General features: G+C 66.8%; 52 protein-coding genes (2 of these 52 only partly in view). 21 read left to right on the top strand and 31 right to left on the bottom strand.

What is annotated here, in order from left to right; genetic code table 11:
* The 7 genes from CXK94_RS11235 to CXK94_RS11205 all read right to left on the bottom strand — a co-directional run.
* Nucleotides 1-599, bottom strand: the 5' portion of a protein-coding gene (locus tag CXK94_RS11235) for an AraC family transcriptional regulator (RefSeq protein ID WP_102894411.1). The gene continues 379 nt to the left of window position 1, outside the view; 599 of the gene's 978 nt are visible here — the first part of the coding sequence; it begins with the start codon at nucleotides 597-599; the stop codon falls past the left edge of the window.
* Nucleotides 600-770: 171 nt separating this feature from the next.
* Nucleotides 771-1,625, bottom strand: coding sequence for an ABC transporter permease (locus CXK94_RS11230; RefSeq protein WP_102894410.1), 855 nt, complete (start codon nucleotides 1,623-1,625; stop codon nucleotides 771-773).
* A 111-nt stretch (nucleotides 1,626-1,736) separates the two neighbouring features.
* Nucleotides 1,737-2,966 (bottom strand): ABC transporter permease, encoded by a 1,230-nt coding sequence (locus CXK94_RS11225; RefSeq protein WP_102894409.1) that lies wholly within the window; start codon nucleotides 2,964-2,966, stop codon nucleotides 1,737-1,739.
* A 52-nt stretch (nucleotides 2,967-3,018) separates the two neighbouring features.
* Entirely contained in the window at nucleotides 3,019-4,092 is a 1,074-nt protein-coding gene (locus CXK94_RS11220) for an ABC transporter substrate-binding protein (protein ID WP_102894408.1), read from the bottom strand.
* Nucleotides 4,093-4,153: 61 nt separating this feature from the next.
* The gene (locus CXK94_RS11215; protein ID WP_102894407.1) at nucleotides 4,154-5,272 is read right to left on the bottom strand and encodes an ABC transporter ATP-binding protein; all 1,119 of its coding nucleotides are present in this window, start codon (nucleotides 5,270-5,272) and stop codon (nucleotides 4,154-4,156) included.
* Nucleotides 5,273-5,521: 249 nt separating this feature from the next.
* Entirely contained in the window at nucleotides 5,522-6,718 is a 1,197-nt protein-coding gene (locus CXK94_RS11210) for a class I SAM-dependent rRNA methyltransferase (RefSeq protein ID WP_102894406.1), read from the bottom strand.
* 103 nt (nucleotides 6,719-6,821) lie between these two features.
* Nucleotides 6,822-7,361 carry a type 1 glutamine amidotransferase domain-containing protein gene (locus tag CXK94_RS11205; protein WP_102894405.1) on the bottom strand — a complete coding sequence of 180 codons (540 nt, stop codon included), beginning with the start codon at nucleotides 7,359-7,361 and terminating at the stop codon, nucleotides 6,822-6,824.
* Nucleotides 7,362-7,494: 133 nt separating this feature from the next.
* On the opposite strand from CXK94_RS11205, the gene CXK94_RS11200 reads away from it, so the two are divergent.
* From CXK94_RS11200 to CXK94_RS11185, 4 genes are all read left to right on the top strand, one after another.
* On the top strand, nucleotides 7,495-8,355 hold the full coding sequence (locus CXK94_RS11200) for an HDOD domain-containing protein (protein ID WP_102894404.1): 861 nt from the start codon (nucleotides 7,495-7,497) through the stop codon (nucleotides 8,353-8,355).
* A 202-nt stretch (nucleotides 8,356-8,557) separates the two neighbouring features.
* Entirely contained in the window at nucleotides 8,558-9,370 is an 813-nt protein-coding gene (mutM, locus tag CXK94_RS11195; protein ID WP_102894403.1) for a bifunctional DNA-formamidopyrimidine glycosylase/DNA-(apurinic or apyrimidinic site) lyase, read from the top strand.
* Nucleotides 9,371-9,483: 113 nt separating this feature from the next.
* A complete protein-coding gene (locus CXK94_RS11190; protein WP_102894402.1) occupies nucleotides 9,484-9,825 on the top strand; it encodes a multidrug transporter in 342 nt (113 codons plus the stop codon).
* A 100-nt stretch (nucleotides 9,826-9,925) separates the two neighbouring features.
* On the top strand, nucleotides 9,926-11,764 hold the full coding sequence (locus CXK94_RS11185) for a Na/Pi cotransporter family protein (RefSeq protein ID WP_102894401.1): 1,839 nt from the start codon (nucleotides 9,926-9,928) through the stop codon (nucleotides 11,762-11,764).
* On the opposite strand, the gene ggt is transcribed toward CXK94_RS11185, so the two are convergent.
* The 3 genes from ggt to coaD form a co-directional block, all read right to left on the bottom strand.
* On the bottom strand, nucleotides 11,748-13,472 hold the full coding sequence (ggt, locus tag CXK94_RS11180) for a gamma-glutamyltransferase (RefSeq protein ID WP_102894400.1): 1,725 nt from the start codon (nucleotides 13,470-13,472) through the stop codon (nucleotides 11,748-11,750). The genes CXK94_RS11185 and ggt overlap by 17 nt on opposite strands.
* The gene (locus CXK94_RS11175; protein WP_037045134.1) at nucleotides 13,472-13,723 is read right to left on the bottom strand and encodes a YfhL family 4Fe-4S dicluster ferredoxin; all 252 of its coding nucleotides are present in this window, start codon (nucleotides 13,721-13,723) and stop codon (nucleotides 13,472-13,474) included. Before CXK94_RS11175 ends, ggt begins: the two co-directional genes overlap by 1 nt.
* A 108-nt stretch (nucleotides 13,724-13,831) precedes the next feature.
* Nucleotides 13,832-14,314, bottom strand: a complete 483-nt coding sequence (coaD, locus tag CXK94_RS11170; RefSeq protein WP_102894399.1) for a pantetheine-phosphate adenylyltransferase — start codon at nucleotides 14,312-14,314, stop codon at nucleotides 13,832-13,834.
* Nucleotides 14,315-14,670: 356 nt separating this feature from the next.
* On the opposite strand from coaD, the gene CXK94_RS11165 reads away from it, so the two are divergent.
* From CXK94_RS11165 to CXK94_RS11150, 4 genes are read left to right on the top strand one after another with little or no spacing between them, the layout of a single operon-like run.
* On the top strand, nucleotides 14,671-16,065 hold the full coding sequence (locus tag CXK94_RS11165) for a diguanylate cyclase domain-containing protein (protein ID WP_102894398.1): 1,395 nt from the start codon (nucleotides 14,671-14,673) through the stop codon (nucleotides 16,063-16,065).
* 2 nt (nucleotides 16,066-16,067) lie between these two features.
* Entirely contained in the window at nucleotides 16,068-17,396 is a 1,329-nt protein-coding gene (locus tag CXK94_RS11160) for a glycosyltransferase family 2 protein (protein WP_102894397.1), read from the top strand.
* Nucleotides 17,396-19,480, top strand: coding sequence for a TolC family protein (locus CXK94_RS11155; RefSeq protein WP_102894396.1), 2,085 nt, complete (start codon nucleotides 17,396-17,398; stop codon nucleotides 19,478-19,480). Before CXK94_RS11160 ends, CXK94_RS11155 begins: the two co-directional genes overlap by 1 nt.
* A gap of 10 nt (nucleotides 19,481-19,490) precedes the next feature.
* Nucleotides 19,491-20,504, top strand: coding sequence for an HlyD family secretion protein (locus tag CXK94_RS11150; RefSeq protein WP_102894395.1), 1,014 nt, complete (start codon nucleotides 19,491-19,493; stop codon nucleotides 20,502-20,504).
* A gap of 43 nt (nucleotides 20,505-20,547) precedes the next feature.
* On the opposite strand, the gene CXK94_RS11145 is transcribed toward CXK94_RS11150, so the two are convergent.
* On the bottom strand, nucleotides 20,548-21,528 hold the full coding sequence (locus CXK94_RS11145) for a hydrolase (RefSeq protein WP_102894394.1): 981 nt from the start codon (nucleotides 21,526-21,528) through the stop codon (nucleotides 20,548-20,550).
* A gap of 445 nt (nucleotides 21,529-21,973) precedes the next feature.
* Here CXK94_RS11145 and CXK94_RS11140 point away from each other — a divergent pair, with 445 nt between their 5' ends.
* Nucleotides 21,974-22,378 (top strand): ribonucleotide reductase subunit alpha, encoded by a 405-nt coding sequence (locus tag CXK94_RS11140; protein ID WP_102894393.1) that lies wholly within the window; start codon nucleotides 21,974-21,976, stop codon nucleotides 22,376-22,378.
* 101 nt (nucleotides 22,379-22,479) lie between these two features.
* On the opposite strand, the gene rsmD is transcribed toward CXK94_RS11140, so the two are convergent.
* The 3 genes from rsmD to CXK94_RS11125 are packed head-to-tail and all read right to left on the bottom strand — an operon-like array spanning nucleotide 22,480 to nucleotide 25,953.
* A complete protein-coding gene (gene rsmD / locus CXK94_RS11135; protein ID WP_102894392.1) occupies nucleotides 22,480-23,076 on the bottom strand; it encodes a 16S rRNA (guanine(966)-N(2))-methyltransferase RsmD in 597 nt (198 codons plus the stop codon).
* Nucleotides 23,076-24,608 (bottom strand): M16 family metallopeptidase, encoded by a 1,533-nt coding sequence (locus tag CXK94_RS11130; RefSeq protein ID WP_102894391.1) that lies wholly within the window; start codon nucleotides 24,606-24,608, stop codon nucleotides 23,076-23,078. The genes rsmD and CXK94_RS11130 overlap by 1 nt, the downstream gene beginning before the upstream one ends.
* Nucleotides 24,601-25,953 carry a M16 family metallopeptidase gene (locus CXK94_RS11125; protein WP_102894390.1) on the bottom strand — a complete coding sequence of 451 codons (1,353 nt, stop codon included), beginning with the start codon at nucleotides 25,951-25,953 and terminating at the stop codon, nucleotides 24,601-24,603. Before CXK94_RS11125 ends, CXK94_RS11130 begins: the two co-directional genes overlap by 8 nt.
* A gap of 229 nt (nucleotides 25,954-26,182) precedes the next feature.
* Here CXK94_RS11125 and ftsY point away from each other — a divergent pair, with 229 nt between their 5' ends.
* From ftsY to rpoH, 4 genes are all read left to right on the top strand, one after another.
* Nucleotides 26,183-27,481 (top strand): signal recognition particle-docking protein FtsY, encoded by a 1,299-nt coding sequence (gene ftsY / locus CXK94_RS11120; RefSeq protein ID WP_102894389.1) that lies wholly within the window; start codon nucleotides 26,183-26,185, stop codon nucleotides 27,479-27,481.
* Complete coding sequence (gene ftsE, locus CXK94_RS11115; protein WP_102894388.1) at nucleotides 27,478-28,146, top strand: cell division ATP-binding protein FtsE; 669 nt, start codon at nucleotides 27,478-27,480, stop codon at nucleotides 28,144-28,146. The genes ftsY and ftsE overlap by 4 nt, the downstream gene beginning before the upstream one ends.
* A complete protein-coding gene (ftsX, locus tag CXK94_RS11110; RefSeq protein WP_102894387.1) occupies nucleotides 28,146-29,165 on the top strand; it encodes a permease-like cell division protein FtsX in 1,020 nt (339 codons plus the stop codon). Before ftsE ends, ftsX begins: the two co-directional genes overlap by 1 nt.
* A 110-nt stretch (nucleotides 29,166-29,275) precedes the next feature.
* Nucleotides 29,276-30,130 carry an RNA polymerase sigma factor RpoH gene (gene rpoH / locus CXK94_RS11105; protein WP_102894386.1) on the top strand — a complete coding sequence of 285 codons (855 nt, stop codon included), beginning with the start codon at nucleotides 29,276-29,278 and terminating at the stop codon, nucleotides 30,128-30,130.
* A 306-nt stretch (nucleotides 30,131-30,436) separates the two neighbouring features.
* Here rpoH and CXK94_RS11100 read toward each other — a convergent pair whose 3' ends face one another.
* From CXK94_RS11100 to mtgA, 3 genes are all read right to left on the bottom strand, one after another.
* Complete coding sequence (locus tag CXK94_RS11100; protein ID WP_102894472.1) at nucleotides 30,437-32,995, bottom strand: hybrid sensor histidine kinase/response regulator; 2,559 nt, start codon at nucleotides 32,993-32,995, stop codon at nucleotides 30,437-30,439.
* 204 nt (nucleotides 32,996-33,199) lie between these two features.
* On the bottom strand, nucleotides 33,200-35,128 hold the full coding sequence (gene dibA / locus CXK94_RS11095; RefSeq protein WP_102894385.1) for a phosphodiesterase DibA: 1,929 nt from the start codon (nucleotides 35,126-35,128) through the stop codon (nucleotides 33,200-33,202).
* Nucleotides 35,129-35,260: 132 nt separating this feature from the next.
* Nucleotides 35,261-35,989: a monofunctional biosynthetic peptidoglycan transglycosylase gene (gene mtgA / locus CXK94_RS11090; RefSeq protein ID WP_102894384.1), complete on the bottom strand. Its 729-nt coding sequence runs from the start codon at nucleotides 35,987-35,989 to the stop codon at nucleotides 35,261-35,263.
* Between the two features lie 68 nt (nucleotides 35,990-36,057).
* Between mtgA and CXK94_RS11085 the strand changes: the two genes are divergently transcribed.
* The 5 genes from CXK94_RS11085 to CXK94_RS11065 all read left to right on the top strand — a co-directional run bounded on the left by CXK94_RS11085 (nucleotide 36,058) and on the right by CXK94_RS11065 (nucleotide 39,980).
* On the top strand, nucleotides 36,058-36,432 hold the full coding sequence (locus tag CXK94_RS11085; protein WP_037038005.1) for a DUF423 domain-containing protein: 375 nt from the start codon (nucleotides 36,058-36,060) through the stop codon (nucleotides 36,430-36,432).
* Between the two features lie 87 nt (nucleotides 36,433-36,519).
* A complete protein-coding gene (gene thiS, locus CXK94_RS11080; protein ID WP_037038004.1) occupies nucleotides 36,520-36,720 on the top strand; it encodes a sulfur carrier protein ThiS in 201 nt (66 codons plus the stop codon).
* A gap of 86 nt (nucleotides 36,721-36,806) precedes the next feature.
* Nucleotides 36,807-37,601, top strand: a complete 795-nt coding sequence (locus CXK94_RS11075) for a thiazole synthase (RefSeq protein ID WP_102894383.1) — start codon at nucleotides 36,807-36,809, stop codon at nucleotides 37,599-37,601.
* Nucleotides 37,602-37,668: 67 nt separating this feature from the next.
* Nucleotides 37,669-38,385, top strand: a complete 717-nt coding sequence (gene trmB, locus CXK94_RS11070) for a tRNA (guanosine(46)-N7)-methyltransferase TrmB (protein ID WP_037038002.1) — start codon at nucleotides 37,669-37,671, stop codon at nucleotides 38,383-38,385.
* A gap of 254 nt (nucleotides 38,386-38,639) precedes the next feature.
* Nucleotides 38,640-39,980, top strand: coding sequence for a DUF1329 domain-containing protein (locus tag CXK94_RS11065; RefSeq protein ID WP_102894382.1), 1,341 nt, complete (start codon nucleotides 38,640-38,642; stop codon nucleotides 39,978-39,980).
* A gap of 195 nt (nucleotides 39,981-40,175) precedes the next feature.
* Here CXK94_RS11065 and CXK94_RS11060 read toward each other — a convergent pair whose 3' ends face one another.
* The 10 genes from CXK94_RS11060 to CXK94_RS11015 all read right to left on the bottom strand — a co-directional run bounded on the left by CXK94_RS11060 (nucleotide 40,176) and on the right by CXK94_RS11015 (nucleotide 49,005).
* Nucleotides 40,176-40,499, bottom strand: coding sequence for a DUF3392 domain-containing protein (locus CXK94_RS11060; protein WP_037037997.1), 324 nt, complete (start codon nucleotides 40,497-40,499; stop codon nucleotides 40,176-40,178).
* An 8-nt stretch (nucleotides 40,500-40,507) separates the two neighbouring features.
* A complete protein-coding gene (hemW, locus tag CXK94_RS11055; protein WP_102894381.1) occupies nucleotides 40,508-41,722 on the bottom strand; it encodes a radical SAM family heme chaperone HemW in 1,215 nt (404 codons plus the stop codon).
* Entirely contained in the window at nucleotides 41,719-42,315 is a 597-nt protein-coding gene (gene rdgB / locus CXK94_RS11050; protein WP_037037995.1) for an RdgB/HAM1 family non-canonical purine NTP pyrophosphatase, read from the bottom strand. Before rdgB ends, hemW begins: the two co-directional genes overlap by 4 nt.
* Entirely contained in the window at nucleotides 42,312-42,734 is a 423-nt protein-coding gene (locus CXK94_RS11045; RefSeq protein ID WP_037037992.1) for a DUF4426 domain-containing protein, read from the bottom strand. Before CXK94_RS11045 ends, rdgB begins: the two co-directional genes overlap by 4 nt.
* A gap of 27 nt (nucleotides 42,735-42,761) precedes the next feature.
* Nucleotides 42,762-43,361, bottom strand: coding sequence for a methionine biosynthesis protein MetW (gene metW / locus CXK94_RS11040; RefSeq protein WP_037037991.1), 600 nt, complete (start codon nucleotides 43,359-43,361; stop codon nucleotides 42,762-42,764).
* A 9-nt stretch (nucleotides 43,362-43,370) separates the two neighbouring features.
* Entirely contained in the window at nucleotides 43,371-44,510 is a 1,140-nt protein-coding gene (gene metX / locus CXK94_RS11035) for a homoserine O-succinyltransferase MetX (protein WP_037037989.1), read from the bottom strand.
* Nucleotides 44,511-44,640: 130 nt separating this feature from the next.
* A complete protein-coding gene (locus CXK94_RS11030) occupies nucleotides 44,641-46,608 on the bottom strand; it encodes a dynamin-like GTPase family protein (protein ID WP_102894380.1) in 1,968 nt (655 codons plus the stop codon).
* Nucleotides 46,609-46,879: 271 nt separating this feature from the next.
* Nucleotides 46,880-47,470, bottom strand: coding sequence for a YggT family protein (locus tag CXK94_RS11025; protein WP_037037984.1), 591 nt, complete (start codon nucleotides 47,468-47,470; stop codon nucleotides 46,880-46,882).
* A 9-nt stretch (nucleotides 47,471-47,479) separates the two neighbouring features.
* Nucleotides 47,480-48,304, bottom strand: coding sequence for a pyrroline-5-carboxylate reductase (proC, locus tag CXK94_RS11020; RefSeq protein WP_102894379.1), 825 nt, complete (start codon nucleotides 48,302-48,304; stop codon nucleotides 47,480-47,482).
* An 11-nt stretch (nucleotides 48,305-48,315) separates the two neighbouring features.
* Nucleotides 48,316-49,005, bottom strand: a complete 690-nt coding sequence (locus tag CXK94_RS11015) for a YggS family pyridoxal phosphate-dependent enzyme (RefSeq protein ID WP_102894378.1) — start codon at nucleotides 49,003-49,005, stop codon at nucleotides 48,316-48,318.
* A gap of 66 nt (nucleotides 49,006-49,071) precedes the next feature.
* Here CXK94_RS11015 and pilT point away from each other — a divergent pair, with 66 nt between their 5' ends.
* From pilT to CXK94_RS11000, 3 genes are all read left to right on the top strand, one after another.
* Nucleotides 49,072-50,106 (top strand): type IV pilus twitching motility protein PilT, encoded by a 1,035-nt coding sequence (pilT, locus tag CXK94_RS11010; RefSeq protein WP_037037982.1) that lies wholly within the window; start codon nucleotides 49,072-49,074, stop codon nucleotides 50,104-50,106.
* A 60-nt stretch (nucleotides 50,107-50,166) separates the two neighbouring features.
* A complete protein-coding gene (locus CXK94_RS11005) occupies nucleotides 50,167-51,312 on the top strand; it encodes a PilT/PilU family type 4a pilus ATPase (protein WP_037037980.1) in 1,146 nt (381 codons plus the stop codon).
* 257 nt (nucleotides 51,313-51,569) lie between these two features.
* Entirely contained in the window at nucleotides 51,570-51,965 is a 396-nt protein-coding gene (locus tag CXK94_RS11000; protein ID WP_102894377.1) for an NINE protein, read from the top strand.
* Nucleotides 51,966-52,203: 238 nt separating this feature from the next.
* On the opposite strand, the gene CXK94_RS10995 is transcribed toward CXK94_RS11000, so the two are convergent.
* The 4 genes in view from CXK94_RS10995 to ruvX are tightly spaced (at most 51 nt apart) and all read right to left on the bottom strand, a layout consistent with a single transcriptional unit that may run on beyond the window.
* A complete protein-coding gene (locus tag CXK94_RS10995; protein ID WP_102894376.1) occupies nucleotides 52,204-53,478 on the bottom strand; it encodes a dihydroorotase in 1,275 nt (424 codons plus the stop codon).
* Complete coding sequence (locus tag CXK94_RS10990; RefSeq protein WP_037037975.1) at nucleotides 53,478-54,494, bottom strand: aspartate carbamoyltransferase catalytic subunit; 1,017 nt, start codon at nucleotides 54,492-54,494, stop codon at nucleotides 53,478-53,480. The genes CXK94_RS10995 and CXK94_RS10990 overlap by 1 nt, the downstream gene beginning before the upstream one ends.
* 51 nt (nucleotides 54,495-54,545) lie before the next feature.
* Nucleotides 54,546-55,055: a bifunctional pyr operon transcriptional regulator/uracil phosphoribosyltransferase PyrR gene (pyrR, locus tag CXK94_RS10985; RefSeq protein WP_037037974.1), complete on the bottom strand. Its 510-nt coding sequence runs from the start codon at nucleotides 55,053-55,055 to the stop codon at nucleotides 54,546-54,548.
* Between the two features lie 21 nt (nucleotides 55,056-55,076).
* Nucleotides 55,077-55,230: the end of a Holliday junction resolvase RuvX gene (gene ruvX / locus CXK94_RS10980; protein WP_037037973.1), read on the bottom strand. 275 nt of this gene lie beyond the right edge of the window; 154 of the gene's 429 nt are visible here — the last part of the coding sequence; the start codon falls outside the window, past its right edge; its stop codon occupies nucleotides 55,077-55,079.

The raw sequence follows: 55,230 nt of genomic DNA, 5'->3' as shown, positions 1-55,230 counted from the left end.
CGCTGCCAGTTTTCCTCGACCCGCGCATAGCTGCCATAGAAACGCATGGCCAGCACCGGCTGCGACGGAAACGACGCCACCCGCACCTGGCCGACCCGCGGCTCGTCTTCCGGCGCCAGTGGTGTGGAAGCCTGGCGGGCGAACTGGCGGTACTGGGTCGGCACCAGGCCGAACTGGCGGTGGAAGGCGCGGATGAAGGCCTCGTGGCTGGCATAGGCCACCGACAAGGCGATCGACAGTACCGACTGCTGGCTGATGATGAGGAAGATCGCCGCCTGGTCCAGGCGGGTGCGCCGCAGGTATTCGCCGGGGCTTTCGCCCATCACCTCGAGAAAGCGGCGCTGGAAGCGCGACGGGCTCAGGTTGGCGTGGGCGGCGATGCGATCGAGGCTGAGCGGCTGGTCCGCCCGGGCCTCGATCAGGCGCACCGCCTTGATGACCCGCGGGTCTTCCAGCGATCGTGGTGGCAGCCTGTCGCGCTGCTGGGGCTTGCGCGAGCCGGCCGGCGGCTCGTCGAACAGCAGTGCCAGCTCCTGTTCGATCAGGCGGGATTCCAGGTCGACGGAAGACAGGCCGGGTGGTGGTTCCAGGTTTGTCATGGCCTCTCCTTTTCGAGAAGGCGCGATGGCGGCCGCCCCCGGCTGCCTGCGCCAGGGCCGACTATGCATAAGCGCGGCGGGGATGGCTATCTGGCGGCCAGGGCCTCGCTCGTCAAGCGTGACGGCCGTCGCACTCTGACTGATCTGGCGCCAGCCCGAGCTGGCGTGGGCCTACTCGATCAGCTCTATGCCGCGCAGGCGTTCGGCGCGGCGGCGCAGCAGCTCGATGGTCACCAGCAGGGCGATGGAGACCAGGATCAGGAGGGTGGCGATGGCCAGGATGCTCGGGTTGATCTGCTCGCGCAGGCCCGAGAACATCTGCCGCGGGATGGTGCGCTGCTGCGGACCGGCCATGAACAGCACCACCACCACTTCGTCGAACGAGGTGATGAAGGCGAACAGCGCGCCGGAAATCACCCCGGGGCGGATCAGCGGCAGGATCACGTCGAGGAACACCCGCAGTGGCGAGGCGCCGAGGTTCAGCGCGGCGCGTGCCAGCGAGTAGTCGAAGCCGGTCAGCGTCGCGGTGACGGTGATGATCACGAACGGCGTGCCCAGCGCCGCATGGGCGATGATCACCCCCAGGTGGCTGCCGGCGAGGTTCAGGCTGGAGTAGAAGAAGAACATCCCGGCCGCGGTGATGATCAGCGGGACGATCATCGGCGACAGCAGCAGCGCGGTGATGAAGCGTCGCAGCGGCATGTCCTCGCGGGCCAGGCCCACCGCCGCGCAGGTGCCGAGCACGGTCGCCAGCAGGGTGGCGAAGAAGCCGATGACGAAGCTGTTCCTGATCGCCAGCAGCCAGCGCGGGTCATTGAACACCTGCTCGTACCAGCGCAGCGACCAGGCCTCTGGCTGCAGGCGGAGCATGCCTTCGGTGAAGCTGAAGAACGGCTCGGCGTTGAACGACAGCGGCACGATCACCAGGATCGGCAGGATCAGGAACAGCAGCACCAGCCAGGAGAATAGCTTGAGCAGCCGGTTGCCCAGGTGATGCCAGAAGCCGTAATAGGATGGGGTTTTCATTGCATGTCATCCTGAGAAATAGCTGTAAGCCGCAAGCTTCAAGCTTTAAGTAAGAGCAAAGGCGGAGCGGCCCTGGCTTTAAGCTTGTGGCTTGAAGCTTGCCGCTCGATATCATCCGAGTTTGATGCTGCCGGCACCGACGAAACGGTCGTACACCCAGTACAGCAGCAGGATCAGCGCCAGCAGCAGCGAGCCCAGCGCGGCGGCCAGCTCCCAGTTGTTCGACGACTGCATGTGGAAGGCGATGATGTTGCTGATCATCTGCCCGTCGGTGCCGCCGACCAGCGCCGGGGTGATGTAGTAGCCCACCGAGATGATGAACACCAGCAGCGCGCCGGCGCTCAGCCCCGGCAGGGTCATCGGGAAATAGATGCGGGCGAACGCCGGCAGCGGCCGGGCACCGAGCGAGAGGGCGGCGCGCAGGTAGCTGGGATCGATGCCGCGCATCACGCTGTACAGCGGCAGGATCATGAACGGCAGCAGGATGTGGGTCATCGCCAGCACGGTGGCGAACGAGGTGTAGAGCATCTCGAACGGCGCGGCGATGAGGCCGATGCCCTGCAGGAAGCTGTTGATCACGCCGTTGGTCTGCAGCAGTGCGATCCAGGCGGTGGTACGCACCAGCAGCGAGGTCCAGAACGGCAGCAGCACCAGCACCAGCAGCAGGTTGGCGCGGTTGCTCGGCAGGCTGGCCAGGTAGTAGGCCAGCGGATAGCCGAGCAGGGCGCAGAGGGCGGTGATCGCCAGCGCCATCTTCAGCGTCTTGGCGTAGAGCTGACGATAGATTTCGGTGTCGCGGGCCTGGATGCCATGCTCGGGATGCAGCTCCAGGTCCAGCGCGGTCAGGTAGTAGTTGTAGGTATAGACCTGACCGGCGCGTTGGACCGCCAGCCAGGTTTCCGTTCTCGACCAGTTGCGATGGGCGTCGAGCAGGGTTTGCACCCCCTGCTGCTGGAGTTCCTCGGGGCTCAGCCGGCCGACCCGGCGCGCGGTCGACTTGACCATGCTGGACATGCCCGCCTGCGTCCGGTTGAGTTCCTCGGCCAGCTTGCCGGACCGGCGTTCCTTGGCCAACCCGTGCAGTTCTTCGACGAATACCGCCAGGATGGCGGGTTCCGGCGTTCCCGTACCGTCCCACTGGCCGAGCCGTTCCAGGGTGGCGGGAATCAGCTCGGCGACGGTAGGGTGGTAGACGCTGCGCCAGAGCATGCTGGCGATGGGCGCGACGAAGCTCAGCAGGAGAAACAGCAGCAGCGGCACGACGAAAGCGAAGGCCAGCAGGCGCTTCTTGCGCCGGCTGACGCTGGCCTGGCCGGCTTCGGCACGGGTCAGAATGGTCAAGGCGATACTCCGGTGCAGCGCCCCTGCGCCGGAGCGAAGGGGCGCAGGATGATCACTTCAGCAGCCACTCGTTGAAGCGCTCGCCGAGGGATTCACCATGATCGGCCCAGAACTCCGAACCGGCCTGGATGCCCTCGTCCAGGTGCGCGGTCGGCAGGTGCGGCGCGGCGCTCTGGTCCGCCAGCGGCATGGACGACTTGCGCGTCGGACCATAGGCGACGTCGGGCATGCCGGCCAGCGGCTTGGACTGGGTGGCATAGGCGATGAACTTGAAGGCCAGGTCCTTCTTCGGCGTGCCCTTGAGCACGGCCCAGGCATCGAGGTCGTAGACGTGGCCGTCCCAGACGATGACGAAGGGTTTGCCTTCCTGGCGGATCGAGTCGTAGAAGCGTCCGTTGGCCGATTGCACCAGTACCGCGCCGCCGTCGTTGAGCAGTTGCGGCGCCTGCGACCAGGATTCGAACCAGACGATGTCCTTCTTCAGGGTGTCCAGCTTGGCGAAGGCGCGCTGCTGGCCTTCCGGCGTGCCGAGCACCTCGTAGACATCCTCCGGCGCCACGCCGTCGGCCAGCAGCGCCCACTCCATGTTCACCTGCGGGCGTTTGCGCAGGGCGCGCTTGCCGGGAATCTTGGCGGTGTCGAAGAAGTCCGCCAGGGTTTCGGCCTTGGTGCCGCCGATGGTGCGCTCGTTGTAGGCGAACACCACCGACCAGACGATGTTGCCGACCGCGCATTCGCTGGCCAGCGCCTCGGGAATGAAGTCCTCGGCGGCCGGCGTGCCGTCGTCGCCCGGCGGCAGGATGTCGCGCGGCACTTCTTCCAGCAGGCCTTCGGAGCAGGCGCGTTCGAGGTCGATCACTTCGAAGTCGACCACGTCCCACTGGATGTTGCCGGACTCGACCTGCGCCTTCATCTCGGCGATGCCGCCGGAGTAGTCCTCGAACAGCACCCTGACGCCGGTGTCCTTCTGGAACGGGTCGATGACGTGTTTCTGCTGCGCCGCGCCGTAGGCGCCGCCCCAGGACACCACCGTCAGCGATTCCTGGGCGCTGGCGGTGAGGGATGCCGCGGCCAGCGCGGCGCTCAGGGCGAATGCGGAAACGCTGGTAGTCAGTGATCTAGCCATGTGTGTGCTCCGTTGCCTGTTGCAGTGAGGTGATGCGTCGTGGTGCTGCAAGTCATAGCTGCTACACCGGTTTGGGGGCTTCCTGCCCATCCAGGGCCTGGCTGTCCTGCGGCAGCCAGGCCAGGGCAATTTCGTCGCCCGGCGCGAGTGGTGGCGCCGAACTGTCGTTCATGTTCTTCACCACCAGTTCGCTGCCGTTGGCGGTCTCGAAGTGGTAGCGGATGTATTCGCCGACGTAGTGGCTGGTGACGAAACGGGCGCGGACCCGGTTGCCGGCATCGCCCAGGCGTTCGGTGAAGGTGAGCTTCTCCGGGCGGATCGACACCGTGGTCGGCTGGCCCAGGTCGCAGCAGTTGGCTTTCAGGGCGCTGACCAGGCCGCCGTCCTCCAGGCGCACGCGGACGCTGTCGGCCTCGACCGCCTCGATCGCGCCGCGCAGCTTGTTGCTCTCGCCGATGAAATCGGCGACGAACAGGTTGGCCGGGCGTTCGTAGAGCACGTGCGGCGGCGCGCACTGCTGTACCACGCCCTGGTCGAACACGGCGATGCGGTCGGACATGGTCAGCGCCTCGGTCTGGTCATGGGTGACGTAGATCACCGTGAAGCCGAGCTGGTCGTGCAGGCGCTTGATCTCGAACTGCATTTGCTCGCGCAGCTTCTTGTCCAGCGCGCCGAGCGGCTCGTCCATCAGCACGATGTCGGGGTTGAAGATCAATGCGCGTGCCAGGGCCACGCGCTGGCGCTGGCCGCCGGAGAGCTGCGCGGGGTAGCGGCCGCCGAAGTGCTGCAGTTCGATCAGCGCCAGGTATTGCTCGACGCGCCGCTCGATCTCCTCGCGTGTTTGCTTGCGGATTTTCAGCGGGTAGGCGAGGTTCTCGCGGATGGTCATGTGCGGAAACAGCGCGTACTGCTGGAAGACCATGCCGATGTTGCGCCGGTAGGGCGCGATGCTGGTGACCGGGCGGCCGTCGATCAGGATCTCGCCGCTGGTCACGTCCTCGAAGCCGGCGAGCATCATCAGGCAGGTGGTCTTGCCCGAGCCGGAGGGGCCGAGCAGGGTGATGAACTCGCCCTTGGCCACGTCCAGGTTGAAGTCCTTGACCACCAGCGTCTTGTGGTCGTAGGTCTTCTTCACATTGCGAAACTGCAGGAACGGTCGGTCCCCGGCTTGATCGTCCATAACCTTTCCCTATGCCTTGGCAACGGCAGGGCCCATATCCGTTGCGTACAGCAGGCCGTTCACGGTTGTTGTGGTCGTTGTTCGAGTAACGGCGGGAAGCAATAAGCACGCCAGCGCAAAGGCCGGGCGCATCGAAAAGCAGCGTCCCCTGCAGTTCAGCCTAGACCAGACCAGGCGTTGCGCGAGTCGCGCTGGCGCGCGGGGCGCGAATGCACCTGCCGGGCGGATGCACCCGGCAGGTGCGGCTGCTCAGGCGTTGGGCAGGATGCGGCAGGTCAGGCTCTTGATGTAGCGCGTCTCGGCGATTGCCGGGTGCACCGGATGGTCCGGGCCCTGGGCACCGCGTTCGAGCAGCTGGATGTTGCGGTCCAGATGGCGGGCGCTGCCGAGCAGGATGTTCTGCAGGTCGTCCTCGGGCAGGTGCATGGAGCAACTGGCGCTGACCAGAATACCGTCCTTGGTGAGCAGGCGCATGGCGGTTTCATTGAGGCGGCGGTAGGCGGCCTCGCCGTTCTTCAGGTCCTTCTTGCGCTTGATGAAGGCCGGCGGATCGGTGATGACCACATCGAAGCGCTCCTCGGCATTCTTCAGCTCCTTCATCGCCTCGAAGGCATCACCCTCGACGCAGGTCATTTTTTCCGCCACGCCGTTGAGCGCGGCGTTGCGCTCGACGCCATCGAGGGCGAAGGCCGAGGCGTCGACGCAGAACACCTCGCTGGCGCCGAAGGCCGCAGCCTGCACGCCCCAGCCGCCGATGTAGCTGAACAGATCGAGCACGCGCTTGCCCTTGACGTAGGGCGCCAGCCGCGCGCGGTTCATGCGGTGGTCATAGAACCAGCCGGTCTTCTGGCCCTGCAGTACCGGGGCTTCGAACTTCACGCCGTTCTCTTCCAGCGCCACCCATTCGGGCACCACGCCGAAGGCGGTGTCGACGTAGCGTTCCAGGCCTTCGGCATCGCGGGCGCTGGAATCGTTCTTCCACAGCACGCCGCTGGGCTTGAGCACCTGCACCAGCGCTTCGAGCACGGCGTCCCGGTTGCGTTCCATGGTCGCCGAGGCGAGCTGGACCACGAGGATGTCGAAGAAGCGATCGACCACCAGCCCCGGCAGCAGGTCGGAATCGCCGTAGACCAGGCGGTAGCAGGGCTGCTCGAACAGCCGCTCGCGCAGGCTCAGGGCCACCTTGATGCGGTGCACCAGCAGCGACTTGTCCAGGCTGTGCTTGAGGTCGCGTGACAGCAGGCGGGCACAGATCAGGTTGTTCGGCGACACGCCGACGATGCCCAGCGGCTTGCCGCCGGCGGCCTCGAGGATCGCCTGGTCGCCGGCGGCGAAGCCCGACAGCGGCGTCGCCGCGGTGTCCACCTCGTTGCTGTAGACCCACAGATGGCCGGCGCGCAGGCGGCGATCGGCATTGGCTTTGAGGCGCAGGCTGGGCAGGGTCATCGGCGAGGCTCCCGGAAAAAGGCGGGCATTTTAAACGAGAGCGGCAAGCTGCAAGCCACAAGCTGCAAGAAAAAGCTTCGCGAGCTCGGCGCTTGGCGCTTTGTCAGCCCCCCAGCGCTGCGACCAGCGCCTTGCCGAAGGCCGGGATGTCGTCCGGCTTGCGGCTGCTGATCAGCTGGCCGTCGACCACCAGCTGTTCGTCGACCCAGTCGGCGCCGGCGTTCTTCAGATCGTCGGCCAGCGACGGCCAGCTGGTCATGCGCTTGCCGCGTACCAGGTCGGCGGAGATCAGCAGCCAGCCGCCGTGGCAGATCACCGCGATGGTCTTGTCGGTGCGCGCCGCATCGCGCACCAGTTCCTGGGCCATTTCGTCGGTGCGGATGGTATCGGCGTTGACCACGCCGCCGGGCAGCAGCAGCGCGTCGTAGTCCTCCATGCGGATGGCGTCGAAGGTGTGCTCGACGCCGAAGGTGTCGGCCGGGGTGGTGTGGTTCCAGCCGGTGACCTTGCCAGGCCTGGCTGACACGATGTCGACCCGCGCGCCGGCGTGTTCGAGGGCCTGCCTGGGGCCGGTCAGTTCGACCTGCTCGAAGCCGTCGGTCACCAGTGCCGCCACGCGCTTGCCTGTCAGGGGATGAGCCATGAGTGTGCCTCCGTCTATGTTCCCGGGCCCGCGGAATGCGGGTCACTTGAAATCGGACCTGCATCTCGGCCAAAGTTCGCACTTGCGTGCCGCTGGCACTTTGCCTTCTCCGTCCGTTCCGAGCGCCCTTCCCATGGCCGTTGAACTTACCGCCGAACAGATACGCCGGGTGCTGCAGGGCATCAGCGTGCCGCCGCAACCGCAGATCATGGTCGACCTGCAGATGGAGCAGGTCATGCCAGTGCCGGATCTCAAGGCCATTGCCCGGCTGATCAGCCAGGACCCGGGGCTCTCCGGCGCGCTGCTGAAGATCGTCAACTCGCCTTATTTCGGCCTGGCCAACCGCATCGCCTCGATCCAGCAGGCGGTCAACCTGCTGGGCTGCGATTCGGTGATCAACCTGATCAACGCGCAGTCGATCAAGGGCGAGATGAGCGATGAGACCATCGTCACGCTCAGCCGCTTCTGGGACACCGCGCAGGATGTCGCCATGGCCTGCCTGACGCTGGCCAAGCGCATCGGCTACCAGGCGCCGGACGAGGCCTACACCCTGGGGCTGTTCCACAATTGCGGCATCCCGCTGATGCTCAAGCGCTTTCCCGGCTACATGGCGGTGCTGGAGGAGGCCTATGCCAGCACCGGCGCCGGCCAGCGCATCGTCGACGTCGAGAATCGCGTGCTCAGCACCAACCATGCGGTGGTCGGCTACTTCACCGCCAAGTCGTGGAACCTGCCGCTGCACCTGTGCGATGCCATCGCCAGCCATCACAATGCGCTGTCGCTGTTTTCCGACGATTCCGGGCGTGATGCGCAGATCAAGACGCTGCTGGCGATCCTCAAGATGGCCGAGCACATCTGCGCCTGCCACCGGGTGCTGGGCGACCAGGCCGAGGACCACGAATGGGAGAGCATCGCGCAGCTGGTCCTGGAATACGTCGGGCTGTCGGAATACGACTTTCTCTGCCTCAAGGAAAGCATCCGCGAGCTGGGGTAATAAAGCAGCAGAAGCTCAAAAGCATCGCCGCGAGGGCGCGCCCACAAAGCAGCGAGCATCCACCGAACCCTTGTGGGAGGCCCGACCTCGGGGCGATGCAGTCCGCAGGACTGCCAAGTCTGAAGCTCGAAGCCGGGGCAATGTTTGGCTTCCAGCTCATGCTAGGATTTCCCCCCTTTTCGCTCCAGCCTGCCGATTCGCCATGCCCGAACTCCCCGAAGTCGAAACCACCCGCCGCGGTATCGCACCGCATCTCCTCGGCCAGCGCGTCGACCGGGTGATCGTGCGCGACCGACGCCTGCGCTGGCCGATTCCCGAGGATCTGGACGTGCGCCTGTCCGGCCAGCGTATCGAGGCGGTTGAGCGGCGCGCCAAGTACCTGCTGATCCGCTTCCAGGCCGGCACGTTGATCGTCCATCTGGGGATGTCCGGCAGCCTGCGCCTGGTCGATGCCGGTCTGCCGCCGGCCAAGCACGAGCACGTCGACCTGCTGCTCGAATCCGGCCAGGCGCTGCGCTATACCGATCCACGCCGCTTCGGCGCGCTGCTGTGGAGCGACGATCCGCTCAACCACGTACTGCTCGCCAGCCTCGGCCCGGAACCGCTCGGCGAAGCCTTCGATGGCGAACGACTGTTCCGCCTGTCGCGCGGGCGCAGCATGGCGGTCAAGCCGTTCATCATGGACAACGCCGTGGTGGTGGGTGTCGGCAACATCTATGCGAGCGAGGCGCTGTTCGCCGCCGGCATCGACCCGCGCCGGCCCGCCGGCAGCATCTCGCGGGCGCGCTACCTGAAGCTGGCCGAGGCGATCAAACGGATTCTCGCCATGGCCATCGAGCGCGGCGGCACGACACTGCGCGATTTCGTCGGCGGCGACGGCAAGCCGGGTTATTTCCAGCAGGAGCTGTTCGTCTACGGGCGCGGCGGCGAGTTCTGCAAGAGTTGCGGCGCGACCCTGCGCGAGATCCGCCTCGGCCAGCGGGCCAGCGTCTATTGCGGCCATTGCCAGCGCTGAAGCCGGCAACTGCCCGGGCATTGACGGTGTTCACGCTCGGGATGCCCTGGCCGCTGCTATAGTGGCCGCTACAACTAAAATTGCCGCGTTTCGCACAGCTGAAGGACCACACCATGAACCTGTTCCGCTCCACCGCTGTTGTCTTGGCTCTGACCACTGGCCTGCTGGCGCTGCCGGCCCAGGCGGAAACGGTCCAGCAGAATGCCAGTGGCGATCCCCTGTATACCGTCGAGGCGCCGAAGGCCTATTCCATGATCGGCGACCTGATCATCGCCCGCCCGCTGCTGATCGCCGCCACTGTCATCGGCGCCGGTGTGTTCGTCGTCAGCCTGCCGTTCACCGCGCTGGGCGGCAACGTCGGCGAAGCTGGCCAGGCGCTGGTGGTCGAGCCGGGCAAGGCGGCCTTCGTCCGCTGCCTGGGCTGCACTGCCAGCGGCTACGACACCCGCAATTGATCGGCATCATCCGCGCCGCGACCGGCAGGGCCTGAACCTTCCGGTCGCGGTGTCGTTGCAGTAGGCTTCGCCTCCCATTGCGTATTGCGAAGCCCCCGCCTTGAACAGACGCTCCGTCAAGCTCCTCCTGCCCATAGCCGGTGTGCTGGCATTGTCCTGGTCGTTCTGGGCCAGTGGCGGCTGGCTCGAACTCTGCGCCGGGCTGGCGCTGTTCCTGTTCGGCATGCAGTGCCTCGAAGAGGGGCTGCGCGAGCTGGCCGGCAGCAAGCTCGAACAGTTGCTGGCGCGCAGCACCGCGACGCCATTCAAGGGCCTGCTGTTCGGCGTCGGCGGCACCATGCTGCTGCAGTCCAGCACGCTGGTTTCGCTGCTCACCATCGCCTTCATCAGTACCGGCCTGATCCAGCTGGCCGGTGGCGTCGCCATTCTGTTCGGCGCCAATCTCGGCTCGACCACCGGCATCTGGCTGCTGGCGTTGGCCGGGCAGAATGTCAGTCTCAGTCCGCTGGCCTTGCCGTTGCTGGTATTCGGCGTGCTGGCGAGCTTCACCGGCGACAAGGGCAAGGCCGCCGGGCGCATCGTGCTCGGCATTGCCTTCATCTTTCTCGGCATCGACCAGATCAAGAGTGGCTTCTCCGCCTTCAGCGGCGCGGTGGATCTGTCCGCCTACCATGCCGGCGGCCTGGCCGGGCAGCTGCTGTTCGTGGCTATCGGGCTGTTCGCCACTGTGGTGCTGCAGTCCAGCCACGCCACCCTGATGCTGACGCTGACCGCCCTGGCCAGCGGCCAGCTGGATCTGGCCCAGGCCTTGGCGACCGCCATCGGCGCGAATGTCGGGACGAGCGTCACCACCGCCTTCGTCGGCTCGCTCGGCGGCAACCGCAGCGGCCAGCGCCTGGCGCTGGCGCACGTGCTGTTCAATATCACCACCGCCGTGCTGGCCCTGGCCCTGCTGGTGCCGCTGACCTGGCTGGTGCAGTGGCTGGCCGCCCCGCTGGGCCTGGGTGACAACCGGCTGATCCAGCTGGCGCTGTTCCATTCGCTGTTCAATGCCATGGGTGTGCTGCTGTTCTGGCCCTGGCAGACGCAACTGGCCAACCTCTTGCTACGCCTGCTGCCCGAGCGGGCCGAGCCGGCGGTACTGATCACCGAGCTGGCGTCGGCGCTGCCGGAACGGGTGACCCATGCCCGTTATCTCAACGATCGCGCGCTGGATTCCGCGGATGCCGCCGCCAGTGCGGTGGCCCAGGAGCTGCAGCATCTCGCCCGGCTGAGCCTGGAGGTGATCTGCCACGCCATCTACCTGCCGGTCGAACAGCTGCGCCAGCAGGGGCGGATCGACGAGGCGCTGATCCATGCGCGCCCGGAAGCGCAGGCGCTGGATGCCGAGCAGCTCTACCAGCGCCATATCAAGGGCGTCTATGCCGACCTGCTGACCTTCATGGGGCGCCTCGAGCTGCCGCTGGACGAAAGCCACCAGGCGTTCTGGCTGAGTTGCCAGGTCGCCGCCCTGCAACTGGTGGATGCGGTCAAGGATGCCAAGCACCTGCAGAAGAACCTCGGCCACTACCTGCGCCAGGACGAGTCGGCCGCACGCCAGGCCTACGTCGAACTGCGCCGCCACCTGCTCGAGGCGCTGCGCGAGATCCGCACGCTGAACCACTCCGAACTGCCCGACGAACTCTGGCGCGAGCGCCTGAACTGGCTGGACGAGCGCGCTGCGCGGTTCGACGGCGAATTTCGCCAGCGCCTGTTCGAGTCGGTGCGCAGCCAGAAGCTGGACGGCCTGCAGACCAGCTCGCTGATGAACGACCTGGGCTACGCCAGCCGCATCATCCAGAGCCTGCGCAACGCGCTGCTGCTGGGCGAGGGCTACGAGCTGACCCGGCAGTTGCGACAGCTGGGCGAGGACGAGGGGCCGGTCATTCTGCAGGTGTGAGGGCCGGAACCCGCAGCGCCTGGCCGATCCCGCGCGGGTCGCTGGCGGCCTGCACCGTGCCGCTCGGCTTGTGCCAGTAGAGCACCTGCTGGTTGCCGTAGTCGCGTTCGATCAACCGGGGCTGGTGGCCGCGTGCGCGCAGCGCTTCGAGTTGCGCCGGCGTGAAGGCATCGGCCTCGTATTGCAGCACGTCCGGCAGGTACTGGTGGTGGTAGCGCGGCGTGGCCGGCCAGGCCTGCACCGGTTCGCCATCCAGGTAGGACAGGATCGAGAGCAGCACCATGCTCGGGATGCGGCTGCCGCCGGGCGTGCCGAAGGCGGCGAATTCCTCGGCGCTTTCGATGAAGGTTGGGCTCATGCTCGACAGCGGGCGTTTGCCGCCGGCGATCGCATTGGCACTGCTGCCTTTCAGGCCATAGGCATTGCTGCCGTCGATATCGGCGGCGAAGTCGTCCATCTCGTCGTTGAGCAGCACCCCGGTGCCGGGTACGGTGAAGGCGGCGCCGAACATCATGTTCAGCGACAGGGTCGCGGCCACCGCATTGCCTTCGACGTCGATCACCGCGAAGTGGGTGGTGTGCTCGCCCTCGCGCCAGCGCGGCGCCGGCGGCAGCGCGCTGCTCGGGGTGGCGTGTTCGCGGTCGATGCCGGCGACGAGCCGGCCGAGGTAGTCATCGGACAGCAGCCGGGCCAGTGGCGCGGCGACGAAATCCGGGTCGCCCAGCAGCGTGCGGTCGCGGTAGGCGCGGCGCAGGGCCTCGACCACCAGGTGGCTGCGCTGCAGCGGCTCGGCCTCGCGCCAGGACAGCCGCTCGAGCATGCCCAGGCCCTGCGCGAGGATCAGCCCACCGGCCGAGGGCGGTGGTGCGCCGATCAGGGCGCGGCCATCGGCGAGGGCGAAACGCAGCGGTTCGCGCTCGACGGTGCGGTAGTCGGCCAGGTCTGCGAGCGACCAGATGCCGCCGGCGGCACGCACACCCTCGACCAGTTTTTCCGCGACTTCGCCGCGATAGAAGCCATCGTGGCCGTGGGTCGCGAGGCGCTCCAGGGTCGCGGCCAGCTCCGGCTGGCGCAGCCGGTGACCCTCGGCGGGCAGTTCGCCGGCGACGAGGAACAGCCGCGCGCTTTCGGCGTCGTCGCGCAACGCCGCCAGGCGCCAGCCGGCACGCTGGCGGTAGACGGCATCCACGGCGAAGCCGTCGCGCGCCAGGGCGATGGCCGGCGCCAGGCTGGTTTTCAGCGGCAGGCGCCCGCGCGTTTCGGCGAGTTCGACGAGTGCCGCCGGCGTGCCGGGAATCGCCGCGGCGAGCGGGCCGTCGAGGCTCAGCTGGCGCTGGAATTCGCCGTCGCGCAGGTACATGTCCGGCGTGGCGGAACGCGGTGCGCGTTCGCGGGCATCGAGGAAGCGGTGGCGGGCCGGCGCGCCGGCTTCGCGCAGGAGGAAGAAGCCGCCGCCGCCGAGGCCCGAGCCGTAGGGTTCGACCACGGCCAGGGCGGCGCTGATCGCGACGCTGGCGTCGAAGGCATTGCCGCCGGCCTGGAGGATCTGCCGGCCGACGTCGCTGGCCAGCGGGTGAGCGGTGGCGACGGCGCCGTTCTCCAGCGGGCTGGCCTGGACGGTGCAGGCCAACAGCAGCAGGAGGGCGACGGAGGCCTTGAGGCCCTCGCGCAGCCGCGAGAGGCGTCGGGCCTGCCACCCGTGGATCATCAGGCCTTGCCGGTGATGATCAGGTACTTGCGCATCAGCTCGTCCTTGCTCTCGACGTTGTTCTCGTCGAGCGGGATGCAGTCGACCGGGCATACCTGCTGGCACTGCGGCTCGTCATAGTGACCGACGCATTCGGTGCAGAGGTTGGGATCGATGACGTAGATTTCCTCGCCCTGGGAAATGGCGCTGTTCGGGCACTCGGGCTCGCACACATCGCAGTTGATGCAGTCATCGGTAATTTTCAGGGACATCCAGCGAACTCCAGCCGCGACGCGAGCCACGGCATAGCTAAATAACGACCGGCCAATTGTGCCGCATCGGCCGTGCTCGTGCACCCTGGTGCCGAGCAACGGCGGGCGTCAGGCCTGGCCGAAGCGCTCCTTGAGCGCCTGCATCACCGCCGGATGGACGAACTTGGAGACGTCCCCGCCGAGCGAGGCAATCTCGCGCACCAGCGTCGAGGAAATATAGGAGTACTTCTCCGAGGGGGTGAGGAACAGGCTCTCCACATCGGGCGCCAGCTGGCGGTTCATGTTGGCCAGCTGGAATTCGTATTCGAAGTCGGAAACCGCGCGCAGGCCCCGCAGCAGGATGTTGGCGCTCTGCTCCTTGACGAAGTGCGCCAGCAGGGTGGAAAAGCCCATGACCTCGACGTTCGGCAGGTGCTTGGTGACCTCGCGAGCCAGTTCCACGCGTTGCTCCAGCGGGAACAGCGGGTTCTTCTTCGGGTTGGCCGCCACGGCGATGATCACCTGATCGAACAGGCGCGAGGCGCGTTCCACCAGATCGGCGTGGCCCATGGTGATGGGATCGAAGGTTCCCGGATACAACACTCGATTCATCGCGGCGTCCTGACGCATGCGTGGGGGTGTGGATGGTAGCGGCTCGGTATCGGCAGCGTAAAGCCTGAAAGGCTGTGTGGCGATTTGCCTGGATCGCTACGCGATCTCAGGCTTTATGCCAGCGATCGCTCCTGCCGGCAGTGGCTTTCGCGCATCACGCAAGGTGCTCAGGTCAAGCCGAAGGGGCCTGGCTGGAGCCGTACCGAATGGGACGATAACCGATGACGGTTATCTGACGCCTGGTTTGGATAGTGCAAAAAATTTACAGTTACGCGACGAATAGATGGCGAATTGCCATACAAAATGCATTACCATGATGGCGCTTCGATATCTATTCCGTGCCGGGTCGTTCCGCTATGCCATCTTCTGTACCACGCGTTGCCGTGCTGGGTGTTTCCTCGTCTCCGTTCACCGGGATCGAAGTCGAACGGCATCTCGACCTCGCCACTCTCAGTGATGGGGCCACCTACGACGTGGTGCTGCTGGATTTGCCCGGCGCGCGTGCCGGTGAGGCTTTGCGCAGCCTGCGCATGGACAGGCGTTACCGTTTCAGCCTGATCTACTGTTGCCAGGACCAGGACAGCTGGTGCGCTGCGCTGGGTGATGGCGCTCCGCCGCCTGATCTGGGCGCGCTGGCACCGCTGTGGCGGTTGTGGCGTGAACGCTTCGGGGTGTTCAACCACGGCGCGGCGCCCGAGCGTTTCGAGGCGCGGGTATTGGCCTGGTTGTGGCTGCGCCCCCATGGGGCCGTGCGTGCCGTGCGCGACGCCAGTGTCGCGCAGCATTATCGCTATCCCCTGCTCGAAGCGTTGGAGGATGACGAGACGCCGAATGCCTTCGCCTGGCTGCAGCTGATGACCCAGCAGGGCTGGCTGGAGGAAGCCGAATTGCTCGACCGCGTGCGCTTGTGCGTCAGCTGTGGCTCCGGACGGTTGAACTACGTGGATGTCTGCCCTGAGTGCCAGGCGCTGGAGATCGCCCGCCAGCCGTCGCTGCACTGCTTCACCTGTGGCCATGTCGGGCCGCAGGAGCACTTTCTCAAGGATGGCCTGCTGCTCTGCCCGAACTGCCTCAGCCGCCTGCGCCACATCGGCAGCGATTATGACCGGCCGCTGGAAAACTACCGCTGCCGCGGCTGCCAGGCATTCTTCGTCGATGCGGAAGTCGAGGCGCGCTGCCTGGATTGCGGACACGCCCATGCGCCGGACAAGCTGCGGGTGCGCGAAGTGCGCAACTACCGGTTGGCTGAAGCCGGCCGGCTGCGTTGTCGCCAGGGCTATACCGCCAATGCCGTCGATACCGACCGGTTCGGCCAGCTCAACCTGCTCAGCCACAAGTCGTTCCATGATTTGCTCAACTGGCAGTTGCAGCTGGTGCGCCGCTACAAGCAGCCGGCGTTTTCCCTGCTGGGGCTGCGGTTCGTCAACCTGGCGGCGACCATCGGCGAGCTCGGGGAGCTGCGGGGCCATGCGCTGGTGGACAGCCTGGTCGAGCGGCTGCAGGAGGCCGTACGCGATACCGATCGCTGTAGCCGGGTCAGCGAAGAGATTCTCTGGGTGATGATGCCGCATACCGATGCGGCCGGCCTCGCCGTGGTGCGCCAGCGCCTGGCGCAAGGTGCCGAACGACTGGCCAGCGAACAGATCGGACGCCTGCAACTGCGCCAGGTCGGCTTCACCGCGCCGGCCGATCTGCTCGAACAGGAGGATGCAGCGCTACTGCTGGCGCGCCTGAACGGGGAGCTGGGCTGAGCATGGAGGGCTTCTGGCTACAGTGGCTGGGGATTCTCGGCGAAATCGACAAGCCCGACGGGCTGGGCTACCTGCTGGTAATGCTGTTCCCGGCGTTCCTGCTGCTGGAGGTGCCGCTCAGCCTGGTGATTCTGCTCGGCGTGTTGCGCTGGTTCGTGCGCAAGCCGTTCGAGTTGCCCGAGGGCAACAGCTACCAGCCACGGGTCTCCTGCATCATCACCTGCTACAGCGAAGGCCGTGACGTGCAGACCACGTTGCTCAGCCTGTGCGAGCAGACCTATCGTGGCGAGATCGAAATGATTCCGGTGATCGACGGTGCCGCGGCCAATCACTCGACGATGCAGGCGGTGCGCGATTTTCGCGTCGACGCGCGGCTGTATCCGCGTCGTTTTCTGCGGCCGATCGCCAAATGGCAGCGCGGCGGCCGGGTCTCCTCGCTCAACGCCGGCCTGGAATACAGCACCGGCGAGATCGTCATGGCGCTGGACGGCGACACCTCGTTCGACAATGACATGGTGGTCAACATGGTCCGGCATTTCCAGGATCCGGACGTTCCTGCCGTGGCTGGCAGCCTGCGGGTACGCAACGCACGGGCTTCGCTGACCACGGCGATGCAGGCCCTGGAATACCTGCTGTCGATCCAGATGGCCAAGATCGGCCTCAGCGAGTGGAACGTGGTGAACAATGTCTCCGGTGCGTTCGGCGCTTTCCGGCGCAGCTTCCTGCGCACGATCGGCGGCTGGGATACCCACACCGCCGAGGACCTGGACATCACCCTGCGGATCAAGAACTACTTCGGCCGCAGGCCGCTGCGCATCCCCTTCGAGCCTTGTGCCATCGGCCATACCGACGCCCCGGTGACATTCCGCCAGTTTCTGCTGCAGCGCCTGCGCTGGGACGGCGATCTGTTCTTCCTTTACGTGCGCAAGCACCGCCACAGCTTCACGCCACGGCTGCTGGGTTGGCCGAACTTCCTGGTGGTGCTGGTCAGCGGCTTCTTCTTCCAGCTGGTTCTGCCGTTCATCATTCTCGGCTACTTCGTCGTCGGCCTCTATGCGCTGACGCTGTCGACCTTCCTCGTGCTCGCCCTGCTGGTCTACCTGGTTTACCTGGCCAATACCCTGCTGGCCTACGCTGCGCTGCTGGCGATGGTGTCCGAGCGGGTTCGGGATGATCTCCGGCTGTGCTGGGCGGTGCCGCTGTTTCCGTTGTTCATGTTCGTCATGCGCTGCTGGAGCGCCGTGGCGATTCTCAACGAGCTGATCCGGCGTGGTCATGAAGAAACCGCGATGGCGCCCTGGTGGGTACTGCGCAAGGCGAAGAGGTTCTGATGCGGCGCTCGTGGCTTCTCGTCGTACTGCTGTGGGCGGGGACGGTCTGTCGGGCCGATGTACTGCCGTTATCCATTCTGCTCGACAACAGCGGTGCGGCCGCGGCGGTACGCGCCGTCGACGCCGAGTTGTCCGCACTGGATGCGCTGCGCCAGCAGCGTGAGGCCGAGGCCGGATGGCAATGGTTCGCCTCGGCCGGTAGTGGCCGTTACCGCGAGCTGGTGACCGACGATCTGCGCGACGATTACTACGGCCGCGATCTCGCACTGGGCTTGCGCCACCCCCTGCTGGGCAGCTTGCGCCGGCAGCTGGATGCGCTACACAGCGTGGACGCCGAGCGCCGGCAGCAGGAGGCGCGGCGTCATTTGTACCGGGGCGAACAGCGTTTGGCATTGCGCAGTGCCTACGCGGACTGGTGGCGCGCGCAGCAGGAGCAGCGTTGGTGCGAAGGGCTCGCCGGGGGCGCGGAAAAGGCCCGGCAGCGGCTGGCGGAGCGTTTGCGTGGCGGCTGGTTGCTGGCTTCCGAGGCGCGCCTGCTGGATAGCCGCTGGCAAGCCTTGCAGCGGCGCTGTGCCGACGTTCCGCTGCTGCTGGATGAAACCCGCTACAGCCTGCAGACCTTGTCCGGCCAGAGCATCGAGCCCGGGTACCGAGCGCAGGCCGAAACACTGGCTGCTGCGGTGCAGCCCCTGGGGGCCTGGCTGCAGGCGCTCGAGACACACCCGCGTCTGCAGGCTCGGCGCGAGCAGCTGCGGCTGGCCGAGCGTAATCGGCAAAGCCCGTGGTATGCCGGCGTCGACTCGAGCTTCAGCGTCGCGCAGAGCTACGAGGATCGAAACGGCGGCAGCAAGCCGGGTAATGGCCTGGTCGCCAGTATCAGCCTGTCGGCTCCGTTCGACCCGCTGGCCTACGGCCAGGCGCGCGGCGAAGAGGGCGAGGCACGCCATCAGGCGGCGCAGGCACAGCTGGATGCCGAGCGCGAGCAACTGGTGCAGGGCCTGGCCCAGGCGCTGCGGACCCAGCGGCAGGCGGCCGAAGAGCTGCCGCAGGCGCGACAGCAACTGGAGGCGGCGGAGCTGGCCATGCGCGAGCAGCGCCTACGTCGTGACAACCAGGTCGATCAGGCATTCCTCGGCACCCTGTCGGCGGAGCTCGAGCATGGCTACGCCGGGCTGCGCCTGATCGCCGCCTGGCACGGGCTCTGGTTGCAGGAGGCGGCGCTGCGGCTGTTCGTTGACGACGATGGCGCGCATTCTTCGTTGCTGGGGCCGGCGCAACTCGACTGGCAGGCTCAGCTGCCGGTCGAGCGCCGGTTATCGGCGGCTGCCCCCGATGCCTGGCGCCAGGGCGTCTATGTCTGGGACAGCCGGCCGCTGCTCGACGAGCAGACGCGCGATCGTACCCTGCGCGCACTGACGGCGGCCGGTATGCAGCGTATCCACCTTGGACTCAGCGCCGCGCAGGTCGCCGAACCCGAGCGGCTGCGTGGTCAGCTGAGGGTGGCGCTGGCTGAGGCGCGCGAGCATGGGCTGGAGGTGACGCTGCTGCTCGGCGATCCGCAATGGCTGCTGCCGGGGCCCCGCCAAGGCCTGATCGACCTGCTGGCCGAGCTGTCCACGCTGCCGTTTGCTGCCCTGCACCTCGATCTGGAGGTCGAGCAGCTGGGCTGGCCGGTTCCGCAGGCGCGGCTGCAGGACTGGATGGACACGCTGGCGGAGGTGTCCCGGGTCAGCCCCTGGCCGCTGGACGTGTCCAGCCACCCTCGCTGGTTCGCCGAGCCGCGGCCCGGGGAGTACTGCGTGCCCTGTCACCTGCAACAGCGGGGCGTGCGCCAGGTGAGCCTGATGATCTATACGCGCAACCCCGAGCGCAGCACCGAGCTGGCCGAGGGCATCGCCCGGCGCTGGCCGGCGCTGAGGTTCCGCCTGGCACAGAGCGTCGAGCCGCAACTGGCTGCAGAGGAAAGCTGGAGCGGCGTGGCGCGGACGCAGCTGCAAGCCCAGGTCGAGCGCTGGCGTCAACGTTTGCAGACGGCGTCCGTTGGCGGCGTCGACTGGCAGGACTGGTCCTACTACCCCCATTGAGCAGAACCGCATGAAGATCAGATTCTCCAGTGCCAAGGAACAGCAACCGACCCAGGAGCAGGGGCTGCAGGTGCTCTATGCGCCAGGCAAGCGCCTGGCTTTCCGGTTGCGCTGGTACCTCATCCTGCTGGCGGTGGTCAGCCCGTTGCTATGGCTGGTGGGGCGCTGGGCACTCACCCTCTGGCTGATCGAGGCGCCCGCGCAGCTGCACCTGCCTGGCAGTGAGCTGCGGGCACGCGATGGCGCGCAGGTCCGGCAGGTGCTGGTACAACCGGGGCAGCGCGTGAGCGCCGGTGAGCTGCTGGTCCGGCTGGACAACCCGGAATGGCGCGCCCGCCGTTTCCTGCTGGAAGCCGCAGGTGCGACACCGACCGGACAGGACGCAGCGGCACTGGAGCGCGAGCGGGCACTGTTGCAGATCCTGCTCGATCGAGCGCAGGCGCGCGTGGATCAGACGCAGCGGCTGTTCGACGCCGGCGCGGCCACCCGCGGCGAGTTGCTGGCAGCGGCCGACCAGCGCGATGCGCGGTTGCGTGATCTGTACCAACTGGAGCAGCGCCGCCAACCGGCCGTGAGCGCGGATCAGCGTCAGCGCGAGCTTGAGCTCGCCTGGCTGGACAGCCGTCTGCAGGGGCTCGAACTGCGTGCCGAAGAAGATGGCAAGGTGGGTGAGATCATGGTCGCGCCGGGCGAGAACGTCGGTCCGGGGACGCCCTTGCTGCGCCTGGAGCGCGGTGGTGAGGCGCAGGTGTGGATCTATCTGCACCCGAGCCATGCCGCCGATGCCACTGCCGGCAAGCCGCTGACGCTGATTTTCCCGGATGGCAGCAAGCGCCCGGCAATAGTGCTGCAGGCCGTGGATGATGCCGCACCGGTACCGGTGGAGCTACGGCCGCCGTTCAGCGCGCCGACGCGCAGCTTGCGGGTGATCGCACGCGTGGAGGATTTGCCGGACGACTGGCGTATCGATCGGCTTGGTCTCAAGGCGCGCTTTGCGCATGCCTGGCTCCCCTTCGGCGGCTAGCAACCTCTGCGGCTGATCCGGCCTCACCGGTTGGAGGGTCGCATCATCGACTGGCCAGCCACTGCGGAATTCTGCGCTCCAGGTAGTAGCGCGGTCGCCTCGGCGTGCCTTCGATGAAACCGACATGGCCGCCCCTGGCATGCAGTTCGAGCAGGCTGGAGGGCGACAGCTCGGTGGCCTGCGGCAGGCTGTGGCGGAACACGAAGGGGTCGTCGGCGGCCTGGATCAGCAGGGTCGGGATCGCGATGGTAGGAAGGAAATAGCGGCTCGAGGCGCGCCGGTAGTAGTCCTGGGCGTCGCTGAAGCCGTGCAGCGGCGCGGTGATGCGGCCGTCGAAGTCCCAGAAGGTGCGCATGCCCTGCAGCGGGCCGAGGCGCTGCAGGGCGCCGAGGTGCTCGACCAGGCCCTCGCGCTGGAAGCGCTGCTGCTTGTCCTGCACGTAGGCGACCATGGCCTTCATGAAATGCGCCTGGTAGATCCGCGAGAAGCCCAGGCCGATGCGGTCGGCGCACTGGTCCAGGCGGAACGGCACGGACACCGCCACCGCCTTGCGCAACGGGCAGTCGGCGGCGGTCTCGCCCAGGTACTTGAGCAGTACGTTGCCGCCCAGCGAATAGCCCACGGCATGCAGCGGCGCCAGCGGGCGGCAGGCCTGCAGATGGGCGATCACCTCGGCGAGGTCGTCGCTGGCGCCGGAGTGGTAGGCGCGTGGCAGCAGGTTGGGTTCGCCCGAGCAGCCGCGCCAGTTGATCGCCACGCTGGCCCAGTCCTGGGCAGCCAGTTGCTGTTGCAGGCCGAGTACGTAGAGCGAGCTGGACGAACCGGTGAGGCCGTGCAGCACCAGTACCAGCGGCGCCGTGGCGTCGTGCGGGCCGTGCCAGTCGAGGTCGATGAAATCGCCATCGGCCAGCCACAGTCGCTCGCGCCGGCGCGCGAGCCGCGGCGCGGTGCGGAAGAACGGGTTCCACAGGGTCTGCAGGTGCGGCCCGGGGAGCCACCAGGCGGGTTGGAAGGCGTCGGACACGGGATGTTTGTGCGGCTCGTCTGTTTCTCCGGACCCTAGGGTCTGTTGACGTTTCATTGCGAGCCGCGTTGCTGCGTCAAATGGCGCCAGGCAAGGCGCGGGACGCAGGTAATGGTCATTCCCTTGCCAAGTCCCGCAACGCCGCATGGCGCCATTTGCCGCGCAACCCGAAGGGCCGGGCCTGTTTTTGCGCGATGCGGCGTTACTCGTCGCTGATTTGGAATGACCAAACTTCGCTCCTCGTGCCTTGCCTCGCGTAAAAACAGGCTTCGGCGCGGCCGCGAATGAAACATCAACAGACCCTAATGCCATGCGGCCAGGAAGAAAAGCACCATCCAGGGGTTGAATGGTGCCGCCGTCCGGCGGGTGTATGTCTTTGGAGATATGGCCAGCGTCCGCCGGGCAGTGAACAGTGGGCGTCGAATCGCTATCCGGAACCTCGTCCATGACCATCACCCCCTTCGATCGATTGCTGGATGCCGCGCGCCGGCAGCACGAACCCCAGCGGCTGCTGTTCGTCTTCGTCAGCGCCGAGCTGCCCGAGGACGCCACCGAGGCCGAGCGCCGGCGCTTCGAGGAGAATGCCGGCGGCTCGCTCAAGCCGGTGCTCTGCGTCGACAAGCTGCCCGAGGAGCTGAGCGGCTTCGCGGCGCTGCGCGAGGAGTCGGAGCGCACCGGCGTGGCCTGGGACCTGCTGTTCGCCGCCGCATTGCCCGGTCAGGCGGGCATCACGCCCGGCGCGGATGAGGCCGAGCAGCCGCTGAAGATAATGGTCGGTGCCATCGAGACCGGCAATGTCGGCCGCTTCCTGGCCTTCGATCGCGCCGGGCAGCCGGTCGAGTTCTACTGAAAGGACCACTGACTGAGCCCGGTTCTTGTTGCGGCTTGTCGTCTCGGCGATGACTCGACTTCGCTGCTCGCCAGCAAGCTGGCGCCTACGAAAAAGCGCCGCTACCGGGCTTGGCGCTCCCACAGTGCGTAGTGCACCTTGCCGGCCTTCTTCTCGCGGTGCAGTCGCCAGTTGCCCGGCAGGCCGAGGCTGGAAGGCACGGCTTCGCTCTCGGTGTAGATCCAGGCGTGCTCGGCCAGCCAGCCCCTGCTTTCCAGCAGTTCGCAGGCCGGCTGCAACAGGTTCTTGTTGAACGGCGGATCGAGAAAGACCAAGTCGAAGGTCGTCGGCGACTGGGTTTCCAGGTAACGCAGCGCGTCGCTTTGTAGCAGCTGGCCGTGGCCGCACTTGAGTGTGTCCAAGTGCTTGCGCAGGCTGGCGATGGCGTTGGCGTTGACGTCCAGCGCCAGGGCCATGCCGGCGCCGCGCGACAGCGCCTCCAGGTAGAGCGCGCCGCTGCCGGTGAACGGGTCGAACACGCGGGCGCCGGAGAGGTAGAGCGCCAGCCAGTTGAACAGGGTCTCGCGAACCCGGTCCGGCGTCGGCCGCAAGCCCTCGGCATCGGGGAAGCTGAAGCGGCGCGAGCGCCATTCGCCGCCGATGATGCGCAACTGGCCCTGGCCGCCGTGGGCGCTGGGACGAATGGGGGGATTGGCCATCAATGCTCCGGAACCGTGCTGGGCTGTTCGGCTGGTTTGTCGCTGGGTGGCGGCAGCGGTTGCTGCTCGACGCTGGGGCCGGCGGTGACGATGACGAAGGCGTCGGCCTGCAGGTGCTTGTCCATCGCCGTCTTCACCTGTTCGACCGTCAGCGCCTGGATTTCGCCCATGAAATCTTCCAGGTAACTCAGCGGCAGGCCATAGAAGCCGATGCTGCCGAGCTGGCCGACGATGTCGGCGTTGCTCGCGGTGGACAGCGGGAAGCTGCCGGCGATCTCGCGCTTGCTGCGCTCCAGCTCGGCCTCGGTGGGACCTTCGGCGAGGTAGTCGCGCACCAGTCGCTGGACCAGCTCCAGCGCGCCGTCGGTGAGTTCGGCGCGGGTCTGCATGCTGATCATGAACGGCCCTTCGGCGCGCATCGGGCTGAAGCCGGAGTAGATGCCGTAGGTCAGGCCGCGCTTCTCGCGGACTTCCTCCATCAGCCGGGTGCCGAAGCCGCCGCCGCCGAGGATCTGGTTGCCCAGGTAGAGCGCCGCGTAGTCCGGATGGCCGCGCGGGATGCCGAGCTGGGCGAGCATCAGATGGCTCTGGTTGGAGGGGTAGTCGATATGGTGCGTGCCGGCCGTGGGCGCGGCGGGGGCGGGCGTCGGCGGCAGCGCCGGACCCTGCGGCAGCGCGGCGGAAACCTGCGCGGCCAGCGCTTCGGCCTCCTCGCGGGAAAGGTCGCCGACCAGCGCGATCACCGCATTGCCGGCCGCGTAGGCGCGGGCGTGGAAGGCGCGCAGCTGCTCGACGCCGATCGCCGGGATCGACTCCGGCGTGCCTTCGCTGGGATGGGCGTAGGGGTGTTCGCCGTAGAGCTGGGCGAACAGCTCCAGGCTGGCCAGCTTGCCGGGGTTCTGCTTCTGGAATTCGAAGCCGGCCAGCAGCTGGTTCTTGATCCGCTGCAGCGAGTCCTCGGGGAAGCTCGGCTGGCCGACCACCTGGCCGAACAGTTCCAGCGCCGGCTCGCGCTTGTCGGGGGCGCTCAGGCTGCGCAGGCTGGCCACCGCCATGTCGCGGTAGGAGCCGTTGCCGAAGTCCGCGCCGAGGCCTTCGAAGCCACGGGCGATGGCGCTGACGTCCTTGCCTTCGACACCCTCGTTGAGCATGGCGTTGGTCAGCAGCGCCAGCCCGGGTACGTCGCCGTCCTGGCTGCTGCCGGCGGCGAAGGTCAGGCGCAGGTCGAACATCGGCAATTCGCGGGCCTCGACGAACAGCACCTTGGCGCCTTCGGCGGTCTGCCAGCTCTGGATGTCCAGGCTGCGCCGCGCCAGCGGCTGGTCGCCCAGCTCGGCCAGCGACTCCAGGCGCGGCTTCCTGGCCCCTTCGGTCGCTACGGCGGGCTGGCTGGCTTCGCGGGCCACGTCCTGCTCGACCGGCTGGCCGGGCTGCGGCAGGACGCTGGAGCCATCATCGCAGCCCGCCAGGCCGAAACCGATCGCCAGCAACAGGCCGAACAGGCCATGGCGCAGGGCTTTGGATTCACTCATCACGGGCTTCCTCGGGCAGAACATGGGCGACGCTCAGGCGCGTGCGGGTGAAATAGCTGCGGGCGGCCTGCTGGATGTCCTCGGGCGTGACGGCTTCGAGTGCCGCCAGCTCTTCGTCCATCAGCCGCCAGGACAGGCCGACGGTCTCCAGCTTGCCGATGGTGGTGGCCTGCTGGGTGATGGAGTCGCGCTCGTAGACCAGCCCGGCGATGACCTGGGCGCGTACGCGCTCCAGTTCGTCCGCCGAAGGCGGCGCCTGCTTGAGGGCGTCCAGCTCCCGCCAGAGGCCGGCTTCGACCTCCTCCAGGGTGCGGCCCTTCTGTTGGTTCGGCGCGGCGCTCAAGACGAACAGGCTGTCGCCGCGGGCGTAGGCGTCGTACCAGGCCGAGGCGCTGGTCACCAGTTCCTCGCCGCGCTCCAGGCGCTCCGGCAGGCGGGCGCTGTAGCCACCGTCGAGCAGCGCGGAGATCAGCCGCAGCGCGTGCACCTGGCGGGCGTTCTCTTCGGTGGCCAGGCTCGGCACGTTGAAGGCCATCAGCAGGGTCGGCAGTTGGGTCTTCACGTGCAGTTCGAGGCGGCGCTCGCCGGGTTCGTCCAGTTCCAGCGGGCGCTTGGCCGTCGGCACGGCGCGTTGTTCGATGCCGCCGAAGAAGCGCTCGGCCAGGCCACGGACTTCATCGAGCGAAACGTCGCCGACTACCACCAGGGTGGCGTTGTTCGGCGCGTACCAGCGCTCGTACCAGGCACGCAGCTCGTCGGCCTGCATGCGGTTGAGGTCGTCCATCCAGCCGATGGTCGGGTTGCGGTAGCCACTGGCGGGGTAGGCGATGGTCTTGAAGCGCTCGTAGGCCAGCGAACTGGGCTTGTCGTCGGTGCGCAGGCGGCGCTCTTCCTTGATCACTTCGATCTCGCGGGCGAACTCGTCTGGCGGCAGCTTGAGGCTGGCCAGGCGATCGGCCTCCAGCTCGAAGGCCACTGCCAGGCGATCGCGCGCCAGCACCTGGTAATAGGCGGTGTAGTCGTCGCTGGTGAAGGCATTCTCCTCGGCGCCGAGCTCGCGCAGGATGCGCGAGGCCTCGCCGGCGTCGAGCTTGCGGCTGCCCTTGAACATCATGTGCTCGAGGGCATGGGACAGGCCGGTCTGGCCCGGCGTCTCGTAGCTGGAACCGACCTTGTACCAGAGTTGGGAAACCACTACGGGCGCGCGATGGTCCTCGCGCACGATGACCTTCAGGCCGTTGTCGAGAAAGAACTCGTGGGTCGGCTGGCTGTCTGCCGCAGCCAGTAGCGGCAGATACAGGGCTCCGAGCAGCAGGGCGGCGGCGCGGCGTAACGTCAGGGGCATAGTCGGGACTCGTCCAGGTTGGTGCCCGCCCCGGCAGGCTGGCAGGGCGGCGACACGGCAGCCATGGTAATGGCCTGCGCGGGTCAGGCAAAGCCGGGGGTATCCGCACGCCCTGCTCGGTCGCAGCGCCGTGCTTAGCGCACCTGCTTGGCGAGGTGCTAGGATAGGGCCCATTTTGAGGTCGGCAGCCTGGCTGTCGGCGTTTCGCACCCTTGAGAATACCTTCTCCATGTTTGGTTCCAACGACGACAAGAAGACGCCGGCCGAGCCCGGCGAGAAGAAAGGCCTGTTCGGCTGGCTGCGCAAGAAGCCGCAGCAACCGGCGGCCGAACAGCCTGCCGCCGAGCCGCAGGAAGACAGCCTGCCGCTCGCCGAACGGTCCGGGGACGAGATCGAGCAGCCCACGGCAGCTACGCCCGGGGCCTTGCCCGAGCGCCCGGTCGATGCTGAACTGACGCCAGAGCCAGAGCCAGAGCCAGAGCCAGAGCCAGAGCCAGAGCCAGAGCCAGAGCCAGAGCCAGAGCCAGAGCCAGAGCCAGAGCCGGTCGCTGTGCCTGTCGTGGCCGAAACGCCGCCAGCGGCTGCCGAGCCGGCCAGGCTGGGCTTCTTCGCCCGCCTGCGCCAGGGCCTGTCCAAGACCAGTGCCAGCATCGGCGAGGGCATGGCCAGCCTGTTCCTCGGCAAGAAGGCCATCGACGACGACTTGCTCGACGAACTGGAGACCCGCCTGCTGACCGCCGACGTCGGCGTCGAGGCGACATCGGCGATCATGCAGAACCTCACCCGGCGCGTCTCGCGCAAGGAACTGGCCGACAGCGGCGCGCTCTACACCGCGCTGCAGGAAGAACTCAGCGGCCTGCTCAAGCCGGTCGAGCAACCGCTGGTGATCGATAGTGGCAAGCGCCCCTACGTGATCCTGGTGGTCGGCGTGAACGGCGTCGGCAAGACCACCACCATCGGCAAGCTGGCCAGGAAGCTGCAGCTCGACGGCAAGAAGGTCATGCTCGCCGCCGGCGACACCTTCCGCGCCGCGGCGGTGGAGCAGCTGCAGGTGTGGGGCGAGCGCAACGGCATCCCGGTGATCGCCCAGCACACCGGCGCCGATTCCGCCTCGGTGATCTTCGATGCGGTGCAGGCGGCCAAGGCGCGCGGCATCGACGTGCTGATCGCCGATACCGCTGGCCGCCTGCACACCAAGGACAACCTGATGGAGGAGCTGAAGAAGGTCCGTCGGGTGATCGGCAAGCTCGACGAGAGCGCGCCGCACGAAGTGCTGCTGGTGCTCGACGCCGGCACCGGGCAGAACGCCATCAACCAGACCCGCCAGTTCAATCAGGCGGTCGAACTCACCGGCCTGGCGCTGACCAAGCTCGACGGCACCGCCAAGGGCGGCGTGATCTTCGCCCTGGCCAAGCAGTTCGGCACGCCGATCCGTTTCATCGGCGTCGGCGAGGGCATCGACGACCTGCGCCCCTTCGAGGCCGATGCCTTCGTCAAGGCGCTGTTCGCCCGGCAGGACGGCGCATGATCCGTTTCGAACAGGTCGGCAAGCGCTACCCCAACGGCCACGTCGGGTTGCACGAGCTGTCCTTCCAGGTCCGGCGCGGCGAGTTCCTCTTCGTCACCGGCCATTCCGGCGCCGGCAAGAGCACGCTGCTGCGCCTGTTGCTGGCGATGGAGCGGCCCACCAGCGGCAAGCTGCTGCTGGCCGGGCAGGACCTGTCGCGCATCACCAATGCGCAGATTCCCTTCCTGCGCCGGCAGATCGGCGTGGTGTTCCAGAACCACCAGTTGCTGTTCGATCGCACCGTGTTCGACAACGTCGCCCTGCCGTTGCAGATCCTCGGCCTGAACAAGCGCGAGATCGGCCAGCGGGTGATGACGGCGCTGGAGCGGGTCAGCCTCAAGGACAAGGCGCTGCAGTATCCGGCGGACCTTTCCACCGGTCAGCAGCAGCGTGTCGGCATCGCCCGCGCCGTGGTGCACCGGCCGGCGCTGCTGCTGGCCGACGAGCCCACCGGCAACCTCGATCCGCGCCTGGCCGCGGAGATCATGGGGGTTTTCGAAGACATCAACCGCCTGGGCACCACCGTGCTGATCGCCAGTCACGACCTGACGCTGATCGCGCGCATGCGCCACCGCATGCTGACCTTGCAGCGTGGCCGCCTGATCGGCGATGGGGAGGCCGGCTGATGAGCGCCGAACGCAAGTCCGATTCGAACAAGAGCACCGCCGAACGCGTTGGCGGTGCGCTGAAGAAGCCCGCGCAGCACGGCGTCGACGAGCCGGAATTCAAGGTGCTGTTCCACGCCTGGCTGGAAAGCCACCGCGCCAGCCTGGTCGACAGCGTCAGCCGGTTGCTCAAGCAGCCGATCGGCAGCTTCTTCACCTGCCTGGTGATGGCCGTCGCGCTGAGCCTGCCGATGGGCCTCGCCCTGCTGCTGGACAACGTTGAACGGCTCGGTGGCTCCTGGCAGCGCGCCGCGCAGATCTCGCTGTTCATGCAGCTGGAGGTGGATGCCGCGGCAGGGGCGAAGCTGCGCGACGAAGTTGCCGCCATGCCCGACGTGGCCGAGGCGCAATGGATCAGCCGCGAGCAGGCGCTGGAGGAGTTCCAACAGCTTTCCGGACTCGGCGAGGCGCTCAAGGAGCTGCCGGAAAACCCGCTGCCCGGGGTGATCCTGGTGACGCCCGAGGAGGTCGACAAGGACAAGCTGGAGGCGCTGCGCCAGCAACTGGCCGGGCTGCCGGGCGTGCAGCAGGCGCAGCTGGACCTGCTCTGGGTCGAGCGGCTGACGGCGATCCTCAAGCTCGGCGACCGCTTCGTCTTCGGCCTCACGCTGTTGCTGGTGGCCACGCTGCTGCTGGTGATCGGCAACACCATCCGCCTGCATATCGAGAACCGCCGCACCGAGATCGAGGTGGTCAAGCTGGTGGGCGGCACCGACGGCTATGTGCGCCGGCCGTTCCTCTACATGGGCGCGCTCTACGGCCTCGGCGCCGGGCTGATCGCCTGGCTGCTGCTGGCCTACGGGCTGGGCTGGCTGAACGAGGCGGTGGTGCGCCTGGCCGGGCTCTACGGCAGCGATTTCGGCCTGGGAGGCGTGCCGGCGGGCGATGGCCTGTCGCTGGTGGTCGGGGCCGTGCTGCTCGGCTACATCGGTGCCTGGCTGGCCGTCGCGAGGCACCTGAGCGAGCTGGCGCCTAGATAAAAATTCTTATAAAACAGTAGCTTGATTATGCTGTAAGGGAACCTTTCCATAGGCTTGCAGTCTGTTGCGGCAATGCTAAACTGCTGCAGCTTCATCACTGGAGGTACTGCATGACTACTACTCTGCAACCTGTTCAAGCACTCGTTCCGGGAGCCAATCTCGAGGCCTACGTGCAGACCGTGAACAGCCTCCCGCTGCTCACCGTCGAGCAGGAGCGCGAGCTGGCCGAGCGCCTCTTCTATCAGCAGGATCTCGAAGCCGCCCGGCAGATGGTGCTGGCGCACCTGCGTTTCGTCGTACACATCGCCCGCAGCTACTCCGGCTACGGGCTGGCCCAGGCCGACCTGATCCAGGAAGGCAACGTCGGCCTGATGAAGGCGGTCAAGCGCTTCAACCCCGAGATGGGCGTGCGCCTGGTGTCCTTCGCGGTGCATTGGATCCGCGCCGAGATCCACGAATTCATCCTGCGCAACTGGCGCATCGTCAAGGTCGCCACCACCAAGGCGCAGCGCAAGCTGTTCTTCAACCTGCGCAGCCAGAAGAAGCGCCTGGCCTGGCTGAACAACGACGAAGTGACCGCCGTGGCCGACAGCCTGGGCGTCGAACCGCACGAAGTGCGCGAGATGGAAAGCCGCCTGACCGGCCACGACATGGCCTTCGATCCGGCCGCCGATGCCGACGACGACAGCGCCTACCAGTCGCCGGCGCACTACCTGGAAGATCATCGCTACGACCCGGCGCGCCAGCTGGAAGACGCCGACTGGAGCGACAGCTCCAGCTCCAGCCTGCACGAGGCGCTGGAAGGCCTGGACGAGCGCAGCCGCGACATCCTGCAGCAGCGCTGGCTGAGCGAGGACAAGGCGACCCTGCACGACCTGGCGGCCAAGTACAACGTCTCGGCCGAGCGGATTCGCCAGCTGGAAAAGAACGCAATGAACAAGCTCAAGGGTTCGATACAGGCCTGAAGCCCGTAGTCGAATCGAGAATCGCGGGATGGCTAGCGCCTCCCGCGATTTTTTTTTGCGGAGCCAGCCATGCCTACGCCCTGACGCCTCGCCAGACACGGGCGGGCTGGGTGGCATTGCGCTTCGATCCATCGGATACCGCCCTGTCACCTTTGGTGGGCTGAGGCCCAGCCTAGCGAGGTCGGCTATCTACCCAAGCCCCGCACGATCTCCTGTAGGAGCGAGCCATGCTCGCGATGCTCCTGCGTGGCCGGTATTCGCGGGCATGGCCCGCTCCTACGGGCTCCGGGCGATTTGCGCGTTGCTTCAGGCGCTGCGCCGGGCGTTCTCCAGCGCCTGGTCGAGCGCCGCCAGCAGTTGCGCGTTGGTGATCGGTTTGTGCAGCCAGATGACTCGCTCCGGGAACAGCGCCTCGTCGAATTGATGAGCGGCGGAGATGACGATGATCGGCAGGCCCTGCATCGCCGGCTTGTCGTGCAGCTCCTCGATCAGCTGGACGCCGCTGCCATCGGGCAGGTGCAGATCCAGCGTCATCGCCTCGTAGTGCCCGCTGGCGAGCTTCTCGCGGGCCTGGTGCAGGCTTTGCACGCGATCCGCGGCATAACCGCCTTCGCGCAGCATCAGGTGCAGCAGGCGGCCGGTGTCCGGTTCGTCTTCCACCACCAGGATGCGCGGCAGTTCCTCGCGGCTTTCCACTTCGCCGGCAGGCGTCTGGACCGGCAGCTCGCACCAGAAGGTAGTGCCCTGGCCCGGCTCGCAGTAGAAGCCGACGCTGCCGCCCATGCGTTCGATCAGTTCCTTGGTGATGGCCAAGCCCAGTCCCGTGCCGGATTTCTGCCGGCTGTCGGAGGCGTCCGCCTGGGCGAATTTCTCGAATACGCGCGCACGGAAGGCTTCCGGAATGCCCGGCCCCTGATCGGTGACACTGATGCGCACCCGCGAGCCGCGCAGGCTGCTGTGCACTTTGATCTCGCCGCCTTCTGGGGTGAACTTGATGGCATTGGAGAGAAAATTGCCGAGTACCTGCTGCAGGCGCAGGCCGTCGACCCAGACCAGCGCGTCCGCCGGATGCTCCAGCGTACAGTGCACGCCGTGCTGTTCGCAGAACCCCTGATTGCTCGCCAGAGCCTCTTCGAGCAGTCGGCCGAGGGAGTGCTCGCGCAGCTCGAAGGTCATCTTGCCGGCGGCGATCTTTTCCATGTCCAGCAGGTCGTTGATCAGGTGGCCCAGGCGTAGGCTGTTGCGATGGGCGATCTCGAGCATCTGCTGCATGGCCGGCGGCGCGGCACCGAGGGCGCCGCCGACGATCAGCCCGAGGGCGCCGCTGATGGAGGTGAGCGGCGTGCGCAGCTCATGGCTGACGGTGGAGACGAAGTCGTTCTTCATCTGCTCGACGCGCTTGCGCTCGGTGAGGTCCATCAACGTGCCGCTGATGCGCAGCGCCATGCCCTGGGCATCGCGCTGGATGTAGCCGCGCACCAGCACCGGCAACACGTGGCCGTCCTTGTGCCGCAGGCGCAGTTCGCTGGTGAAGCGATCGACCTTGGCCAGCATGGTCTGCGCCAGCCGGGCCTTCTGTTGGGCGAGGTCGTCGGCGACCATCAGCCGCTCCCACAGCTTGAGGTCCGTCGGCAGCTCGTTCGGCCGGTAGCCGAGCATGTCCCAGGCGCGGGGCGAGGCATAGGTGGTGCCGGCTTCCAGATCCAGGTCCCAGAGGCCGTCGTTGCTGCCCTTGAGCGCCAGCGACAGGCGCTCCTCGCTCTGGCGCAGGTCATGCTTGCTCTTGTTGATGTGCCGGGTCATTTCCTCGGCCAGCGCTTCGGCGCGGCTGTGGCGCAGCGCCAGCGAGGAGGTGAGGCAGAACAGCAGCAGGCTCAGGCCCAGCCCGAGGCCGACCACCAGCGTTTCGTTGGTATGAAAGCGCGCCTCGAATGCCGGCAGGCTGTCCAGGCGCAGGGTCCAGGTCTGGCCGTAGAGCTTCAGTTGCCGTTCCTGGCTGTATTGGGCGGTACCGGCCTCGGGTATTGCCCCGGTGGCATAGATCAGGTGCTGCGGCTGCTCGTCGGCACTGGCATAGATGCGCAGGGCCAGCGGCAGATTGCTGGCCTGAAAGATGCCGTGCATCAGGTCGTCGACCCGGTAGGGGCTGTAGACGAAGCCGACCAGCGCCTGCAGGCGCTGCTCCGCTGTGGCCAATGGCTGTCCGGCTGCGTATACCGGTACGTAGAGCAGCAGGCCGGCCTGCTCCTGCCCGTGGGTCTCCTGCATCAGCCTGACCTTGGCGGTGATGCTGGTTTCGCCCAGGCGGGCGGCGCGGCGCATCGCCTGGTGCCGGGTCGGCTCGGCGTACATGTCGTAGCCGAAGGCGGCCAGGTTGCGGTCGGCGAAGGGCTCCAGATAGACGATCGAGGTGTAGAGTTCGCGCTGCCCGGCCGGGTGGATGTCGTAGTCGGGATAGCCCTGCGCCCGGACGCTGGCGATGTGCGCGGCACGTTCCCCGGGACGAATGGCCTGGGCGAAGCCGACGCCCTGGATGCCGGGATAGCGATCCGGCAGCCGCAGGCGCTCGACATAGGTGCGCCACTGCTCGCGGCTGACCGGCCCGGCCGCATCGAACAGCCCGGCGCCACCCAGCAGGATCTGCTCATGGTCGACCAGGCGTTTGCGAATCGCCTCGGTGATCTTCTCGCGCAACATGTCGAACTGCTGCTCGGCCGCGCGGTTCTCGTTGGTGTGCAGGTTCTGCAGCACGATCAGCTGGACCAGCAGCGTGAACGTCAGCACCACCCAGGCAATGCTGTTTCGCCAGGTGAAGTACTGTCGCAGGCCCTGTTCCGGGCGGTGGTCTGTCGCGGGGTCGCTCATCATCTTCGCTGCGGTACGCGGTGGTGAAACCGGGTTTGCTTCCTGCCGAGGCGAATGCCCGGTGGCGAGCAGGCCCAGTATGCCGCAATGCGCGGCATCCCAGCGCCCTGCCGGGCGAGTCTGCGACCGGGCGCACGGCCGCCGCCTCGCGCAGGAAAAGCGCTAGCTTACTTGGCGTGATGGCATATTGATATATCTGGTCCGTCAGCGACGCGGCGAATGGCTCTTCTGTCCGTAGTCCAGTTCGCTCGGGCGCCAATCGATGTCCGCTGCCGGAAGGGGCCGGGCGAAGCCGTAGCCCTGGCCGAAGTCGCAGTCGTGCGCCAGCAGGAAGGCCGCCTGGTCGATGGCCTCGATACCTTCGGCGACCACCTGCAGGCCGAGGTTGTGGGCGAGGCTGATGACCGAGCGGGTGATGGCGGCATCGTCGCGATCCTCCGGCAGCCCCCTGACGAAGCCCTGGTCGATCTTCAGCTTGTGCACGTTCATGCGCTTGAGGCGCTGCAGTGACGAATAGCCGGTGCCGAAGTCGTCGATGACCAGGTGCACGCCGAGCGCGCGCAGCCGCTGCAGCAGCTCCAGGGCGGCATCGGGGTCCTGCATCACCGCGCTTTCGGTGATCTCCAGTTCCAGGTAACGGGCGTCCAGGCCGCTGTCGGCGAGCGTGGTGGCGACCTGCAGGTCGAGTTCGCCGAGCCCGAACAGCCGGCTGGAGATGTTCACCGCGATGAAGCCGAGCGGGCGACCCTGCAGCAGCCATTCGCGTGCCTGGCGGCAGGCCTGTTCCATGACCCAGCGGTCGATGGCGCTGATCAGCCCGCTCTCTTCGGCGATGGGGATGAAGGTCGCCGGGGCGATCAGCCCCTTCTCCGGATGCTGCCAGCGCACCAGGGCTTCGAAGCCGGCGATCTCGCCCTGGCGCAGGTCGTAGATCGGCTGGTAATGCAGGCGCAGCTGTCCTTGCTCCAGCGCCTGGCGCAATGCGCTGGCCAGCTCGACACGCTGGCGGGCCTGGCTGGTCAGCTCCTCGGAGTAGAAGGCATAGGTGCAGCGGCCGCTGTTCTTAGCCTTGAACAGCGCCGAGTCGGCGTTTCGCATCAGCTGCTCGACGTTCTCGATGTCGCTCGGATAGGGGAACAGCACGATGCCGATGCTCGCGCCGCTGAACAGCTGCTGATCATCGATCCGGTACGGCTCGTTCAGCCGGTCGAGGATGCGCAGGGCCAGGGCGGTGGCCTTCTCGGCGCCATGCTCTTCGCAGAGCAGGGCGAATTCGTCGCCGCCGAGGCGGCCGAGCGTCATGCCTTCTTCCAGATGCTCGCCCAGGCGTGCGGTGACGGCCTGCAGCAGGGCATCACCCAGGCTGTGGCCGAGGCTCTCGTTGATGTCCTTGAAGTGGTCGAGGTCGATCAGCAGCAGCGCGCCGCTGCGCTTCTGCGAACGGGCGCGCTCGAGTGCCTGCTTGGCGCGTTCGGTGAACAACAGGCGATTCGGCAGGTTCACCAGCGGGTCGTAGTGGGCGAGCTGGTCCATTTCCTCGCGCGAGCGCTTGAGCGCCGAGAGATCGGAAAACACCGCCACGTAATGGCTGAGCTGGCCCTGATCGTCATGGATGCTGCGCAGGTTCTGCCACACCGGATAGATCTCGCCGCTCTTGCGGCGGTTCCAGATCTCGCCGCTCCAGGCGCCTTCGCTGTCCAGGGCCTGCCACATCCGCTGATAGAAGCCGGTGTCGTGCTTGCCGGAGGCGAACAGCCGCGGCGTCTGCCCGAGGACTTCTTCCGCGCTGTAGCCGGTAATGCGGCTGAACGCCGGATTGACATGCACGATGTGCTGTTGCGGATCGGTCACCAGCACGCCTTCCTGGGTCGTGGCGAACACCGCCGCGGCCTGTCGCAGGCTGGCTTCCTGTTGCTTCTGGGTGTTGCGTTGTTCGGCGAGACGGCGGAAATGCTGGCGGCTGAGCAGGTACAGCAGGATGCTGGTGATCGTCACGAACAGCGCGCCCTTGCCCATGTGCCAGGCCTGGCTGCCGCCGCCGGGCAGCTGCTCCAGCAGCGCATCGCCGAGCAGCACCCAGAGCATCGAGAGGACGAAGTAACCCAGGCTCAGCCGAAGGAGGTGCATATTCATTTCTCTTCAAATCCGATCCAGGTACTGCATGAAGAAAACCGCCTGTGCCGTCGGCTGCGGGATTCGCTTGCGGCAGGCGATGCCCCACTAGACGCCGAGCCGGCAGCGGGTGTCACCGCCGTTCATCGCTGCTCAGAGCCAGGCCGGCCACCAGCCCGGGTAGTTCGGCACGATCCGCTGCAGATAATGGCTGCCGCCGAGCTGGCGCATCTGCTGGCGAATCCAGGCGGCGCGGTTGTTCACATAGTTGTTCGGTTGTCCGGCGCTCCATTGCCGCGGGTTCGGTAGCACTGCGGCCAGCAGGCTGCTCTGGCGGGTCGACAGATAGGGCGCGCCCGTGCCGAAGTGATGCCGCGCCGCCGCCTCGGCACCGAAGATGCCATCGGCCCATTCGACGCTGTTGAGGTAGACCTCGAGGATGCGTTGCTTCGGCCACAGCAGTTCGATCAACGCGGTGAACCAGGCTTCCAGTCCCTTGCGCAGCCAGCTGCGGCCGGACCAGAGGAACAGGTTCTTGGCCACCTGCTGGCTCAGCGTGCTGGCTCCGCGCAGCGAACCACCGCTTTCGTTGTGGCTCAGCGCCGCCCGGATCGCGCCGATGTCGAAGCCCCAGTGCTCGGCGAACTTCTGGTCCTCGGCGGCGATCACCGCCATCTTCAGGTCGTCCGGCAGCTCGCGCCACGGCCGCCAGTCGCGCGTCAGGTCGATGGCCTGGCCGCTGCGCCAGGACTCGATCTTGCGCTCGATCATCAGGGCGGTGAAGGGGGGCGGCACCCAGCGAAACAGCAACACCAGCAGCGCCGAGAGCGCGATCAGCCAGAGCAGCAGTTTGGACAGGCGGCGCAGCAGAGGTCGGAGCATGTCGCATGGTCGTGGGCGAAAAGAGCGGGCATTATAACGACCGCATCGAACATTGAACGGAAAAGGGAATGATTCGTCCTTATCTCGTGCTCGCCGCCCTGTTCGGCTTCAGCGGCGTCGCCCTCGGCGCCTTCGCCGCCCACGGACTGAAGAACCGGCTGAGCGTCGACTACCTGGCCATTTTCCAGACCGCTGTGCATTACCAGCTGATCCATGCGCTGGCGCTGTTCGGCGTCGCGCTGCTGGCACTGCAGCTGCCGAGTCGCCTGCTGGCATGGGCGGGCGGGCTGTTCATCCTGGGCACCGTGCTGTTTTCCGGCAGCCTCTACCTGCTGACGCTGACCGGCGTCGGCAAGCTCGGTATCGTCACCCCGTTGGGCGGCACGGCGTTCCTCGCCGGCTGGGCGTGCCTGGCGCTGGCCGGCTGGCGCGCGCGCCGCTGAGCGGGACGAATGGCGGCAGCCTGCGCCTTGGTGCGCTGGGTGGTTCGGGCTAGAATGCCGACCCCTTTCGCAATGGCGGCGAACAGTATGCAGATTCAGTTGAACGGCGAACCCTACGAGCTGCCTGTCGGCCAGACGGTGGCCGAGCTGCTCGCACATCTGGAGCTGACCGGGCGCCGGCTGGCGGTCGAACTCAACCGCGACATCGTGCCGCGCAGCGCGCATGCCTCGACCGAACTCAAGGAAGGCGACCATGTCGAGGTGGTGCACGCCATCGGCGGCGGCTAGCCCGGCCGCACCGGCACCCCTTACCCGAAGCGTCCGCCGCGGTGCGGCGGGCGTTGTGCTGTATCACGTCTGAACGAGGATTTCCCATGCGCCCAGTTCCGAACGACAAGCCTTTTACCCTGGCCGGTCGCACCTATCAATCGCGCCTGCTGGTCGGCACCGGCAAGTACAAGGACCTCGAAGAAACGCGCGCGGCCATCGAGGCCTCGGGCGCGGAAATCGTCACCGTCGCGGTGCGCCGCACCAACATCGGCCAGAACCCCGGCGAGCCGAACCTGCTCGACGTGATCAGCCCCGAGCGCTACACCATCCTGCCGAACACCGCTGGCTGCTTCACCGCCGAGGATGCGGTGCGCACCTGCCGCCTGGCGCGTGAGCTGCTCGACGGTCACAAGCTGGTCAAGCTGGAAGTGCTGGCCGACCAGAAGACCCTGTTCCCCAACGTCATCGAGACCCTCAAGGCCGCCGAAGTGCTGATCGCCGACGGCTTCGACGTGATGGTCTACACCAGCGACGACCCGATCATCGCTCGCCAGCTGGCCGAGATGGGCTGCATCGCGGTGATGCCGCTGGCCGGCCTGATCGGCACCGGGCTGGGCATCTGCAACCCCTACAACCTGCGCATCATCCTCGAGGAGGCGAGCGTGCCGGTGCTGGTGGATGCCGGGGTCGGCACCGCTTCGGACGCCACCATCGCCATGGAGCTGGGCTGCGAGGCGGTGCTGATGAACAGCGCCATCGCCCATGCGCAGAACCCGGTGCTGATGGCCGAGGCGATGAAGTACGCCATCGAGGCCGGGCGCCTGGCCTACCTTGCCGGACGCATGCCGAAGAAACTCTACGCCAGCGCCTCGTCGCCCCTGGACGGGCTGATCCGCTGATCGACTCCCTGGCCGGCCCTGGCGCTAGCGTCGCCGGGGCCGGCTTTTTTATTCCTGCAGGTACCCCATGACAGAGCAGAGCACCGCGTCCGAGCCGCAGCAACCCGAACACCGCCGCACCATCAAGAGCTTCGTGATGCGCGCCGGGCGCATGACCGAGGGGCAGCAGCGTGGCCTCGAACAGGGCTGGCCGAAGTTCGGCCTGGCGCTGGAGGATGGCCTGCGCGATTTCGACCGAGTGTTCGGCCGCCAGGCGCCGAGGACCTTCGAGATCGGCTTCGGCATGGGCCATTCGACGCTGGAAATGGCCGCGGCGGCGCCGGAACAGGACTTCATCGGCGTCGAAGTGCATAAACCGGGCGTCGGCGCGCTGCTCAGCGGACTTCTGTCACAGAACTTGAGCAACGTCCGGGTCTACAGTTGCGACGCGCTGGAGGTGCTGCGCGATTGCGTGGCCGACGCCAGCCTGGACCGGGTCCTGCTGTTCTTCCCCGATCCCTGGCACAAGAGCCGCCATCACAAGCGGCGCATCGTCCAGCCGGCCTTCGCTGAGCTGGTGCGCCGCAAGCTGAAGGTCGGCGGCGTGCTGCACATGGCCACCGACTGGGAAGCCTACGCCGAGCACATGCTCGAGGTGATGAACGCCGCGCCCGGCTACCGCAACCTGGCCGCCGACGGACGTTGCGTCGAGCGCCCGGCGGAGCGGCCGGTGACCAAGTTCGAGCGTCGCGGCGAGCGCCTCGGCCATGGCGTCTGGGACCTGAAGTTCCAGCGTATCGACTGAGCAGAACAACCAGCGGTTGCGCTCGGGCGCGGCCGCAGCCACCAGGCAACCCTGTGCGCGCGCCGCTCGGACGCGGCGCTGCGCCAGGTCGTGCCGTCGTTTTCAAGCACTGAAAAGAGCCGCAGCAGCGGCCACAGGGAATCGAATGCCGGGCCAGGAAGGCCTGCTTGCCCACACCGAACAACAATGCGAAGCCGGCGGCCGTGGTGCAGCGAAGCCGCACCCGTCGTCGCGCGAACAGGGGGGAGTAGAGGATGTACGGAAAGATCGGAGTGCTGGTGCTGGCGGCCTGTGCCGCCCTGCAGGTGCAGGCCAGGGTGGACGATGCACAGGCGGTGCGCCTGGGGCAGGACCTAACCCCGCTGGGGGCGGAGCGCGCCGGCAATGCCGCCGGAACCATTCCCGCCTGGAGCGGAGGCGTCGCGCCACCGGCCGATTACCAGCCAGGCATGCACCACCCGGACCCGTTCGCCACCGACCCGCTGCTCTATCGCGTCGACCAGGGCAACCTCGGCGAATACGCCAGCCTGCTGCCCGAGGGGCTCAAGGCGCTGCTGGAGCGCTATCCCGAGTTCCACCTGCGGGTCTTCCCGAGCCGGCGCAGCGCCGCGGCCCCGCAGCGTATCTATGACGCCACGCGCTTCAACGCCGTCAGCGCCGAGCTGATCGCCAACGGCAACGGCATCCAGGGCGCCGCGGCCGGTATTCCGTTCCCGCTGCCACAGGACGGCATGGAGGTGATCTGGAACCACATCCTGCACTACAAGGGCGACCAGAGCCACATCGTCAACAGCCAGGCGGTGGTGATCGGCGGCAAGCCGACCTACATCAAGCGCGATCGCCACGTCTATTACGTCTACAACCGCGAGGGCATGGCCCAGGCGGATCTCGACAATACGCTGCTGTACTACAAGTACCGCGTGACCGCGCCGGCCAAGCTGGCCGGCACCGCGCTGGTGGTCCAGGACCCGCTGGACCAGGTCCTCACCACCCGCAAGGCCTGGCGCTACAGCCCCGGCGAGCGCCGCGTGCGCCGCCTGCCGTCGCTGGCCTACGATTCGCAGCAGCCGGACACCAGTGGCCTGGCCACCGCCGACGTGGTCGATTCGTTCAACGGCGCGCCCGATCGCTACGAATGGATGCTGCTGGGCAAGCGCGAGATGCTGGTGCCCTACAACAGCTACGCGGTGCACCAGCAGGGCATCGCCTACGACAGCATCGTGCAGGCCCGCACGCTCAACCCGCAGCTGCTGCGCTACGAGCTGCATCGGGTGTGGGTGGTCGAGGCGAAGCTGCGTACCGGCTTCAGCCATGTCTACGACAAGCGTCGTTTCTATATCGACGAGGACAGCTGGCAGATCCTCGCCGTGGATCTGTACGACGCCAGCGGCGAGCTGATCGGCCTGCAGGAAAGCCACCCGATCAGCTATTACGAGGTGCCGATGTTCAACAGCACCCTGGAGACGCTGTACCACCTCAAGGACGGCAACTACTTCGTCGATGGGCTGGACAACAACGAGCCGATGTACGACTTCGAGGTCAAGCTCAGCCCGCGGGACTTCTCGCCCCAGGCGTTGCGGCGTGGTGCCAACTGAGCCGGCCGGAAACTCAAAAGCATCGCCCCGAGGTCGGGCCTCCCACAAAAAACCGTCAGTGCACATGACGTCCCTGTGGGCGGCGCGACCTCGCGGCGATGCAGGCCGTAGGCCTGCCAGAAGCTCAAGGGTATCGCCCTGGGGACGGGCCTTCTGTGAACACCGAACCCTTTCGCTGCGCCGGGTAGGCGCCCCCTAGTTCCGATCGGCAATCACCCCGATGATGAACAGCACCAGCAGCAACACCGGCGCCAGGGTGTAGTTGTTGAAGTGGGCCAGCCCCTTGGCCAGCCAGGGGCTCAGGTAGATGATGCCGAGGCCGTAGACCACGGCGCAGAACAGCACGAACAGCAGCGTGCGCAGGATGAAGTTCAGCCCACCGATGTTCTTCTGCACCCAGGCGTTGAGCGCCGGGCCGAACAGCACGAAGAGAGTGGCCATGATCGCCAGGGAGATATCGGACAGGTGGCTGCGGCTCCAGCGCGACAGGGTGGCGATCAGGTCGAGTAGCAAATCCATGCAGGGTCCTATGGCAGAAAGAGTTGCAGCAGGTCGTTGAGAAATAGCTGGCCCTTGGGCGTGGCGACCAGGCGCTGTGGATCGGGAAGCAGCAATCCGCGCGCTTCGGCCTCGCGGCGGGCCGTGGCCAGCACGCTCAGCGGCAGGCCGGTGCGCTGAGTGAACAACAGCGCGGGCACGCCGTCGGTGAGGCGCAGCACATTCATCAGGAATTCGAAGGGCAGCTCATCCGGCTGCAGCTGCTTGTCGCCGGCGCGGAAGGCCTTGGCCGGGTCGAGGTAGTCCTTCGGCAGGCGGGTCTTCCAGCTGCGCAGGATGCGTCCGTCGGTCTGGCTGAGCTTGGCATGGGCGCCGGCGCCGATGCCGAGGAAGTCGCCGAAGGTCCAGTAGTTCAGGTTGTGCCGCGCCTGCCGCCCGGGCTGGGCATAGGCCGAGGTCTCGTACTGGCGATAGCCTTGCTCGGCCAGCAGCGCCTGGCCGGCTTCCTGGATGTCCCAGAGGATGTCGTCTTCCGGCAGTTGCGGCGGCTGGCTCCAGAACACCGTGTTCGGCTCTAGGGTCAGCTGGTACCAGGACAGGTGCGCCGGCTGCTGGGCGATGGCGGTGCGCAGGTCGCCCAGCGCATCCTCCAGGCTCTGGTTCGGCAGGCCGTGCATGAGGTCGAGGTTGAAGTTGTCGAAGCCGGCGGCGCGGGCCATGTCGGCGGCACGGATGGCCTCGTCGCCATCATGGATGCGCCCCAGCGCCGCGAGCTTGTCGGCCTGGAAGCTCTGCACGCCGATCGACAGCCGGTTGATGCCGAGGCTGCGGTAGTCGCGAAACTTGGCCTGTTCGAAGGTGCCCGGATTGGCCTCCAGGGTGATCTCGATGTCATCGGCGAAGCCGATGCGGCGCTCGATCCCCTCGAGAATGTGTCCCAGCGCGCGCGCCGAGAACAGGCTCGGCGTACCGCCGCCGAAGAAGATCGAGCTGAGCCGACGACCCTGCACCTGCGCGAGATCGCCTTCCAGGTCGGCCAGCAGCGCATCGACATAGGCCTCTTCAGGCAGCGTCGGGCCGGCGGCATGGGAGTTGAAGTCGCAGTACGGGCATTTGCGCACGCACCAGGGAATATGGACATAAGCCGCCAGAGGCGGCAGCTGGAAGCTGGAAGCTGGAAGCTGGAAGTGGGTGATGCGCTTTTCGCTTCCGGCTTCCAGCTTCCGGCTTCCGGCTCCGCTCATGCGATTCCCAGCCGCTGCTTGAGCAGGGCCATGGCGCGGGCGCGGTGGCTGAGCCGGTTCTTTTCGATGGCCGGCAGCTCGGCGCTGGAGCAGTCGCGTTCCGGTACCCAGAACAGCGGGTCGTAGCCGAAGCCGTGCTCGCCACGCGGGGCATGCAGGATGCGCCCGTGCCAGAGGCCTTCGCAGAGGATCGGCAACGGGTCCTCGGCATGCCGCACCAGCGCCAGGGCGCAGACGAACTGCGCGTCGCGTTCGGCGTCCGGCACGTTGGCCAGCACGTCCAGCAGCTTGGCATTGTTCGCCGCGTCGCCCTGGCCATCGGCGTAGCGCGCCGAATAGATGCCCGGCGCGCCGCCAAGGGCGTCGACCGCCAGTCCCGAGTCGTCGGCCAGCGCCGGCAACCCGGAAATCCGTGCCGCATGGCGCGCCTTGAGGATGGCATTCTCGACGAAGGACAGCCCGGTCTCTTCCGGCTCGACGTCGCTGAACTCGGCCACCGAGCGCACGCGTACCGCGTCGCCGAGCATGGCCTGCAGTTCCTTGAGTTTGCCGGCGTTGTGGCTGGCCAGCACCAGTTCGTGGAAAGGCATCATTGATCGGGGAAGAATTCCTGGTTGAAGTCGAAGCTGAACGGCTCGGCGCCGGTCGGCTGCACGGTCAGGCTGAAGCGCAGGGTTTCCTGCGAATCGAAGGGGAACTGGGCCAGGTAGTAGATCGCCTCATCGCCTTCCTTGAGCTGCTTGAAGTTCAACGGGCGATCCTGGCCGAGCAGGTTCTTCACCTGGCCACTGACCTGGGCCGCGACCGGCTTGCCACCCTTGAGCACCGAGATGTTGACCACGCCCTGGGTCTTGCTGCGCACCAGCCCCGCGGCGGCGGCGACGTCGGGCTGCAGGAAGCCGGAGTTGAAGGCGATGTAGTGGATGTCGTACTCGCCGACGCTGTGTTTGCGTTCCGCGAGCGCCGGTAGCGTGAGCAGGGCGGCCAGCAGACAGATCAGGGCACGTTTCATGGTGGTTACCTCCAGCGTTGAAGCCGCTCAGCGGGAAGGTCCCGTGACGCGGTAGATGCCGATTTCCCCAAGCAGGTTCGGCCACAGGCGGCTGGCCCAGCCATGCTTGTGTTCACGGTCGACGGCCAGGCGTTCGAGCACCTTGGCGCCACGTTCCAGACACAACCGCTCGAAATCCTCGAAAGTGCAGAAGTGAATGTTCGGTGTGTTGTACCAAGTGTAGGGGAGGAACTCGGAAACCGGCATGCGACCCTTGCTCGCAAGGTACCAGCGACAGCGCCAGTGGCCGAAGTTGGGGAAGGTGATGATGCACTCGCGGCCGACCCGCAGCATTTCCTTGAGCAGCTTGTCGGGGTAGTGCACGGCCTGCAGCGCCTGGGTCATCACCACCATGTCGAAGCTGTCGCTGGCGAAGTTGCCCAGGCCCAGGTCGAGGTTCTGTTCGATGACGTTGACGCCTTTTTCGATGCAGGCGGTGATGTTGTCGGCGTCGATTTCCAGCCCGTAGCCGCTGACCTGCTTGTGGTCGCGCAGCCAGGCCAGCAGCTCGCCGTTGCCGCAGCCGAGGTCGAGTACTCGGCTGCCGGCCGGAATCCAGTCTTGGATGATGTCCAGGTCGGCGCGCATGTTCGTTCCTTATACGGCGATGCGGTTCATGTAACCGCGGAAGGCTTGCAGGTAGCGGGGGTTCGGAATCAGGAAGGCGTCGTGGCCCTGGGGCGCCTCGATCTCCAGGTAGCAGACGTTCTTGCGCGCGGCGAGCAGGGCATCGACGATTTCCCGCGAGCGCTCCGGCGAGAAGCGCCAGTCGGTGGTGAAGGACATCACGCAGAAATTCGCCTGGGCGACCTCGAAGGTTCGGGCCAGATCGTCGTCGTGGGCCGCGGCCGGGTCGAAGTAGTCCAGTGCCTTGGTCATCAGCAGGTAGGTATTGGCGTCGAAGCGTCCGGAGAACTCCTCGCCCTGGTAGCGCAGGTAGCTCTCGACCTGGAACTCGACGCTGTTGAAGTCGTAGTTGAGCTTCTCGCTCTTCAGCCCGCGGCCGAACTTGGTGCCCATGGCGTCGTCGGACAGGTAGGTGATGTGGCCGACCATGCGCGCCAGCATCAGCCCGCGCTTGGGGATCACGCCCATTTCCTGGAAGTGACCGCCATGGAACTCGGGGTCGGAGAGGATCGCCTGGCGCGCGACTTCGTTGAAGGCGATGTTCTGCGCCGACAGCTTGGGCGCCGAGGCGATGGCCAGGCAGTGGCGCACCCGTTCGGGGTAGCTGATGGTCCATTGCAGGGCCTGCATGCCGCCCAGGCTGCCGCCGACCACGGCAGCCCATTGCTCGATGCCGAGGCGCTCGGCCAGGCGCGCCTGGCTGTGCACCCAGTCTTCCACCGTGACTACCGGAAAGTCCGCCCCATAGGGCTTGCCGCTTGCCGGGTTGGTGCTGCCCGGGCCGGTGGAGCCGTTGCAGCCGCCGAGGTTGTTCAGGCTGACGACGAAGAAACGCTCGGTGTCGATGGGCTTGCCGGGGCCGATGCACGAATCCCACCAGCCGGGCTTGCGGTCGTCCAGGCTGTGGTAGCCGGCCGCGTGATGATGGCCGGAAAGGGCGTGGCAGATCAGCACGGCGTTGCTGCGCGCGGCGTTCAGCTCACCGTAGGTTTCATAGATCAGCTGGTAATCGGCCAGCGTGCGGCCACAGGCGAGTGACAGTGGTTCGGCAAAATGCGCGACCTGCGGACTCACCAGGCCAACGGAATCGGCGGGAATTGCAGTGGGCATCGACCCTGGGCTCTTGCTTGAAGAAGGCGGCAAAGTCTAAAGGTATGCGCGGCGCAATTCATCCTGAATCGCAGCGGCGCCAGGGTTCGTTGCCATTTCCTTCGCGCGCGCGACGAAACGGCAACGGGCTTTACCGGATCTGCGCATTGCTCAGGCTGACCACCTTGCCCTGGCGGCGGATCGGCGCCGGCCGGCGCAGCGCGCGGAGCATTTCCCCGGCCTGTGCCAGCTGCTGCTCCAGTTCGCCGCTGTAGCGGGTCAGCAATTGCCCGCGCTGGCTGTTCTGCTGGTTTTCCTGGGCCAGGGCCTTGAGCTGCAGGATGTGGGTCTCCAGTTGCTGCTTGTGCTCCAGGGAGAACTGCAGCAGTGGCGTCAGGGCATCGCCGGACCATTGTTCGGCCTCCTGGCGCAGGCGCTGGTGCAGGCCGATGACTTCCTGCACCAGGGTGGCGAAGAAGCGCCGGGTCAGCGTGCGCTGCTCGGTGAGCAGGGTCTTGAGCTGCAGGCGGAACTGATCGGCCTTGCCCTGCAGGCTCTTGAGCTCGCGCTGGTAGGGGACCAGCAGGAACTGCGGCGGGTCGATGCCGTGCAGCGGGTTCTCCTCGTTGTGCCGGCGGTAGATGGCCGCGACCATCTTGTTGGCGCGCTCGGCCTCCTGTTCGAGGATGCCCAGGTCCTGCTCCATGGAGCGGAAGAAATGCAGGATGGCGAGATTGATGCCGAGCGTGGTCAGGCTGCCGGTGAGGCTGCGGCGCAGGCGCGCCAGGTGTTCCTCCAGCCGCTCGGCGCGAATCGCCGCACGCAGCAGTTCGCCCTGGCGCTGCAGCAAACGCTGGTTGGTCCTCAGGTCGAGCAGGCGCTTGTGGTGGCGGTTGTGATCGTGCCGCGTGCGGGCGGTGAGCTCGAGCAGCATCTGGCCGCTGCCCTGCTGGTGGCTGGCCAGCAGGTCGCGTTGTTCGATGACCTTTTCCAGGCGCAGCTTGAGTACCTGCTGGCTGTTCTGCACCAGCGCCAGCACCTGGTGCACCACCTGGTCTTCCAGCTGGTGTTCCTTCTGCGCCAGGATGCGCTGGGCGAGCAGTTTTTCCAGGTGTTCCAGCCGGCTGCGCTCGAGCAGCGCCTGATCGCCGCGAATCTTCGCCATCAATGCCTGCTTGGCCGACAGCGGCAGCACGTCGGCGCTGTCGATGCCCAGCTGCTGGGCGGTGCCGGCCTGGATTTCGGCAATGGCGGCGTGCACGAAATCCTCGCCGGCCAGATCGTCCCAGAGCACGTCGATCTTGTTCAGCACGGCGAACAGGCTGCTCTGGGTGTCTTCGTCGAGCTGGCGGATGTGCTGCTGCCAGATCTGCATGTCGCTGGCGGTGACGCCGGTGTCGGCGGACAGCAGGAAGATGATGGCCTGGGCATTGGGCAGCATCGACAGGGTCAGCTCCGGCTCGCTGCCCAGGGCGTTGAGGCCGGGCGTGTCGAGAATGCGCAGGCCCTGGCGCAGCAGCGGGTGGTCGAAGTTGACCACGGCATGTCGCCAGGCCGGCACCAGCACCGCATCCGCGCTGCCGGCGCTCTCCAGCGCGCTCGGATCGAAGCCGAGCTGGATGGCCTGCTCCACCGGCATGGCCTTGGTCAGTGCGACCTGGGTGAAGGCTTCGACCATGCTGTCGGGATCTTGCGGGTCCAGCGGCAGGTTCAGCCAGTGGCGCGGGGTGCGCTTGAGCTGGGCGATGCTGGTGTCTTCCAGGCGTGATTCGATGGGCAGCAGGCGGATGTAGGAGCGCTCCGCGCGCGGATCGAACAGCAGTTCGGTGGGGCACATGGTGGTACGCCCGGCGCGCGACGGCAGGATGCGCTGGCCGTAGGCGGAAAAGAACAGGCTGTTGATCAGTTCGGTCTTGCCGCGCGAATACTCGCCGACGAAGGCCAGGGTGATGTGGTCGGTGCGCAGTACCCGCAGGGCCCGTTCCAGGCGGGCTGCGACGGCTTCGCTGTCGAGCCGGTTGTGCGCCAGCCAGCTGCGGTAGCGGGTGATTTCGCGGATCAGGTCGCGCTTCCAGGCGACGTAGGCGTCCACCTGTCGATCGAGTCGTTCCATGCTCATGCTGCCCCTGGGGGAAGTGGTCGGCGAATTATCGGATTCGCCTTTGCGAGGTCAATCGAGCCGGGGCCGGGAACCGCCGAAAGGGCCGGCAAGGCGCCTGGGCGGTCGTGGCTCGCTCGAAGTCCAGTTGTCCTCGTTCACCTCCTCGCGCATCAGGCGCGAGGCAGGATGGAAACAGCCGAGAAGGGCCGAGTCTACGTGCTATCGGGCGGCAATCCGAGCGGGTGTCTGGTCCCGCCTCGCCGCATGCGCGCAAAGCATGAACGGCGTCTCAGATCAGCATGCGCAGGATGTTCGGCATGTGCGTCATGGTGGCCAGGTTGTTCACTACCAGCATGTCCAGGAGCTTGATCGCGAGGAAGGCGAAGATCGGCGAGATATCCAGCCCGCCGAGGTTCGGCAGCAGGCGGCGGAAGGGCATCAGCAGCGGTTCGCAGAGCTGGTTGACCAGTTGCGCACCGGGGTTGTGGCTGCCCGGTGCGACCCAGGAGAGGATCACGCTGATGATCAGCGCCCAGAAGAAGATATTGAGGAACAGCCCGGTGATGCCGATCAGGCCCCAGATCAGCAGCAGCACCGGATTGCCGGTGGTGCCGTAGGCCACCAGCAGGAGCAGTGCCATCAGCACCATCTGCACGATCAGCGCCAGCAGCAGCGAGGACAGGTCCAGCGTGCCCATGCTCGGGATGACGCGGCGCATCGGTCGCAACAGCGGGTGGGTGGCCTTGACGATGAACTGGCTGAGCGGGTTGTAGAAGTCGGCGCGTACCAGCTGCAGGATGAAGCGCAGCAGCACGATCAACAGGTAGAGGCTGCCCAGGGTCTGGATGACGAGAATCAGGGCTTGCGAGAGTTGGGACATGAATGCTCCTTATTGGCCCAGTTGTTCGGCGAGTTCGGCCGAGCGTCGCGCGGCGGCGTTCAATGCCTGCTGTACCAGCCCTTCGAAGCCGCCGGCCTGGAAGGCTTTGATCGCCGCTTCGGTGGTTCCGTTCGGCGAGGTGACGCGACGGCGCAGTTCGGTGGCGTCGGCGTCGCTCTCGCAGGCCATGCGCGCCGCGCCGAGGGCGGTCTGCAGGGTCAGTTGCGCAGCGGTCTCCCTGGGCAGGCCGAGCTGCTCGCCAGCGGTGGTCATGGCCTCGATGAGCAGGAAGAAGTAGGCCGGCCCGCTGCCGGAGACGGCGGTCACCGCATCGATCAGGCGCTCTTCCTCGAGCCACAGCGCCAGCCCGACGGCGGACAGCAGCCGCTCGGCCTGCTGGCGCTGGGCAGCGCTGACCCGGGCGTTGGCGAACAGCCCGCTGACGCCCTGGCGCAGCAACGCCGGGGTGTTCGGCATGCAGCGCACGATCGCCTGCGGCTGCGGGCCGAGCCAGCCCTGCAGGCTGTCGCAGCTGATGCCGGCGGCGATGGAGACGATCAGCGGCGCATGCCCGAGGTGCTGGGCCAGGTCGCGGCAGACCGCCTGCATCACCTGCGGCTTGACCGCCAGCACCACCACGTCGGCGCCGGCCAGCGCCTGGGCATTCTCGGCGAAGGTCTGGATGCCGTGCTCGGCGGCGATCTTCGCGCGCTGCTCGGCGCCGGGGTCGCTGGCGCGGATGGCGTCGGCGGCGACGCCCTGGGCGCGCAGGCCGCCGATCAGGCTGGCGGCCATGTTGCCGGCGCCGATGAAGGCGATGCGGGGAGTGCTCATGGAGGATTCCTTCAGTGGGGGCGGCCGTAGTCACGGGCGCCGAACAGGGCGGTGCCGATGCGGACCCAGGTCGCGCCCTCGGCGATGGCGGCCTCCAGGTCCTGGCTCATGCCCATGGACAGGGTGTCGAGACCGAGGCCGAGTGCGTCGCGCAAGGCCCGCAGGCGGGCGAAGGCGGCGTGTTGCTCGGCGGGGTCGTCGCTGGGTGCCGGGATGCACATCAGCCCGCGCAAATGCAGGCGCGGCAGGCCGGCGACGGCCTGTGCCAGCGGTTGCAGGTCTTCCGGCGCGCAGCCGGACTTGCTCGCCTCGCCACTGACGTTCACCTGCAGGCAGACGTTCAGTGGCGGCAGCCCCGCGGGGCGCTGATCGGACAGGCGCTGGGCGATCTTCAGCCGGTCCACCGAATGCACCCAGGCGAAATGCTCGGCGATAGGCTTGGTCTTGTTCGACTGGATAGGGCCGATGAAATGCCAGGTCAGCGCCAGGTCGGCCAGCGCGGCCTGCTTGTCCAGCGCTTCCTGCAGGTAGTTCTCGCCGAAATCGCGCAGGCCGGCGGCGAACGCCTCGCGGATGGCGGCGGCCGGCTGGGTCTTGCTCACGGCGAGCAGGCCGACGTCGGCGGGATCGCGCGCCACAGCTTGCGCCGCCTCACGGATGCGCGCTGCGACCTTTGCAATATTCTTCTCTATCGTGGACATTACTTGCGCCCGCCGCCTCAGGGTCTGCGCGGCATTCTACCTGCTTGCTTGTAATTGGGGAGTCCCATGGATATCACAGAACTGCTGGCCTTCAGCGCCAAGCAGGGTGCGTCGGACCTGCACCTTTCCTCCGGCCTGCCGCCGATGATTCGCGTCGACGGCGACGTGCGGCGGATCAATCTGCCGGCCATGGACCACAAGCAGGTGCATGCGCTGATCTACGACATCATGAACGACAAGCAGCGCAAGGATTACGAGGAATTCCTCGAGACCGACTTCTCCTTCGAGGTGCCGGGCGTCGCGCGTTTCCGGGTCAACGCCTTCAACCAGAACCGTGGCGCCGGCGCAGTGTTCCGGACCATTCCCTCCAAGGTGCTGACCATGGAGGACCTCGGCATGGGCGAGGTCTTCCGCAAGATCACCGACGTGCCGCGCGGCCTGGTGCTGGTCACCGGACCGACCGGTTCGGGCAAGTCGACCACCCTGGCGGCGATGCTCGACTACCTGAACAACACCAAGTACCACCATATCCTCACCATCGAGGACCCGATCGAATTCGTCCACGAGTCGAAGAAGTGCCTGGTCAACCAGCGCGAGGTGCACCGCGACACCCTCGGCTTCTCCGAGGCGCTGCGCTCGGCCCTGCGCGAGGACCCGGACATCATCCTGGTCGGCGAGATGCGCGACCTGGAAACCATCCGCCTGGCGCTGACCGCCGCGGAAACCGGGCACCTGGTGTTCGGCACCCTGCACACCACCTCCGCCGCCAAGACCATCGACCGGGTGGTCGACGTGTTCCCGGCCGAGGAGAAATCCATGGTCCGCTCGATGCTCTCCGAATCGTTGCAGGCGGTGATCTCGCAGACCCTGCTGAAGAAGACCGGTGGCGGCCGGGTGGCGGCCCACGAGATCATGATCGGCACCCCGGCGATCCGTAACCTGATCCGCGAGGACAAGGTGGCGCAGATGTATTCCTCGATCCAGACCGGCGGCTCGCTGGGCATGCAGACCCTCGACATGTGCCTCAAGGGGCTGCTGGCCAAGGGCCTGATCAGCCGCGACAGTGCGCGGGAAAAGGCCAAGCAGCCCGAGAATTTCTAACACGCCTGACAACCCCGGACGCCGCCCGGCGCGGCGCTTGCCACGACTGCGAGTACGACGATGGAATTCGAGAAACTTCTGCGCCTGATGGTGGAAAAGGGCGGCTCCGATCTGTTCATCACGGCCGGGGTGCCGCCGTCGATGAAGGTCAACGGCAAGATCATGCCGGTGAGCAAGACCGCGATGTCGCCGGAGATGACCCGCGAGACCGTGCACGGCGTGATGAACGAGCAGCAGCGCCGCGAGTTCGCCGAGAACCACGAGTGCAACTTCGCCATCAGCGCGCGCGGCATCGGCCGCTTCCGCGTCAGCGCCTTCTACCAGCGCAACCTGGCCGGCATGGTGTTGCGGCGTATCGAGACCAACATCCCGACCATCGAGGAACTCAAGCTGCCGGACATCCTCAAGAAGCTGTCGATGACCAAGCGCGGCCTGGTGCTGTTCGTCGGCGCCACCGGCACCGGCAAGTCGACCTCGCTGGCGTCGATGATCGGCTACCGCAACAAGAACTCCAGCGGGCACATCATCTCCATCGAGGACCCGATCGAGTTCATCCACCAGCACCAGAACTGCATCGTCACCCAGCGCGAGGTGGGCATTGACACCAGCTCCTTCGAGGTGGCGCTGAAGAATACCCTGCGCCAGGCGCCGGATGTGATCCTCATCGGCGAGATCCGCACCCGCGAAACCATGGACTACGCCGTGGCGTTCGCCGAGACCGGCCACCTGTGCCTGGCCACCCTGCACGCCAACAACGCCAACCAGGCGCTGGACCGCATCATCAACTTCTTCCCGGCCGACCGGCAGAACCAGGTGTGGATGGACCTGTCGCTCAACCTCAAGGCCATCGTCGCCCAGCAGCTGGTGCCGACGCCCGACGGCAAGGGCCGCCGCGCGGTGATCGAGGTGCTGATCAACACGCCGCTGGCGGCCGACCTGATCCGCAAGGGCGAGGTGCACGAACTCAAGTCGCTGATGAAGCGCTCCACCGAGCAGGGCATGCAGACCTTCGACCAGGCGCTGTACAACCTCTACGTACAGGGCGAGATCACCTACGAGGACGCGCTGCTGCACGCCGACTCGGCCAACGACCTGCGCCTGCTGATCAAGCTGGGTTCGGAAACCGACGGCGAGCACCTGACCAGCGTGTCGCAGGGCCTGAGCCTGGAAGTCAGCGACGAGGACCCGGGGCGGAGCTTCCGCTAGGGACTGTTGATAGCGTTGTAGGAGCGGGCCATGCCCGCGAAAAAAAGCAGCCGTACCGATGTGCGGGCTCTGTTCGCAGGCATGGCCTGCTCCTACAAGGGCGGGCCAGATGCTGCAAGCTCGTATCGGTGCTGGCGGTCGATGCTTCAGATACGCGACAGAGGACTTAGTGCGAAACGTCAATAGCTTCTAGGGGCCGATGTTTCACGGCAAAAATGCGCTAACGTCACCCCATTCATACCGTCGTGGAGGCACGCATGCAGCAGGACACCCATAGCAAAGTCATCGGCTACCTTCTGTGGATCTTCGGTTTCCTCGGCTCGCACCGCTTCTATTACGGCAAGCCGGTGACCGGCACCATCTGGTTCTTCACCCTCGGCCTGTTCTTCATCGGCTGGATCATCGACCTGTTCCTGATCCCGTCGATGGATCGCGAGGCCGACCTGCGCTTCACCGCCGGGCGCATCGACTACAACGTCGCCTGGATCCTGCTGACCTTCCTCGGCGTGTTCGGCGTGCACCGCATGTACCAGGGCAAGTGGATCACCGGGATCATCTACCTGTTCACCGGCGGGCTGTTCTTCCTCGGTGTGCTCTATGACTTCTGGACGCTGAACACGCAAATCTCCATCCGCAACAGCGAACGCGGCTGAGTCCGGCACGGGGCCTGGCGGGTTGTGCCTGGCTTTCCAGCAGTGGACAAGGCTGCGCCGTTATCCACCCTGCGCGCCTGCGCTTGCGTGGGCAGGTGAGGGTGTCGGGTTCATGTCCGCAGTGCGCTCGAACGCTTGCCTGTCCGATGCCCTCAAGCCGTGGTAGCGCGTAGGGTGGATAACGCCACGTGTGGCTTATCCACCGCAGGCACGGGCGGCGGGCCGCCTGAAGCCTTCTTCACGCCTCGTAACTGATCCGCCCGTCGACGAGGGTGTAGCGCACCGCGCCGGGCAGGCAGTGGCCCATGAACGGGCAGTTGCGGCCCTTGGAGAACCAGCGTTCGCCGGCCAGGGTCGAGCCCAGCGGATCGAACAGCACCAGGTCCGCCGGCAGGCCGGCCTGCAGCTGGCCGGTGGGCAGCTGCAGTGCCGCGGCCGGGCCGCTGGAGAGGCGCGCCAGCAGTGTCGGCAGGTCGAGCAGACCGTCCTGGACCAGCGTCAGTGCCAGCGGCAGGAGGATTTCCGCGCTGCTGATACCCGGTTCGGTCTCGCCGAACGGCGCCAGCTTGGCATCGGCCTCGTGGGGCTGGTGATGGCTGGAAATGGCCGAGATCACTCCGCTTTTCACTGCTTCGCGCAGGCCCTCACGGTCGGCGGCGCTGCGCAGTGGCGGCTGCACGTGATAGAGGCTGGAGAAACCATGCAGCGCCTCGTCGGTGAGAATCAGCTGGTACATCGCCACGTCGGCGCTGACCGGCAGGCCGCGGGCCTGGGCCTGGGCGATCATCTCGGCGCCGCGCGCGCTGCTCAGCTGGCTGAAATGTGCGCGTACGCCGGACTGTTCGACCAGCAGCAGGTTGCGCGCCAGCGCCACGGTTTCCGCGGTTTCGGGAATGCCGGCCAGGCCGAGGAAGCTGGCGGCCGGGCCTTCGTGGGCGAGCCCGCCTTCGGCCAGGCCGCTGTCCTGCGAGTGGAAGATCACGGTGAGATCGAAGCTGGCCGCATATTCCAGCGCGCGGCGCAGGTTGCGGTTGCTGGCGAAGTCGGCCAGGCCGTTGCCGAAGGCGACGCAGCCGGCCTCGCGCAGTGCGACCAGTTCGGAAAGCTGCTCGCCGGCCAGGTTGCGGGTCAGCGCGCCGATCGGGAAGACCTTGGCGTGGCCGGACTCGCGTGCGCGGTCGAGGATCAGCTCGGTGACGGCCGCGGTGTCCAGCACCGGGCGCGTCTGTGGCGGGCAGCACAGGCTGGTGATGCCGCCGGCCGCGGCGGCCAGGGTTTCGCTGGCGATCGTGCCCTTGCGGCTGTAGCCGGGCTCGCGCAGGGCCACGGCCAGGTCCACCAGCCCGGGGGCGGCGACCAGGCCCTGGGCATCGAGGGTGCGCTGGGCATCGAAGCCGGCCGGTGCCTGGCCGATCGCGGCGATCCGGCCGCCTTCCAGGAAGATGTCGGCGATGGCGTCGCGTCCGCTGGCGGGGTCGATAACGCGGGCGCCGAGGATTCGGGTTGCCACCATTATTGCTGCTCCTCGGATACGGATTCGGAATCGATCTGGCGCTGCGCGGCCTGGCCGCTCATCGCCATGGACAGCACCGCCATGCGGATGGCGATGCCGTAGGTGACCTGGTTGAGGATCACCGACTGCGGGCCATCGGCCACCGCCGACTCGATTTCCACGCCGCGGTTGATCGGCCCGGGATGCATGACGATGGCGTCGGGCTTGGCCAGTGCCAGGCGCTGGGTGGTCAGGCCGTAGAGCTTGTAGAACTCGCCCTCGCTGGGCAGCAGCCCGCCCTGCATGCGCTCGCGCTGCAGGCGCAGCATGATCACCACGTCGACGCCGCGCAGGCCTTCGTCCATATCGTTGAACACGCGCACGCCGTATTGCTCGAGGCCTTCGGGCAGCAGGGTCTTCGGCCCGATCACGCGGATGTCCGGACAGCCCAGGGTCTTGAGCGCCAGCATGTTCGAGCGCGCCACCCGCGAATGCAGGATGTCGCCGACGATGGCCACCGCGAGATTCTCGAAGCCGCCCTTGTGGCGACGGATGGTGAGCATGTCGAGCATGCCCTGCGTCGGGTGGGCATGGCGGCCGTCGCCGCCGTTGATCACCGCCACGTCGGGGCAGACGTGCTCGGCGATGAAGTGCGCGGCGCCGGAGTCGGCGTGGCGCACCACGAACATGTCCGCCGCCATGGCTTCGAGGTTGCGCAGGGTATCGGTGAGCGTCTCGCCCTTGCTGGTCGAGGAGGTCGAGACGTTCAGCGTGATGACGTCGGCCGACAGGCGCTGGGCCGCCAGTTCGAAGGTGGTGCGGGTGCGCGTGGAGTTCTCGAAGAACACGTTGCAGACGGTCTTGCCACGCAGCAGCGGGACTTTCTTCACCGCGCGCGCGCCGACTTCGAGGAAGGAGTCGGCGGTGTCGAGGATCTCGGTGAGCAGCTCGCGGGGCAGGCCGTCGAGGGAAAGGAAATGGCGCAGCTGGCCGTTGTCGTTCAGCTGTAGCGGGCGCTTGGCGTCGGTGGGCGTCATCGCAGAATCTCGGTGGCGGGAGATGGACGGGTTGATGGGGCTGGGCTGGGGCTAACCGGCGCCCAGCAGCTGCGGTTCGAGCGCCAGCGGGGCGGGGCCGAGCAATTTAATCCGCTGCTCGGGCGCCAGCGACAGCGTGGCACCGACCACGTCGGGGCGGATCGGCAGTTCGCGGGCGTTGAGGTCGAGCAGGCAGACCAGCGTCACGCTGGCCGGGCGGCCGTAGTCGAAGAGCTCGTTGAGCGCGGCGCGGATGGTGCGGCCGGTCATCAGCACGTCGTCGATCAGGATCAGGTGCTGGCCTTCGATCTCGAACGGCAGCTCCGAGGGTTGGACCTGCGGGTGCAGGCCCTTGCGGGTGAAGTCGTCGCGGTAGAAGGACACGTCGAGGATGCCCAGCGCTTCGTTGCCGCCGCGCGCCGCGAGCAGCGCCTGGGCGACCCAGACACCGCCGGTGCGGATGCCGATGAAGCGCGGTTCCTGGATGTCGCGCTCGCTCAGGTGCTGCTGCAGTGCTGCGGCCATCTCTGGCAACAGCTGCTCGGGATTGGGCAGGTTCATGGGGTCTCCTTCAGGTCCGGATCAGGCTGGCGCGTGGTCGCTCAGCCAGCCCTCCAGTAATAAGGCGGCGGCCAGTGCATCGACCGGGCGTTCGCGATAGCCGCCATGCTGGCCCTGGCGCAGACGCGCGCCCTTGGCCTCGAAGGTGGTCAGGCGTTCGTCGTGGGTATGTACC

It is taken from the genome of Stutzerimonas stutzeri (genome assembly GCF_002890915.1).
Lineage (GTDB): Bacteria > Pseudomonadota > Gammaproteobacteria > Pseudomonadales > Pseudomonadaceae > Stutzerimonas > Stutzerimonas stutzeri_AF.
This window is presented reverse-complemented; position numbering and strand designations above follow the sequence as displayed.

Bases quoted from the DNA above. Each gene is read 5' to 3' on its own strand.
- CXK94_RS11230 (WP_102894410.1), bottom strand. From the start codon at position 1,625: ATGAAAACCCCATCCTATTACGGCTTCTGGCATCACCTGGGCAACCGG.
- CXK94_RS11220 (WP_102894408.1), bottom strand. From the start codon at position 4,092: ATGGCTAGATCACTGACTACCAGCGTTTCCGCATTCGCCCTGAGCGCC.
- CXK94_RS11215 (WP_102894407.1), bottom strand. From the start codon at position 5,272: ATGGACGATCAAGCCGGGGACCGACCGTTCCTGCAGTTTCGCAATGTG.
- CXK94_RS11210 (WP_102894406.1), bottom strand. From the start codon at position 6,718: ATGACCCTGCCCAGCCTGCGCCTCAAAGCCAATGCCGATCGCCGCCTG.
- CXK94_RS11205 (WP_102894405.1), bottom strand. From the start codon at position 7,361: ATGGCTCATCCCCTGACAGGCAAGCGCGTGGCGGCACTGGTGACCGAC.
- CXK94_RS11200 (WP_102894404.1), top strand. From the start codon at position 7,495: ATGGCCGTTGAACTTACCGCCGAACAGATACGCCGGGTGCTGCAGGGC.
- mutM (WP_102894403.1), top strand. From the start codon at position 8,558: ATGCCCGAACTCCCCGAAGTCGAAACCACCCGCCGCGGTATCGCACCG.
- CXK94_RS11190 (WP_102894402.1), top strand. From the start codon at position 9,484: ATGAACCTGTTCCGCTCCACCGCTGTTGTCTTGGCTCTGACCACTGGC.
- ggt (WP_102894400.1), bottom strand. From the start codon at position 13,472: ATGATCCACGGGTGGCAGGCCCGACGCCTCTCGCGGCTGCGCGAGGGC.
- CXK94_RS11175 (WP_037045134.1), bottom strand. From the start codon at position 13,723: ATGTCCCTGAAAATTACCGATGACTGCATCAACTGCGATGTGTGCGAG.
- coaD (WP_102894399.1), bottom strand. From the start codon at position 14,314: ATGAATCGAGTGTTGTATCCGGGAACCTTCGATCCCATCACCATGGGC.
- CXK94_RS11165 (WP_102894398.1), top strand. From the start codon at position 14,671: ATGCCATCTTCTGTACCACGCGTTGCCGTGCTGGGTGTTTCCTCGTCT.
- CXK94_RS11160 (WP_102894397.1), top strand. From the start codon at position 16,068: ATGGAGGGCTTCTGGCTACAGTGGCTGGGGATTCTCGGCGAAATCGAC.
- CXK94_RS11155 (WP_102894396.1), top strand. From the start codon at position 17,396: ATGCGGCGCTCGTGGCTTCTCGTCGTACTGCTGTGGGCGGGGACGGTC.
- CXK94_RS11150 (WP_102894395.1), top strand. From the start codon at position 19,491: ATGAAGATCAGATTCTCCAGTGCCAAGGAACAGCAACCGACCCAGGAG.
- CXK94_RS11140 (WP_102894393.1), top strand. From the start codon at position 21,974: ATGACCATCACCCCCTTCGATCGATTGCTGGATGCCGCGCGCCGGCAG.
- rsmD (WP_102894392.1), bottom strand. From the start codon at position 23,076: ATGGCCAATCCCCCCATTCGTCCCAGCGCCCACGGCGGCCAGGGCCAG.
- CXK94_RS11130 (WP_102894391.1), bottom strand. From the start codon at position 24,608: ATGAGTGAATCCAAAGCCCTGCGCCATGGCCTGTTCGGCCTGTTGCTG.
- CXK94_RS11125 (WP_102894390.1), bottom strand. From the start codon at position 25,953: ATGCCCCTGACGTTACGCCGCGCCGCCGCCCTGCTGCTCGGAGCCCTG.
- ftsY (WP_102894389.1), top strand. From the start codon at position 26,183: ATGTTTGGTTCCAACGACGACAAGAAGACGCCGGCCGAGCCCGGCGAG.
- ftsE (WP_102894388.1), top strand. From the start codon at position 27,478: ATGATCCGTTTCGAACAGGTCGGCAAGCGCTACCCCAACGGCCACGTC.
- ftsX (WP_102894387.1), top strand. From the start codon at position 28,146: ATGAGCGCCGAACGCAAGTCCGATTCGAACAAGAGCACCGCCGAACGC.
- rpoH (WP_102894386.1), top strand. From the start codon at position 29,276: ATGACTACTACTCTGCAACCTGTTCAAGCACTCGTTCCGGGAGCCAAT.
- CXK94_RS11100 (WP_102894472.1), bottom strand. From the start codon at position 32,995: ATGAGCGACCCCGCGACAGACCACCGCCCGGAACAGGGCCTGCGACAG.
- dibA (WP_102894385.1), bottom strand. From the start codon at position 35,128: ATGAATATGCACCTCCTTCGGCTGAGCCTGGGTTACTTCGTCCTCTCG.
- mtgA (WP_102894384.1), bottom strand. From the start codon at position 35,989: ATGCTCCGACCTCTGCTGCGCCGCCTGTCCAAACTGCTGCTCTGGCTG.
- CXK94_RS11085 (WP_037038005.1), top strand. From the start codon at position 36,058: ATGATTCGTCCTTATCTCGTGCTCGCCGCCCTGTTCGGCTTCAGCGGC.
- thiS (WP_037038004.1), top strand. From the start codon at position 36,520: ATGCAGATTCAGTTGAACGGCGAACCCTACGAGCTGCCTGTCGGCCAG.
- CXK94_RS11075 (WP_102894383.1), top strand. From the start codon at position 36,807: ATGCGCCCAGTTCCGAACGACAAGCCTTTTACCCTGGCCGGTCGCACC.
- trmB (WP_037038002.1), top strand. From the start codon at position 37,669: ATGACAGAGCAGAGCACCGCGTCCGAGCCGCAGCAACCCGAACACCGC.
- CXK94_RS11065 (WP_102894382.1), top strand. From the start codon at position 38,640: ATGTACGGAAAGATCGGAGTGCTGGTGCTGGCGGCCTGTGCCGCCCTG.
- CXK94_RS11060 (WP_037037997.1), bottom strand. From the start codon at position 40,499: ATGGATTTGCTACTCGACCTGATCGCCACCCTGTCGCGCTGGAGCCGC.
- hemW (WP_102894381.1), bottom strand. From the start codon at position 41,722: ATGAGCGGAGCCGGAAGCCGGAAGCTGGAAGCCGGAAGCGAAAAGCGC.
- rdgB (WP_037037995.1), bottom strand. From the start codon at position 42,315: ATGATGCCTTTCCACGAACTGGTGCTGGCCAGCCACAACGCCGGCAAA.
- CXK94_RS11045 (WP_037037992.1), bottom strand. From the start codon at position 42,734: ATGAAACGTGCCCTGATCTGTCTGCTGGCCGCCCTGCTCACGCTACCG.
- metW (WP_037037991.1), bottom strand. From the start codon at position 43,361: ATGCGCGCCGACCTGGACATCATCCAAGACTGGATTCCGGCCGGCAGC.
- metX (WP_037037989.1), bottom strand. From the start codon at position 44,510: ATGCCCACTGCAATTCCCGCCGATTCCGTTGGCCTGGTGAGTCCGCAG.
- CXK94_RS11030 (WP_102894380.1), bottom strand. From the start codon at position 46,608: ATGAGCATGGAACGACTCGATCGACAGGTGGACGCCTACGTCGCCTGG.
- CXK94_RS11025 (WP_037037984.1), bottom strand. From the start codon at position 47,470: ATGTCCCAACTCTCGCAAGCCCTGATTCTCGTCATCCAGACCCTGGGC.
- proC (WP_102894379.1), bottom strand. From the start codon at position 48,304: ATGAGCACTCCCCGCATCGCCTTCATCGGCGCCGGCAACATGGCCGCC.
- CXK94_RS11015 (WP_102894378.1), bottom strand. From the start codon at position 49,005: ATGTCCACGATAGAGAAGAATATTGCAAAGGTCGCAGCGCGCATCCGT.
- pilT (WP_037037982.1), top strand. From the start codon at position 49,072: ATGGATATCACAGAACTGCTGGCCTTCAGCGCCAAGCAGGGTGCGTCG.
- CXK94_RS11005 (WP_037037980.1), top strand. From the start codon at position 50,167: ATGGAATTCGAGAAACTTCTGCGCCTGATGGTGGAAAAGGGCGGCTCC.
- CXK94_RS11000 (WP_102894377.1), top strand. From the start codon at position 51,570: ATGCAGCAGGACACCCATAGCAAAGTCATCGGCTACCTTCTGTGGATC.
- CXK94_RS10995 (WP_102894376.1), bottom strand. From the start codon at position 53,478: ATGGTGGCAACCCGAATCCTCGGCGCCCGCGTTATCGACCCCGCCAGC.
- CXK94_RS10990 (WP_037037975.1), bottom strand. From the start codon at position 54,494: ATGACGCCCACCGACGCCAAGCGCCCGCTACAGCTGAACGACAACGGC.
- pyrR (WP_037037974.1), bottom strand. From the start codon at position 55,055: ATGAACCTGCCCAATCCCGAGCAGCTGTTGCCAGAGATGGCCGCAGCA.